The sequence below is a fragment of the Achromobacter sp. KK8 genome, assembly GCF_054188005.1.
The window spans coordinates 5,894,743-5,951,580 of sequence record NZ_CM135178.1 but is presented as its reverse complement, the minus strand read 5'-3'; the positions used below and the strand labels follow the sequence as shown (position 1 = coordinate 5,951,580).

The following is a 56,838-nucleotide window of genomic DNA, read 5'->3' as shown; positions in this document are numbered from 1 at the left end:
CTGGGAGGGGGCGTGCTTGGGGCGGCGGGGGCGGCCTGCGCCTGGGCGCGGGCATTCAGGCCCAGGCTCAACAGGCTGGCGCCGGCCAGGGCCGAGGTGGTGCCGAGCAGGCGGCGGCGTTGGGTGTCGATGGGATCGGGCATGGCGGGGGACTCCGGTCAAGGTGAGTGAAAGGGCGTGGAGCCGTTGTAGCCAGGCGCGCGGGGTCTGAGGTGTCGCAATGTACGGAGCGGGCGGGTTGATACATTGGGACTTGAATCTCCCGGCCGATGCGGCCGGCGCCATGCGCGGGCGGCGATTGCGCGGCGCCTGTTGTGCAATCGGCGCGGACTTGGCATGATCCGCGCCATGGCAACGGACCCGACCTCCCGCATGACGCCCGCGCGCGCCCGCCGCCCGGGCCGGACCGCTTGGCGGCTGGCCCTGGGGCTGGCCGCGCTGACGGCCGCCGCCTATGCGGCGACCGCGGTGATGGAGATCCCGCCGCCGCACACGTTGTGGCGGCTGGAGACGTCGGCGCCGTCGCGCCGCGGCGATCTGTTGCCGGTGCGGGTGGTGCCGGCCTCGGCCACGCCGTCCGCGCTGGCGGCCAGCGCCTCGCCGCCACCGGCGACGGTGCCGTGGAAAGGCGCCGAGATGCCGTTCGACCAGTTCCTGCGAAGCACCGCCACCAATGCCCTGGTGGTGCTGCGCGACGGCCGGCTGGTGTACGAGTGGTACCGGCCCGGCGTGAACGCGACGGACCCGCAGTCGTCATGGTCGATGGCCAAGTCGGTGGTGTCGCTGCTGGTGGGCCAGGCGATCGCGCGCGGCGAACTGCGCGAGGACGACCGCCTGGTCGCGCTGCTGCCCGAGCTGGCCGGCGCCGGCGACTACGACCGCATCACCGTGGGACAGCTGCTGGACATGGCCTCGGGCATCGACGTGTCGGAGAACTACCGCGCCTACTGGCCCTTCACCGGCACCGCGCGCATGTACCTGACGCGCGACCTGGCCGGCTTTGTGCGCGCGCATCGGCGCATGCATTTCACGCCGGGCAGCGCGGGCGACTACCGCAGCATCGACACCCAGCTGCTGGGCATGGCGCTGGCGCGGGTGACCGGCCGCGCGCTTGCCGACCTGCTCGCCGAGCGGCTGTGGCATCCGATGGGCGCTGAGTCCGCCGCCACCTGGAACCTGGACCGGCCAGGCGGCATCGAGAAGGCATTCTGCTGCCTGAACGCCGCCGCGCGCGACTTCGCCCGCATCGGCCAGCAGGTGCTGTTGGCGGCGCAGGGGCAGGGCGTGGTGCCCGCCGCCTGGCTGGCGCGCATCGCGCGGCCGGCGCCGCATGCGGTGGATGGCTGGGGCTATGCCGCGCAATGGTGGCAGCGCGATCCGGCGGGCGGTCCCGACTTCGCGGCGGTCGGGATCCACGGCCAATACCTGTATGTCCATCCGGGCAGGCGGGTGGTGATCGTCAAGCTCAGCGATTACGGCGAGAACCAGGACGAGCGCGAAACCTACGACGCATTGCGCGCGCTGGCGCAGCGCTGAGCGCTGCCCGCGTCCGTCATCGCGGCGCCTGGCGGCGCCCTACAGCAGCCCCGAGGTCAGCGCCTTGAGCGTGGCCGCCGCGCGGGTGGAGCAGTCGAGTTTGCGGAACACGCTTTCGAGGTGGGTGCGCACGGTGCTGGGGCTGATGTCCAGGGCGCGCGCGGCCTCCTTGTTGCTGGCGCCCAGGCTGACCTGCCGCAACACTTCCAGTTCACGCTGCGACAGCGGCGAGGCCGCGCGGCGCGGGGCTGCCGGTTCGCCGCCGGCCGCGGCGATCGCGGCTTCGGCGACATCGGCGTCGTAGCGGCCGGCGGCGGCCTCGTCGCGCAGCGCGCGGGCCGCGTCCCGCAGGGAAAGGGCGCGGCGCCAGGGGCGGTCCTCGAGCAGTGCCTGCAGTGTCACGGCGGTGGCCAGCACGCGTTGCGGGCGGTCGAGCGCGGCGCCCGCCGCGCCCCGGAAATAGCCGCTGCCGTCGAGCCGCTCGTAGGCATACGAGGCCAGTTCGGCCGCCGCGCTCAAGCCCTTGATCTGGCGAGCGGCGCGGGCGGTCCAGTAGGGCATCAGGCGCACCTGTTCCCATTGGTCCGGCGTCAGCTTGCCGGCGGTGTTCCACAAGCGGTTCGGCAGCGCCGCGCGGCCAATGCCGTGGACCAGCGCGGCCGCCTGCAGCCGCGCCTGCGTCGCGGCGTCCAGGTCGAGGCGCGCGGCGGTCGCCACGGCCAGCGCCGCGACCCGGCGTGAATAGCCCGCCAGCCACGGCAGCTTGAGCTCGGCCACGTCGGCCAGCAGGGTCAGCGCGGCGGGCGCGGCGGCCTGGCCGCCAGCGAGATTCCAGGCGGCGCCATCGGGCGGATCGGCGTCCATCCGGTCGAGCCAGGCCGGACCATGGCGAATGGCCAACGCCGCGATCTCGGCCGGATACTTGGCGCCGGCCTGCTGGCGCAGGAAGTCCAGCGCGCTGTCGCGGCCATGGGCGCGGCTGAGGATTTCCAGGTCGCTGGCGGCGTTGACCACATAGGCCAGCGGCGAGACGGCCGCGCCGTCCAGCGCCAGCGGCATGCCCTTGCCGTCGTGGCGCTCGAAGGCGTGGCGCAGCCCGGTCACGACCGCCTGCGGCATGCCCAGGCTGACGGCCACGTCGCCGGAAATCTCGCAATGGATCAGCGCCAGCGGCACGATCAGCGACTGCGTGCGCGCGTCCAGCGGCGGCAGCGTCTGCGCCATCATGGCCTCGCGCGAGGCGACGTCGTCGCCCAGCAGTTCGGCGAAACCGCCGGCGTTGGCGGTGCAGCCGGACCAGCGCAGCAGCGCCACCGCGCGGGCGTGGTCCTGGCCGGCCGCATCCATGCCCTGCGCCGCGGCCAGCAGACCCGCCAGGCAGGCGGTGCGGCGCGAATGGTCGGTGGCGCGGCCCATGCTGAGGTCGCCGATGAAGGCCATGGCCAGCACGGCGTCGGTCAGTTCTATGGCGCTATCGGCGATCATGGGGACGGGCGGAGCGATGAAGGGGGCGGCGGGCAGGGCGGGGAGACGGCGCATCGGTCAATCATCCGATACCGCGCCATCGGCGGGAAAACGACACTGGCATCCAGCAAGCGCCACGTCGGCGTTTGATCCCGAAAAAAAGGAATCGTCATGAAGCGCCATATTATCGCAGCCTCCCTCCTGGCCGCCGGCCTGTTCGCCGCGCCCGTCTCGCAATCGTTCGCGGCCGAGCCGGCCGCCGGGCGGCCGTCCGTGGTGATCGTGCACGGCGCCTTCGCCGACGGCTCGGACTGGGCCAAGGTGGTCGCCCTGCTGCAGGCCAAGGGCGTGCAGGTGCAGGCGGTGCAGAACCCGCTGGAGTCGCTGGCCGGCGACGTGGCCGCCGCCAACCGCGCCATCGACAACCAGCCCGGCAAGGTGGTGCTGGTCGGCCACTCGTGGGGCGGCACGGTGATCACCGAGGCCGGCAATCATCCCAAGGTCGCCAGCCTGGTCTACGTGGCCGCCTTCGCGCCCGATGCCGGCCAGTCGGTGGCGACGCTGACCGAAGGCACGCCCAAGGCGCCGGGTTCGGACAGCATCGGCGCCGACAGCCATGGCTGGCTGAGCCTGTCGGCCGCCGGCCTGGCGCGCGATTTCGCCCAGGACGTGCCGGCCGCGCAGGCCCGGGTGATGGCCGCCACGCAGGGCCCGATCAAGGCCAGCGCCTTTGGCGAGGCGGTGTCGACCGCCGCGTGGAAGACCAGGCCGTCGTGGTTCGTCGTCAGCAACCACGACCGCATGATCCTGCCGGCGCTGCAGCGCCAGATGGCGCAGCGCATCGGCGCCAAGGTCACGGAACTGCAGGCCAGCCACGTGCCGCAGCAATCGCAGCCGGAAGCGGTGGCGCGGGTGATCCTGGATGCGGTGGCGAGTGTGAAGTGAGGGGGCCGTGACCGCCCGGTGACGTGACATCGGGCTGTCACGCATGAACGCCGCGTCCGTCGGGACGCGCGGCGTTTCAGCATCCGGAGGCCAGTTGTTCGAGCGGCGCGAGCCGCAGCACGTAGAGCGTGCCGCGGCGGCTGGCGATGATGCCTTCGCGGCGCCACTTGGAGAAGATGCGGCTGAGGGTCTCGGCCCGCATGCCGAGCTTGACGGCGATCTGCGAGTGGCTGAGCGGCAGCGCCAGCGGCTGGTCGGCCTGCGGCTTGCCGGCGCGCAGCACGTATTCGGCCAGCCGTTCCTCGGCCGAGCTGGAGGTCAGCCAGTCGATCTGGTCGGTGTGGTGGCGCACCAGGTTGGCGGCGTGCGTCATGACGCGGCAGGCGAAGCGGGCGTCGTCCAGGCACAGCTGCCGGAAGGCGTCGGCCTGCAGCAAGCAGCCGTTGCCGTCGGTGCGGGCGCGCACGCTGTGCAGGTGGCGCGGCGAGGTCTCGAACAGCGTCAGCGCCGACAGCCAGCCGCCCGGCCCGACGTGGCCAAAGACCTTGTCGCCGCCGTCGGCGGTGTAGCGCAGGCCCTGTACCGACCCTTCGCAGACCAGCAGGCAGGAGGTCGCGGCCTGGCCTTCCGAGAACAACGTGTCGCCGGCCTCGAACCGCAGCCAGCGGCTGTGCGTTGCCAAGGCATCCAACGCGCTGTCGCCGACGCCGTCGAACCAGGGATGGCGGCGCAGGGCGGCCGTCAGGAGGGACTTTGACGAATTGACAATAGTCATTTGAGGGAGCGGCCCCGCCGCTTAGAATTAAATAAGATTGATTCTTATTTGTAATGGTACCACCGCGCCAGCCGGCGCCGTCCGTCCCCCTCATTTCCCATGGCTATCCGATTCCTGCGCAGTGCCGCGTTCGCGGCGCTGGTCCTGTTGCCGCCCGCCGTCCTGGCGGCCCCTACCGCCTTCACCGACATGCTGGGCAACCCGGTGCCGCTGGCGGCGCCCGCGCGCCGCGTGGTCACGCTGCCGATGCCCGCGGGTTCGCTGCTGATCTCGCTGGAGGGCGGCGCGCAGCACCTGGCCGGCATGCATCCCAACGCCCATGAACTGATGAAGGACGGCCTGCTGGCGCGCATGTTCCCGGCCCTCGCCGCCATCCGGACGGACATCACGCGCTCGGGCTTCGCGCCCAACGTCGAGACGCTGCTGCAGATCCAGCCGGACCTGGTGTGGCAGTGGGGGCACATGGGCGACGACCTGATCGCGCCGCTGCGCAACGCCGGCCTGCCAGTGGCGGCGCTGCTGTATGGCGACGAGGCGCGCAGCCGCGAATGGATCCGGTTGATGGGCCGGTCGCTGGGGCAGGAGGCGCGCGCCGCGGCGCAACTGGCGTGGCGCGACCAGGTGCGGGCGGACATCGCCAGGGTGACCGACGGCCTGCGGCCCGACCAGCGTCCGGGCGTGCTGTACCTGGCGCGCTACGCGCCGCAGTTGCGCGCCTCGGGCGCGGGCACCAGCTTCGACGATGACATCCGCCTGGCCGGCGGCCGCAATGTGGCGGCGGCGATCGGCAGCGGGCAGACGATCAACATCGAACAGCTCATGGCGTGGGCGCCGGACGTGATCCTGCTGAACAACTTCGAGCCCGGGCTGACGCCGGCCATGCTGTATCAGGACCCGCTGTTCGCCGACATTCCGGCGGTGCGCAACCATCGCGTCTACAAGATCCCGGCCGGCGGCTACCTGTGGGATCCGCCCAGCCAGGAATCGCCGCTGTACTGGCAGTGGCTGAGCCAGCTGCTGCACCCGGACCGCTTCGACTGGCCGCTGCGCGAGCACGTCGCGCAGGCGTACACGCAGCTGTATGGCCACACGCCCGATGCAGCGGATATCGACACCGTGCTGCACGCGCGGCAGAACCAGGGAGCCGCCGGCTATGACCGCCTGCGCTGAATCCGTGCCGCTCGAGGCGGGCGTGGCGCGTCGCCGCCTGGCCTGGCCGTGGCTGTTGATGGCGCTGGCGTTGCCGGCGTCGATACTGGCGGCGCTGTGCGTGGGCCGCTACCCGCTGCCGCTGGCGCATGTGTCCAGCGTGCTGGCGGGGCTGGCGCTGCCCGACGGCCTGGCCGACTGGCTGCCGGCCGTCAGCGGCGCCGAACAGCGCGTGGTGCTGCAGGTGCGGCTGCCGCGGGTGCTGCTGTCGGTGCTGGCCGGCTCCAGCCTGGCGCTGTGCGGCGCGGCGCTGCAGGGCGCGTTCCGCAATCCGCTGGTGGGGCCGCAGATCCTCGGCATCTCGTCCGGCGCGGCGTTCGGCGGCTGCGCCGCGATCCTGCTGTTCTCGTCGCTGTGGGCGACGCTGGGACTGGCCTTCGCCGGCGGCCTGCTGGCGGTGGCCATCGTCTATCTGCTGGGACGCACGCAGGGCCGCGCCACCATCCTGATGCTGGTGCTGGCGGGTGTGGTCACCAGCGCCTTCTTTTCCGCGCTGATCTCGCTGGCCACGTACTTCGCGGACCCCAACGACAGCCTGCCGGCGATCGTGTTCTGGCTGATGGGCAGCTTCGCCACGGCCTCGTACGTCAAGCTGGCCGCGGCCGCGCTGCCGATCGCGGCGGGCATGGGCCTGCTGTATGCGCTGCGGTTCCGCATCAACGTGCTGTCGCTGGGCGATGAGCAGGCCAGCGCCATGGGCATCGCGGTCGAGCCGCTGCGCTGGCTGCTGCTGGGCTGCGCCACGCTGGTGGTGTCGGCCAGCGTGGCGGTGTCCGGCACCGTCGGCTGGGTCGGGCTGGTGGTGCCGCACATCGCGCGCATGCTGGTCGGCCCGGATCACCGCGCGCTGCTGCCGGCCAGCGCGCTGATCGGCGGCACCTACATGGTGTGGGTCGATACGGTGGCGCGCAGCGCCACCAGCGCCGAGATTCCGCTGGGCGTGATCACCGCGCTGATCGGCGCGCCGCTGTTCGCCTGGCTGCTGCGCCGCACGCAGGGCGGGGGAGCGCACCATGCTTGAACTCGATCGCCTGGCGGTGCAGGCGGGCGGCCGCCGCCTGCTGTCGGACCTGTCGCTGCGCGTGCGCGGCGGCGAGATCCTGGCGGTGCTGGGGCCCAACGGCCGCGGCAAGACCTCGCTGCTCAAGACCCTGCTGGGCCTGCGGGCGCCGGCCGCCGGCGCGGTGCGCCTGCAAGGCCACGCCGCCTACGTGCCGCAGCGCACCGACGCGCTGTTCGCCTACGACGCGCTGGCGATGGTGACGATGGGCCGCGCCCGCCATCTGCGCTGGTATGCGTCGCCCGGCCCGCGCGACCGCGAGATCGCCCGCGACTGCCTGCGGGCGGTGGGGCTGGAGTCGTTGGCCGGGCGGCCGTTCCAGGTCTTGAGCGGCGGCCAGCAGCAACTGGTGTGCATCGCGCGGGCCATGGCCAGCGCCAGTTCCATCATCGTGCTCGACGAACCGGGCGCGGCGCTGGACCTGCGCAACCAGGACATCATCTTGTCGCTCCTGCGCCGGCTGGCGCGCGAGCAAGGCCTGGCGGTGGTGTTCTCGACCCACCAGCCGCAGCACGCGCAGCACATCGCCGACCAGACCCTGCTGATGCACGACGACGCCTGCGAGGTCGGCCCGACTCCCTTGATGTGCACCGACGAGCGCCTGAGCCGCCTGTACCGCATGCCGGTGCGGGTGGCGTCGCTGGCGGGCGAGGCCGGCGAGGTGCGCGGCGTGATTCCTCTTTTCCGTTGATCCCTGATGACCTCCATCGTCTACCTGAACCACTGGAGCGGCAATGGCCCCGCCGCGCTCACCGGCGGCGAGCGGCCGCGCGCCGTGGCCGAACCGCTGTATGGCTTGGCGCGGCTCGACCTGGCGCGCGTGCGCGCCTTGCTGGTGCCCGCCAACGTCGACCAGCGCTATCTGCTCGGGCAGCGCGACCGGCTTGAAGCCTGGCTGCTGGTCGGCGGCGCCATGGTGTTCAACGGCCACGTCGCCTATCCGTTCCTGCGCTGGCTGCGGCCCTTCGCGCCGGGGGCGGCGCGCGGCCTGGACGGTCTGCGGGTGCATCGCGCCGCTGCGCATCCGGTGTTCGAGGGCGTCGATCCCGAACACCTGACCTTCCGGCGCGGCGTGGCCGGCTTCTACGCGCGGGGCGGCAACCCGCCGCCCGACGGCGCGCGGGTGCTGAACACCCTGGGCCCGGACGCCCTGCCGGTGGACTGGGTGCTGGCGCTGCCCGGCGGCGGCCGCCTGCTGACGCACAGCGGCAACGATCTGTGGATGTACGCGGGCAGCGTCGACAGCGCCGGGCGCATCGTGCCGCAGCTGTTCGACTGGCTGTGGGGAGACGCCGCATGACCGCCGCCATGACCTCGCGCACCCCCGTGATCGCGGCGCTGGACGCCGGCACGTATTACCACCACCGCACCTTCCACACGCCGGAACTGACGCCGTATCTCGACCGTTTCATTTACCTGCCCGAACTGGACGACGCCGCGCTGGCCGACTGCGACGCCCTGATCGTGTCGTGCCGGACCCACCCGGACCTGCTCGTGCCGCACCGCGCGCGCTTCGCCCGCTTCCTGGCCTCGGGCAGGACGCTGGTGGCGATGGGCGAGACCGGCTCGCACCGCTGGCTGGATGGCGTGCATTGGACCGATTGCGAAGTGAACTTCTGGTGGTGGAAGACCCCGGGCGCCGATGCGGGCCTGCGCCTGGCGCAACCCGCGCACCCGCTGTTTTCGCGCCTGACGCTGGCTGACGCCACCTGGCACCAGCACGGCACCTTCACGCCGCCGCCGGGCGCGGTCTCGCTGATCGACAAGGCCGGCGCGGGCTCGGTGCTGTACGAGGACCGCCACAGCACGGCGGGGCGGCTGATCGTGACCTCGCTGGATCCGATGTACCACCACGGTAGCTATTTCATGCCCGCCGCGTCCCGTTTCCTGCGGGGCTTCCTGCCCTGGCTGAAAGCTTCCACTCCCGCCGCCTGAGGCGGCGCCGTCCGACCCCTTGGTCTTTTCTATCGCGTCCACGTATGTCACGTCCTTCCTCTCTCTCGCCCCTCGTCCGCGCCAGCCTGCTGACCGCCGCGGCCATTGGCGCGCCGGCGGCCGCCGCCGACGCGCCGCAACTTCCCGCCATCCAGGTCAGCGCCGAGCGCCCGGCCGATGACGGACGCCTGCGGCCCCTGGGCGCCACGCCCGCGCCCGCCACCATCGACCACGCGGTGACGCAGCCGGTCACGGTGATCGAGCGCCAGGACATCGAGCGCCTCAACACCGACAGCACCCTCGACCTGCTGGGCCGCGTGCCCAACGCCACCGTCAGCCGCAGCGGCGGCATCGCCGGCACCATCTTCCTGCGCGGGCTGAACACCAACGACATGCGGGTGCCGATGTTCATCGACGGCGACCGCTTCCGCGGCCGCAATACGCTGCAGTTCATGCTGATCAGCCCGACCGAGATCGAACAGGTCGAGGTGGTGCGCGGCCCGGATTCGTCGCGCTTCGGCAGCGATGGCCTGGGCGGCCTGATCAACTTCGTCACCAAGCGCGGCCATGGCAACCTGGAGCAGCCGTTCAGCCTGAACGGCGGCGAAGCCTCGGTCACGTACCGCAGCAACGGCCACGGCGTGCAGAGCAACGTGGCGGTGGAAGGCGCGGGCGATGGCTTCGACCTGCGCGTCTACGCCACCGGCCGCCGCGCCAGCAACTACGACAGCGCCACGGGCGAGGTGCCCAACAGCGACTTTCGCGGCGCCGGCGGCGGCATCGTGCTGGGCTACATGCCCGACGCCCGCCAGCGCATCGAGGCCAGCGCGCGCGTGGCCTATGTCAAGGACGGCGCCGCCGGCACCGTGCCGCCGTATCCCGCGGCCAGCAGCCGGCGCGACCCCAACCGCGTCAAGCAGGCCCGGCTGGCCTATAGCGGCGAATTCGACGGCGCCATCAGCGCGCTCAAGGCCAGCGTCTACGTCAACGAGTTCGATACCTGGATGTCGGCGCGCAACCAGACCAACCCGGCGCGCCTGGTCGAGACCCGCAGCCATGTGATCGGCCCGGTGGTCTATGGCGGCAGCGTGGCCGCGACGGTGCCGTGGGCGCAGACCACCACCACCTTCGGCCTGGACTTCATGCACGAGCGCCGCCCCGGCTCGGAAAGCCGCAGCGACATCACCGTCTACCGGCCCAACGGCACCTCGACCACCACCAGCACGCCCTATGCCAAGACCGGCCCCAACCAGTACCAGACCAACGTCGGCGCCTTCCTGACGACGGAGTGGAAGCCCGCGCCCAAGTGGACCGTGACCGCCGGCGGCCGCTTCGACTGGTTCCGTTCCGACGTGGGCCTGGATGCGCTGCCGTCGCCCAACCTGCTGCCGGCCTTCCGCGCCGCGCAGGACAGCAAGCAGACCGCCACCACTGGCAGCCTGGGCCTGTCGTATCGCGCCACCGACGTGGTCGAACTGCTGGGCAGCGTCGGCACCTCGTTCCGCATGCCGTGGACGTCCGAGATGTTCAGCGCCGGCTACACCGGCACCAGTTACACCATTCCCAATCCCGAGCTGAAGCCCGAGCGCGGCACCACCGTCGAGGGCGGCACGCGCCTGCACTTCGATAGCGCCACGGTCGGCCTGACCGCGTTCCGCAGCGACTACCGCGACTTCCTGGAGAACGCCACCACGACCTACCTGGGCCTGCCCGCGACCCAGCGCCGCAACGTCGGCAAGGTACGCATCCAGGGGGTGGAGACCGATTGGCGCTGGCAGCTGACGCGCACCGTCAACCTGTACGGCAACGCCAGCTACCTGCACGCCACCAATCGCAACACCGACCGGCCGCTGGCTTCCATCGCGCCGCTCAGCGGCATCGTGGGCCTGCAGTATGTGGGCGCCAACGAGGCCTACGCGTTGAGCGGCGAAGTGCAGTGGGCCAAGGGCCAGAGTCGCTATGACGCCCGCACCGAATATCCGGCGGCCGGCTACGGCGTGGTCAACCTGTACGCGCAATTGCAGCTGGACCGCCTGGGCCTGCCGCAACTGGGCAATACCCAGGTGGTGCTGGGCGTGAACAACCTGTTCGATCGCGCATATCGCACGGCCGCGACCTCGTCCAACGTGGCCTACGCCATGACCGACCTGAACCCGTTGCTGGAGCCGGGCCGCAGCTTCAGCCTGACGCTGCGCACGCGCTTCTGACAGCCATCGCGCCGGCCGGCCGCACGTCGTGGCCGGCCATCTTTTTGGAGACTTTCATGACGATCCCGACCATTCCCGCCGGCAGCGAACTGCGCGTGCAAGGCGAGCACGGCCCCATTCTGATTCCGTTCGAGGCCGTCATGGCCTACCACGGCCACGGCGCGCTCGCCATGCTGGCGCTGATCTTCCAGGGCCTGCGCGGCGCGCTGGCGCGGCTGGAGACCGATGGCGTGCCGGTGCCGCGCGGCGAACTGAGCGTGGTCAGCGGCCATCCCGGGCCGGGTGTGAGGGACGCCTTCGAGTTCGCCACGCGCGCCGTCACCCGCGGCTGTTACCGGATCGACCTGTCGCTGCCCGAGGCGCGCTACAGCCAGGCCGCGGACAAGTCGTACAGCTTCTGGCTGACGCGCGGGGAGCGGCGGGTACAGGCGGTGCTGCGCGAAGGCGTGCTGCCGCCGGCGTTCTTCGCGCTGCTGGGCAACCCGGCGCCCGAGGCGCAGCGCGAACATGCGCGGCTGCGGGCGCGGATCGCGGAAACGGTGCTGGGGCAGGCGCCGGAGGCGTTGTTCGTGTTCCGCCAGCCCGACCAGGCCGTGGCGGCTCCTTGACGCGGATCCGGCCATTTATTTATTCAGGGAACTGAAAGGATTGGCTCCGGTCCATAGCCAACGGACCAGCCGCCGGCCGGTCCGCCTGATATATCAAGGAAGACCTCATGTTCGGGATCGGAATCGCCCTGGCCATTCTTGGCGCCGTGTGCCTGCACGCGGCGCACGGCACGTATCGCGCCGGTTGTGAGCGCCGCGACAGCTATGCCCTGGCGGGGCTGGGCATCGTCGCGGGAAGCGGCGGCGCGCTGTTGCTGATATAGCCGCGAGGGCGGCGTCCGCCCCGCAGGCCCGCGCCGCCGTTACAACGCCCGGCTGTGCTGTCCCGCGCCCACGGCGCCGCCGCGCTGGCGCGCCGCCTCCCGCTCCGGCGTCGGCAGGTAGATCGCGCACAGCAGGTTGGCGCCGGCGATGATGGCGAACATCAGCGCCATCGGCTGCCAGGTCAGGCCGAAGGTGTGCGCCACCCACAGGCCCACCAGCGGCGTGGTGCCGCCGAAGATCGCGCCGCACAGCTGGAAGCTGAGCGAGATGCCGGTGTAGCGCATCTCCACGGGGAAGGCCAGCGGCAGGTAGGGCGCCAGCACCGCGTAGTAGGCGCCGATCAGGAAGATGGCGGTGAGGATGCCGATGGCGATGTTCTGGATGTCGCCGGTCAGGATCAGCATCATCATCGGCACCGCCCACAGCGTCGACAGCGCGGTGACCCAGACCAGGAAGCGGCGCTCGCCGACGCGGGTGGCGATGTAGGAGGCGATCGGGAAGCTGATCAGCTCGACCACGCCGGCCCAGGTCACCACGTCCAGGATCTGGCTGCGCGTGATCTTCAGGTAGGTGGTGGTGTAGGTGATCATCAGCGTGGTCACGAAGTAGAACCCCGAGATGCCCAGCAGGCACAGGCCGATGCCCAGCAGCAGCGCGCGCTTGCGTTCGCGCAGCACCATGCTGATGGGCGCGGTGCTTTCCTTTTTCTTTTCCTTCAGGCGGGCTTCCAGTTCGGGGCTTTCGTTGACGCCGCGGCGGATGACGAAGGCCACCAGCACCAGCACGCCGCTGATGATGAAGGGCAGGCGCCAGCCCCACGACAGGAAGTCCTCTTTGGGCAGGTCCGACACCAGGCGGAACACGCCGGTGGCCAGGATCAGGCCGATGGGGCTGCCGTACTGCGGCGCCGAGGCCAGGAAGGTGCGCCACTTGGGCGGCGCGTGTTCGGCCGCGATCAGCACCGCGCCGCCCCACTCGCCGCCCACCGCGATGCCCTGCACCAGCCGCAGCGCGACCAGCAGCACCACGGCGGTCAGGCCGATCGAATGGTATGACGGCAGCAGGCCGATCAGCGTGGTGGCCACGCCCATCAGCAGCAGCGTGATGACCAGGCTCTGCTTGCGGCCGACGCGGTCGCCCAGGTGGCCGAACAGCACCGCGCCCACCGGCCGCGCGAAAAAGCCGATGGCGAAGGTGCCGAGCGAGGCCAGCGTGCCCATGAAGGGATCGTTGGTGGCGAAGAACACGTCGCCGAATACCAGGGCGGCGGCCGTGGCGTAGCAGTAGAAGTCGTACCACTCGATCATGGTGCCGAAGAAAGCGGCGGCCGCCGCCCTGACCGGCTGTCTGCGGCCATTCTGGTCTTGCATGGAATTCCCCTTGTTTGTCGCGGCTTTCCACGGTGGCGCCGCATTGGATACGGCGTTGACGATAGCAACTACTGGCTATATCTTGTATAGCCACAATCCAATCAGAGATAGGTCCACTTCATGAAGGAAGTCCTGCTCGCCGACCTGCTTTCCGGCGCGCTCTCGCGCGAATCGCCCGACCCTTTGCAAAAGCAGATCTACGACATCGTGCGGCGCGGCGTGCTGGACCACACGCTGGTGGCGGGGCAGCGCCTGCCGTCCTCGCGCGTGCTGGCGCAGGAGTTGGGCATCTCGCGCATCACGGTCACGCTGGCGTACGAACGCCTGATCGCCGAGAACTACCTGAGCGCGCGCGGCGGCAGCGGCACCTTCGTCGAGAAGACGGTGGACCGGCCGCTGCTGCCGCCGGCCTCGCCCGAGCATGTGCAGCGCCACGTGCCGGGCCTGTCGACGCGCGGCGAGGGCATTGCCGGCGGCGCGGCCGGGCTGGGCCAGCACACCGGCGCATTCGTGCCGGGCGTGGCCGATGCCAGCCTGTTTCCGTTCCACCTGTGGCGCCGGCTGGTGTCGCGCCACCTGGGCAAGTCGAACCTGGCGCTGTCGGGCTACGCCAAGGACGGCGCGGGTTTCCTGCCGCTGCGCGAGGCCATCGCCAGCTATCTGCGGCTGGCGCGGGCCGTGGTGTGCGAGCCGGAGCAGGTCATCGTCACGGCGGGCACGCACCAATCGGTGGACCTGTGCGCGCGCATGCTGGCGGGGGCGGGCGACGCCGCGCTGGTGGAAAGCCCGTGCCACTGGGCCTTTCCGCCGGTGCTGGGGGCGGCGGGCGTGCGCGCCCATGCCGCCGTGGTCGACGAGCAGGGCCTGGATCTGGGGGCCAGCAAGCTGCCACGCCGCGCGCGGCTGCTGATCACCAGCCCGTCGCATCAGTACCCCACCGGCGTGGTGATGCCGCTGGCGCGGCGCCTGGAACTGTTGCAGGCGGCGCGGGCGCGCGGGCTGTGGGTGCTGGAGGACGACTACGACAGCGAGTTCCGCTACGACGGCGCGCCGATTCCGTCGTTGCAGGGGCTGGACGCGGATGGCCGCGTGATCTACCTGGGCACCTTCAGCAAGACCATGTTCGCCGGCCTGCGCATGAGCTACATGGTGGTGCCGCCACAGGTGGCCGAGCCGTTCTCGCGCGCCTGCGCCAGCATCTATCGGCCGGGGCAGTTGCATCTGCAGGCGGCGCTGGCGGATTTCATGGCGGACGGCCATTTCTCGCACAACATCAAGCGCATGCGCACCGAGTATGCCGGCCGCCAGATCGTACTGCGGGAGGCGATGGCGGCTCGTGTCGGCGACCAGGTGCAATTGTCGCAAGCGCGGGCCGGGCTGCATATCTATGCGCGGCTCGACCGCAAGGTGTCGGTGCCGCGTCTGGCCGAGGCGGCCCGCGACGAAGGCATCGTGCTGGGGCAGCCGCACTACCTGCCCGATGCCGCGCGCGCGGCGACGCCGGCGGTGGTGCTGGGGTATGGCGGCGTGCCGTGCGAGCGCATCGACGATGGCGTGGCCCGCTTTGCGCGGGCGCTGGGGCGGGCCGGCGAGAACCGGCCCGCGCGCCGGCTGCGGCGTTGAGCCTTGCCGTTGAATGACGGCGGCGGACCAAGGCGGCCAGGGACGGCGGCCGGCGCCCCGCATCGGCGGGACATCGCGGGGGCGGTCACGGGGCGCCGCTTCGCCCGCTACAGTTCCGCCAGCGTCTGGTCCGCCGCCGCCAGCAGCAGGTCGGCATGCTCGCGGGCGAACGGCAGCTGCGGCCGCAGCTTGAGCACGTTGCCGTGCAGGCCGGTGGCGCTGAGCAGCACGCGGCGCTGGCGCATCAGGTTGACGAAGCGGTGCGTCTCTTCCTTGGCCGGCGTCTTCGCGGCGCGGTCGCGCACCAGCTCGACGCCGATGAAGAGGCCGTCGCCGCGCACGTCGCCGATCAGCGCGTGGCGCTCGGCCAGCGCGCGGAAACCGTCGCGCAGGTACTGGCCGGTGCGCGCGGCGTTGGCCTGCAGGCCTTCTTCCTCGATGACCGAGAGCGTGGCCTGGGCCGCCGCGCAGGCCACCGGATTGCCACCGAAGGTATTGAAGTAGCGCGCCTCGCGGCCAAAGCGCTCCATGATGTCGGGACGCGACACCATGGCGGCGATGGGATGGCCGTTGCCCATCGGCTTGCCCATGGTGACGAGGTCCGGCACCAGGCCGTGGCGCTGGAAACCCCACATGCACGAGCCGGTGCGGGCGAAGCCGGCCTGCACCTCGTCGGCGATGAACAGGCCGCCGGCGTCGCGGATGGCTTGCACGGCAGGCGCCAGGAAGCCGGCCGGATCGCTGTAGACGCCGTCGCTGGAGAGAATCGTGTCCACCAGCAGCGCGGCCGGCTTGATGCCGTGGCGCCGCATGTCGTCGATGGCGGCCCGCACCTGCAGGCCGAACCACGCGCCCAGCGTGGCAGGATCGTGGCGGTAGCTGTCGGGCGCGGCCACGGCGCGCGTGTCCACGCCTAGCGGCACCGCCTGGCCGAGCGAGGGCGACACGGCCGCGACCGCGGCGGTGACGCCATGGTAGGCCAGCTGCGTGACGATGACGCCGGTGCCGCCGGTATGGCTGCGCGCCACGCGCAGCGCCAGGTCGTTGGCCTCGCTGCCGGTGCAGGTGAAGATGACCTGAGACAGCGGCTGCGGAAACGTCGCCAACAGGCGCTCGGCGTAGTCCAGCACGCCGTCGTGCAGGTAACGGGTGTGGGTATTCAGCACCGCCGCCTGTTCGGCGATGGCGCGCACCACGCGCGGATGGCTGTGGCCTACCGAGGCCACGTTGTTGTAGGCGTCCAGGTAGCGCTGGCCGTCGGCGCCATGCAGCCACACGCCTTCGCCGCGCACGATGTGCAGCGGCTGGTCGTAGAACAGGCGGTAGGCCGGTCCCAGCACGCGCTGGCGGCGGGCGATCAGCTCGCGTTCGGCCGGCGGCAGCGCGTCGGCCGCGGCGGGGTCGAAGGCGTTGAGCATGGCTTGGTCTCGGCTCATACAAGAGTCTCCATCGGGGTCTGGCTGGCGGCCAGCAGGATGTCGCTGGCCTGCTGCCGGGGCAGGGCGTCCAGGCGCGCCAGGCCGGTCCAGGCCAGGCCGTTGTTGCGCAGGATGTACTGGCGGTTCTCGGGGTGCTGCTGCGCGCGCCAGCCGGTGATGGCCACCGTGATCAAGAGGCGCGTGGCGATCAGGTCGGGCAGCAGCGCGATCTCAGCCTCGGTCAGCGGCAGCGTCTGGTGGTAGCTGGCCAGGCATTGGCGCAGGCCCGCCGACAGCGGGTCGGGCGCGTCGTCGAGCAGATAGGCGGCGGCCACGGCCAGGTCCTGCGCCAGCGGCGCGCGCACCATGTCGCCGAAGTCGAGCAGCGCCGCGATCTGTTCGGGATCGTCGCGCGCCACCATCACGTTGTAGGGGTTGAGATCGTTGTGGATGACCTGGCGCCGCAACCCGCCCAGGCCCGGCCGCAGGTCATTGACGAAGCGTTCGAGCTGGCGCTCGGCCAGCCGGCGGCGGTCCGCCTCGGGGATCTTCGGCAGCAGGTCGGCGATGCGGTCGGCGTGCTGCAGGTCCCACAGCAGTTCGTGGTCGGCCATGGCGTGGTCGAAGCCGGCCAGGGCCAGGTCGAACTGCGCCAGGGCCCGGCCCAGCGCGCGGTACTGCGCCGGGCTGCGCGCCACCTGGTGCAGGGGCACGCCATGCACGAAGGTCATCAGCCGCAATGCCCGGCGCGCGCCGTCGCCGGCGTCGTGCCAGTGCACGTAGTCGCCGTGCAGGTCCGGGATCAGGCGCGGCACCGGCGGCTCGCCGCCGGCCTGCATGAGGCGCAGCTGCGCCTGGGTGTGGAAGTCGGTGACCGCCGGGTCCTCGGCCGGGTGGGTGGCCTTGAGCACGTAGGCGCCGCCGTCGGCGTCGCGCAGCAGGAAGTTCTGGTCGCGCTCGCTCGACAGCAGCGTGGCCTGGGCCAGCAGGCCGTAGTGGTGTTGCGCCAGGGCCTCTGCCTGTGACAGGGACAGCTTGGGCGGCTCGGCCGCGAACAGCGCCTGGCCGGCGCTGGGGAGGTTGCCGCCGCTCATGCCTGACGCTCTTCCAGTCCGCACCATTGGGCGATGAATAGCGCAATGGTCTGGGTGACCTTGCGCACCGATTCCAGGTTGACCGCTTCGTCGTAGCCGTGCGGCATGCGGCATTCCGGGCCGTAGACGATGGCCGGGGTGTCGGCGTACAGGCCGTAGAAGCGGGCGTCGGTGGCGGCCGACGTGGCGTATTCGCGCAGCGGCTCGCCGAACACCTGTTCGTGCGCCGCGCGCAGCGCGGCCTCGGCCTCGTCGGCGTTCCGCAGTTCATAGCCCTCGGCCATGAAGCCGTGGTAGACCACCTTGGGCGGATGCGTGGCCAGGAACGGATCGCGCGCCGCGGCCTGGGCCACGAAGGCTTCGATCTCGGCGCGCGCGGCCTCCAGGCTCTGCCCCGGATAGACCGCCACGCGCATGTCGAAGGTGCACCAGGCCGGCACGCTGGACGGCCAGTCGCCGCCGGCGATCTTGCCGAGGTTGAAGCGGATGGGGTGGGGGTGGTCGCAGAAGTGGCGGTGGTCGCGCTTGTTGGCGTTCCAGCGCGTTTCCAGTTCGTCCAGCGCCTGGATCAGGAAGATCGCCTTCTGGATGGCGTTGGCGCCGGCGCCGGTGAAGGCGGCCGAGGCGTGCTGGGGGTCGCCTTCGACCTGCACCTGGAACCACATCGGCCCGACCTGGGCGCGCATCAGCATGGGCAGCAGCGGTTCCGGGATGAAGGCGGCGTCGGCGCGGTAGCCGCGCGCCAGGCAGGCCAGGGCGCCGTTGCCGGTGCATTCTTCTTCCACCACCGACTGCAGGAACACGTCGCCGGCCGGCGCCAGGCCGATCGCGGCGAGCGCGTCCATGGCCGACAGGCAGGCGACCAGGCCGGACTTCATGTCGCCGGCGCCGCGGCCGTGCATCCAGCCGTCGACGATGGCGGGGTCGTACGGGTCGCGGCTCCATTGCGCCAGCGGGCCGACCGGCACCACATCGATGTGGCCATTGAGAATCAGCGAGCGGCCTTTCAGGCTGCGGGCGCGGTGGGCGCCGACCACGTTGTAGGCGTTGTCATAGGAAACCGCCACCGGCGAAAAGCCGGGCAGATGGCGGATGGCGTCGACGTCGATGCGCCAGCGGTCCACCGCGTAGCCGCGTTCGGCGTAGCGCGCCGCCATGAAATCCTGAGCGGTGGCTTCCTCGCCGCGCTGGGAGGGCAGGCGCACCAGTTGCGCCGTCAGTTCGGTCTGGGCCGCGAAGCCCGCGTCCACGGCTTGGAGGATGCGCTGGCGCAGCGCCGGGGTCAGTTCTGGCATGGATGTGCTCGGGGTTGACTGTGTACCCGGCCATCCTAGGCAAAATTGGATCGGTGAAAAATAGCCAATCCGGGTTATTTGATATGGCCACTTTACGGGGGCGTCAGGGCGTCCGCGCGGCCAGCCATGGCGATGGCGGCCGATGCGGCTAGCGGACCCGCCCCGCATGATGCCGCAGGAAGTGCTCGACGATGCCTTGCAGCGCGAATTCGGCGCTCGCCTGGCGGATCTGGTTGCGGCTGCCGCTGAACCGGCGTGTCGCGGTGTAGACGATGGGGCTGGCGTCGGCCGGTCCCGTCTTGAAGACCCAGGCGTAGCACTGCGTGCCGGCGGGAATGCGGTCGTCGGTGGCGTCGGTGACGCCGGTGTTGGCCACCGCGACGTTGGCGGGGCTCTTGCGGGCCGCGCCCAGCGCCATGTCGCGCGCCACGGCTTCGCTGGTGAGGTTGTGGCGCGCCAGCGTCGATTGCGGCACGCCCAGGCAGCGCCGCTTGGCCGCCACCGAGTACACCACGAAGGCGCAGTCGAGCAGGCCGCCCGCGCCGGGAATGTCGGCCAGGGTGGCCGCGATCAGCCCGGCGGTGCAGGACTCGGCCGTGACCAGGGTCAATTGGTGTTCGTGCATGAACAGGGCGACGCGCTCGATGGTGTTCATCCGCAGGCTTCCACAGGCGATGCCGGGGGGCGCAGCAATTGGCGTGCCGGCGGGGCCGGCCGGGCCAATGCCGCGCGGGCACGCCAATTGCTGCGAAGCTCGCTTATGCTGGTGCCTGGGGCGTGCGCGGCAGCCACGATCCCTGGCATGCAGGCGGTCAACCGATACAGTGGACGGGGCGGCAATGACGCCCCGCGGGAGAGCGGCATCATGGCGACGCGAACCATCTGGAAAGGGGCGATTTCATTCGGGCTGGTGCATATCCCGGTGGGGCTGCACACGGCGACGACTGAATCGGGCGTGGATTTCGACTGGCTCGACAAGCGTTCGATGGACCCGGTCGGCTACAAGCGCATCAACAAGCGCACCGGCAAGGAAATCGACAAGGACAATATCGTCAAGGGCGTGGAGTACGAGGACGGCCAGTACGTCATCATTTCCCCGGACGAGATCGCCGAGGCCTACCCGCGCACCACGCAGACCATCGAGATCCAGCAGTTCGTGGATGCCGGCGAGGTGTCGTTCGTGTACCTGGAGCGGCCCTATTACGTGGCGCCGATCAACAAGGGCCAGAAGGTGTATGCCTTGCTGCGCGACACGCTGGCCAAGGCCGGCAAGATCGGCATCGCCAAGGTGGTGATCCAGACCAAGCAGCACCTGGCCGCGCTCATTCCGTCGGGCGATGCGCTGGTGCTGAACCTGATGCGCTGGGGCGACGAGGTCAAGTCCACCGAGGACCTGGACCTGCCCAAGGCGGGCGCCAAGGCCTCAGCGCCCAGCGCCAGCGAGCTGAAGATGGCGCGCATGCTGGTGGACGACATGTCGGGCCAGTGGGATCCGGAACAGTACAAGGACGAATTCAAGGCCGCGGTCATGGACCTGGTGGCCCGCAAGGTCAAGGCCGGCAAGACCGAGACGGTGATCGAGCCGCGGGAGGAAACGCCCGCCTATGCCGATAATGTCATCGACCTGACCGAACTGCTGCAACGCAGCCTGAAGGGACGCTCGTCCGGGAAGGCCGCGAACGGGGCGGGGAATGGAACGGGCAATGCGACGGCCAAGGGCAAGGCCGCGGCGAAGAAGACCGCGAAGAAGGCAGCCGCCCGGCCGGCGAAGAAGAAAGCGGCGGGCGCCAAGGCGGCCAAGACCCGCAAGGCGGCGTGACCATGGCCGATACCCTGGCGAAATACCGCGCCAAGCGCAATTTCAATGTGACGTCGGAGCCGGCCGAAGGCGGCCAGGCCAACGAGGCGGCGCGCGCCTTCGTGATCCAGAAGCACTGGGCCAGCCGCCTGCACTACGACTTCCGGCTGGAACTGGATGGCGCCATGAAGAGCTGGGCCGTACCCAAGGGGCCCAGCTACGACCCGTCGGTCAAGCGCATGGCCGTGCAGGTGGAGGACCACCCGATCGCCTACAACCGTTTCGAGGGCGAGATCCCCAAGGGCCAGTACGGCGCCGGCAAGGTGATCATCTGGGACCGGGGCACCTGGGCGCCGGTGGGCGATCCCGCCGACGGCTACCGGCGCGGCCATCTCAAGTTCGACCTGCATGGCGTCAAGATGCGCGGACGCTGGGCGCTGATCCGCATGAAGGGCCGCGAGTCGGAAAAGCAGCCGCCCTGGCTGCTGGTCAAGGACCGCGACGAACACGCCCGCGCCGAAAGCGAATTCAGCGTGGTGGACGAGCAGCCCGACAGCGTGGCCACGCCGCCGCGGACGGGCGCGCGGGCCGTGCCCGCCGCGGCGCCCGGGGCGCGGCCGGATGCGGCCGCATCGCCGTCAGCATCGCCGTCATCGTCCGCGCCGCCGTCGTCGGACGCCGGGGCAGCGGGCCTGCCGGGCGAGGCGGCGCCCTTGCCGGAGCTGCTCAAGCCGCAATTGGCCACGCTGGTGGAAGGCGTGCCGCGCCAGGCCGGCGATGACTGGATCTACGAGATGAAGTTCGACGGCTACCGTCTGCTGGCGCGGCTGCGGGACGGCCAGGTGCGCCTGTACACGCGCAACGGCCACGACTGGGGGCCGAAGCTGCCGCACCTGGCGCGGGCGCTGCAGCGCCTGCCGCTGCCCGACGCCTGGATCGACGGCGAGATCGTGATGCTGGCCGACAACGGCGCGCCCAGCTTCCAGGCGCTGCAGAATGCCTTCGACGGCGAACGCACCGACGGCATCCTGTTCTACGCGTTCGACCTGCCCTACGTCACCGGCCGCGACCTGCGCCAGGAGCCGCTGCGCGTGCGCCGCGCGGTGCTGGCGCGGGTCATGGAGGCCGCAGGCGGCGATCCGCTGCGCTTTAGCGAAGCCTTCGACGCGGCGCCGGCGGACCTGGTGGCCTCGGCCTGCAAGATGGGGCTGGAGGGCATCATCGCCAAGCGCCTGTCCGCGCCCTACGTATCGCGCCGCAGCGACAGCTGGGTCAAGCTCAAGTGCGCCCGCCGGCAGGAATTCGTCATTGCCGGCTATACCGATCCCAAGGGCGCGCGGGTGGGGCTGGGCGCGCTGCTGCTGGCGTACCACGACGAGGAAGGCGGGCTGGTCTACGCCGGCAAGGTCGGCACCGGGTTTGACGACATGGGCCTGGCGGCGCTGCAACGCCGCCTGAGCGCCCTGGAAACGGAGCGGCCCGCCGTCAAGGCGGCCGGCATTGGCCGCGGCGTCCATTGGGTGCGTCCCGAGCTGGTGGCGGAAGTGTCGTTCGGCGAGTGGACCGCTTCGGGGCATGTGCGCCACCCCGTGTTCCGCGGCTTGCGCACCGACAAGCCGGCGCGGGCGATCACCAGGGAGGCGGCGATGGGGGCCGATACGATGCAGTCCGACAATGCGGCCGGCAAGACCGGCAAAGCCAAGACAGGCAAAGCCAAGCCCGGCAACGCCAGGACTGGCAAAGCCAAGGCGGGCAAGGCCAAGCCAGGCGCCGGCAAGCTGACCCACCCGGAACGCATCATCGATCCGTCCACGGGGCTGACCAAGCTGGACCTGGCGCGTTACGACGGGCTGGTGGCGCCGCTGCTGCTGCGGCACCTGAAGGACCGGCCCGTTTCCTTTCTGCGCGCCCCGTCCGGCCTGAAGGGCGAGTTCTTTTTCCAGAAGCACCTGGAGGCGCCGATGCCGGGCGTGCGGCCGCTGCCGCAGGAACTGGACCCGGATCATCCGCCCTTGATGGAGGTCCCGACGCCGCAGGCGATCATGTCGGCGGCGCAGATGAACGTGGTCGAGTTCCACACCTGGAACGCGGTGAAAAGCGCGATCGACAAGCCCGACCGCATGCTGTTCGACCTGGACCCGGGCGAAGGCGTGGCCTGGCCGTCGATGCAGCAGGCGGCGCGGCTGGTCCACGTGATGCTGCGCGAAATCGGTTTGCGCAGCTGGCTCAAGACCAGCGGCGGCAAGGGCCTGCACGTGGTGGTGCCGCTGCGCCGGCAATACGACTGGGACACGGTCAAGGCGTTCTCGCAGGCCATCGTGCAACACCTGGCGCGCACGCTGCCGCAGGTGTTCGTGGCCAAGAGCGGGCCGAAGAACCGCGTCGGCAGGATCTTCGCCGACTACCTGCGCAACGGCTTCGGCGCCACGACGGTGGCAGCCTGGTCGGCGCGCGCGCGGCCGGGCATGGGGGTGTCGGTGCCGCTGGCCTGGGACGAGCTGGACGAGGTCCGGTCCAGCGACCAGTGGACCATCGCCAACATCCACACCCGCCTGGATGTGGGCGACGCGCCCTGGGACGACTACACGCCGCAGGCGCTGGGCCCAGCTATGAAGGCGATGGACTTCAAGCCGGATTCGGGCGGGTAGGGCGCCTCGGCGCCCGGCATTTTGCGACGCAGTGACGGAAACGACCTGTCCGGAAGGCCCCGCGCGAGCGCTCGCAGGGAAAGATTGTGGCAGTCTGGTGGAGTGATGAGGTGACATCCGCCTCGTGCTTGCATCGGATTTGAAAATACGTCATTGACGTATAAAATGGTAATGGAATTCATAGAAACACCGTTGTTCACCAAGCAGATCGCCACGCTGCTTTCCGACGACGAATATCGGGGCCTGCAGAATCTCCTGATTGAAGATCCTCAGCGTGGCGCGCTCCTCAAAGGTGGCGCAGGGATCCGCAAATTGCGCTATGGTCGGAAAGGATCGGGGAAAAGCGGTGGCATCCGTGCGATCTACTACTGGATGTCCCGGGACCACACGATCTACATGCTTCTCGCCTACCCCAAGTCACGCAAGGATGCGCTCTCTCCGGAAGAGACCGCCATCCTGGCCGCGAAAGTGAAGGAACTTTGATATGGGCAAGAAAATCCAGACAAATGCGGTGCAGCCGTCCGTGTTTGAAATGTTGAGCGAAAGCCTGGATCAGGCACGGGCGATCCGCAGGGGACAGCTGGCGCCCGGACGCGTCACCAAGCTGGAGCCCATCGATGTTCGCGCAATCCGCGAACGCGTCCAGATGTCGCAAGCCGATTTTGCTGCAGCCATCCACGTCAGTAAGCGTACGCTTCAGAATTGGGAACAACGACACAGAAGTCCCACCGGCCCCGCTATCGCTTTACTCAGAATCGTCGAGCGCGCGCCCGATTTGGCGGTCAAGGTGTTGCAGTCGGCCTAGGTCCCGCAGATATGGCGCGCCCCGACCCCATTGACCGGCGCCGGCGCCGGTCAATGGGGTCGGGGCTTGGGGCTGGCGGCCTACTCGGCTCCCGCCGGCGCCAGTTCCGCTTCGGCCCGGGCGCGCGTGCCGATGCCGAACACCTGCGCGACGATGCCCATGGCGACGATGACGCCGGCCAGGATCGAGGTGTAGACCACTTCGTTGCGGTAGGTGCCTTCGATCACCATGGTGACGAGCGCTGCGACAATGCAGACGATCACCGCGTACGTCAGCCACGGAAACAGCCACATCCTGAATTCCAGCCGCACGCCGCGCGCCTGCAGGCGCTGGCGCATGCGCAGCTGCGAGAAGGCGATGGCCAGGTAGACGAACAGCGCGATGGTGCCCGTGGCCTGCATCAGGACGTCATAGACGTCCATCTTCGAGGTGGCCATCATCCAGACCGCGGCGAAGGCGAACAGGCTGGAGATGAGCACGCCCACATACGGCGTGCCGGTCTTGCGCCCGGTGATCTGCATGACGCGATGGGCGTCGCCGCGCCGGGCGAGCGAATAGAGCATGCGCGAGGCGGTGTACAGCGCCGAATTGAAGCAGCTGCATACCGAGGTCAGCACGATGAAGTTGACGATAAGTTGCGCGTGCGGGATGCCCAGCGCGTCGAGCGCGACGTTGTAGGTGCCCTGGGTCGGCTCCGTGAGGCCCGGCGCGTTGTACGGCACCAGGCAGACCACGATGAAGATCGATCCCACGTAGAACAGGCAGATGCGCCACACCACCGAGCGCGTGGTCTTGATGATCTCGCGGCCCGGGTCGGCCGATTCGGCGGCGGCCACGGTGACGATCTCGGCGCCGATGAAGGCGAACATCACGCCCAGCAGGGCCACCACCACGGACTTCGGGCCGTTGGGCATGAAGCCCTGGCTGGTCAGGTGGCTCCATCCCTTGGCGTCGCCCCACGGCCACAGGTGCGCCAGCGCCAGGCTGCCCATGACCAGGAACAGCACGATGGCCACCACCTTGACGAGCGCGAACCAGAATTCGAATTCGCCGTAGTTGCGCACGTTCAGGAAGTTGACGACCAGCAGCGATACGGTCACCAGGAGCGCATAGCCCCAGGCCGGCACCAGCGGGAACCAGCCGTGCAGGATCTGCCCGGCGACGTAGGCCTCCCAGCCCATCAGCAGGGCCCAGAAGTACCAGTAGAGCCAGCCGATGGTGAAGCCCGCCCAGCGCCCGATGGCGCGATCGGCATAGGTCGAGAACGAGCCGGTGTCCGGCTGCGCCACCGCCATCTCGCCCAGCATGCGCATGGCCAGGATGACCAGTATGCCGCCGCCGACATAGGCCAGGATGACGGCGGGGCCGGCCAGGGCGATCTGCTTGCCGGAGCCGACGAACAGCGCCGCGCCGATCACGCCGGCGATGGACATCATCGTGAGGTGGCGGGATTTCAGGCCGCCCTTGAGTTCGGTATTGGGGGTGTTTGCCAACTGTCTTCTCCTCTCCGGATGCGCGGGGGCCATGGCGCGTCCGCCATCGGAATGGAAAAGAGGCATGTCCCCTGCCGGTTTATCGCTTTTGGGCGCACTGCTTCGGGCGTATCGCGCCCGGCACTGCGCCTACGAGCATACGCCCGGCGGGGCCGTCGTTGCCATTCATGCCATGTCCTGTTGCAAGTGCGAGCATCTGTTGCTTGGACAGGGGTTACTTTGCAATCACGCATAACGCGACGGGGCTATCGCGCAGCAGGTCGGCCAGGTCCCAGGCGGTATCGGCATGCCGCGACGACAGCAGCTCCAGCAGCGGGCGCGGCATATCGTCCGGCGGCAGCAGGCGGGTGCCGGACCAATGGGCGCTGGCCGTCGCGGCGTCGGCCAGCGCATAGCCGGCGATCGCCGTGGCGCACAGGCGCGGCACGACGACCAGCATGGCCTGGTCCTCATGGCGCCGCAGGAAGGCCAGCACATGTTGCGCGCGCGGTCCCTGCGCGGCAACGGCTTGCAGCGTGCCGTCGCGCAATAGCGCGGGATGGCGCGCGCGCAGGGCCAGCGCGCGCTGGATCAGCGCCTGCTTGACCGCGCCGCTGCGCCATGCGGCGGCGCCGGTGTCGATGGCGGCGTCGCCGCGTGGCGCGGCGGCCAGCAGGGCCGCGCGCGCGGCATAGTCGACCGGCCGGCGATTGTCGGGATCGACCAGGCTGAAATCCCACAGGTCGGCGCCCTGGTACAGGTCGGGCACGCCGGGCAGGGTATTGCGCAGCAGGGTCTGGGCCAGGCTGTTGATCAGCCCGGCGGGCGCCAGCCGCAGCGCATAGGCGGCGATCTCGCGCAACAGCGCCTGGCCGTCGGTGGTCGTCGACAGGGCGTCGAGCGCTTGCGCGGCGGCGTCTTCATAGGGGGCGTCGGGCGCGGTCCAGCGCGTGTGCAACTTGGCCTCGCGCAGGGCCTTCACCTGCCACTGCGCCACGCGCGCCAGGTAGGCGCCGACCGCGTCGGGACGGGCGGCGATATCATCGGGCGCAAGGTCGAGCGGCCAGGCGCCGACCAGCGTCTGCAGCAACAGATAGCGGTCGGCGCGCGTGGGCATGCCGTCGCGGGCGGGCAGGCGTTCGATCCAGTCGCGGGCGGTGGCGATCCAGTCTTGCGGGATTTCGCTCAGCGCCGCCAGGCGGCAGCGGCTGTCTTCGCCGCGTTTGTGGTCGTGGGTGGCGGTGGCCAGCATGGCGTCGGGATGGCTGGCGGTCCGCGCGGCGCAGGCGTCGAGAAAGGCTTCGGGTTGCAGCGCGAAGCCCGCGGGACTGGCGCCAACCTCGTTGCGCGAGAGCAGCGGACCGTAGCGATAGAACAGCGTGTCTTCCAGCGCCTTGGCGGCCAGCGGCGGTGTCAGCTGTTGGAAGTGGCGCAGGGCGCGGGCGCGCGCGTTGCGCACGGCGTTGGCCGCGTTCTCGTCCTGGGGCTGGCCGGGCGCGCCGTCCAGCCATTGGTCCAGCAGGCGCAGCAGGCGGTCGTCGGGGCTGCCGGGGGCGGCCCCCAGCGCGCTGCCGGCGGCGGCCAGCGCCGCGCGCCAATGGCTCGCGTCGGCGCCGCCGCGCCCGCCGTCCTCCGCGTAGCTGCGGTACGCGGGAAACGCCGCCAGCAAGGCCGTCACGGCGCGATCGATCGCCGGCGCGGCCCAGTCGCGGGTGCGCAGGTCCAGGCGCGCCACGCGCGTCAGCGCGCGTACCAGCACCAGCCGTTCGGCGGCGAAGTGGCGCGCCAGCATGAGTTCGCGGGCGCCGCGCAGCTGCGCCGACGGCGTCCGGGTGTCGCCGCTCAGGGCCTGCCAGAATTGCGCCAGCGGTTCACGCGCGGCGGGCGCGTGCAGCAGCGCGCCGACCTGGTCCATGAAGTCATAGCCGGTGGTGCCGTCGGCGGCCCAGCGCGGGTCGATGCGCTCGTCATCGGCCAGGATCTTTTCCACGACCAGATAGGGTTCGGTGGCCAGGCCGGCCCGCGCGCGCGCGGGCGCCGCCTGGGCCAGCGCCGCGCGCAACCGGCGCAGGTAGGCGCCCGGCGCGGCCAGGCCGTCGATGTGGTCGATGCGCAGCCCGTCGAGCAGGCCTTCGCGGTACAGGCGCAGGGGCAGAGCGTGCACGGCATCGAATACGACGTCGTCCTCGACCCGCACGCCAACCAGCTCGTGGATTTCGAAGAAGCGCCGCCAGTTGATCTGGTCGGGCGCGGTGCGCCACCAGGCCAGGCGGTAATGCTGGCGTTCCAGCAACTGGTGCAGGCGGCGCCGGCCGGGCATTGTGTCCGGCGCATGCGCGGCGCACGTGCGCGCGGGGCTTTGCACCGGCAAGGGCGCTTCGGCCAGGGGATAGCGCTGGCCGCCCACCACGATGGTGTAACCCTGGGCGCGGTCGTGCGCCAGGACGATGGCGCCGGCGTCCAGGCATTCGCCGTACGGATCGGGCAGCACCGGCAGCAATACCTTGCCGCGCAGGGCGGGGTCGGGGGCGCGCCAGTCGATGTCGAAGCAGCGCGAATGGGGGCTGCGTTCGCCGTAGCGCAGCACGTCGGCCCACCAGGGGTTGGAGACGTCGGCGGCCATGTGGTTGGGCACGATGTCGGCGATCAATCCCATGCCGTGGGCGCGGGCCTCGTCCGCCAGGCGCCGAAGGGCGGCCTCGCCGCCCAGTTCCGGGCTGACCTGGCCATGGTCGATGACATCGTAGCCGTGGGTGGAGCCGGCGCGCGCGCGCGTGACGGGCGACAGGTACAGGTGGCTGATGCCCAGGTCGGCCAGGTAGGCGACCTGGGCGCGCGCGTCGTCCAGGGTGTAGCCGGCATGCAGCTGCAGGCGGGCGGTGGCGCGCGGGCGCAAGGGCGCCCGCGTGGCGGACGGGTTGGCGCCGTTCATGGCTTGCGCCCTCGCAGGGACCGCAGCGGCGCCAGCCGCTCGCGCGCGGCGGGCGCCTCCAGGCAATTGGCGGCGGCCAGCGGCTGGCGCTGGCGCCAGTTGGGATGGCGGCTGTCGGCGCCCGGCAGATTGGGCTGGTCGACCATGCCGGTGGCGTCTTCCAGCGGCACCAGGGCCAAGGGGCACGGCGCCGCCGCCACATAGGCCAGCAGCGTAGCCGCGGGGACCTGTTCCGGCGCGGGTTCGGGCGGCTGGTGGGCATGCGCGCGCACGGCCTGCCACAAGCTTTCGCGATCGGCGGCGCGCGCGGCGCGCAGGTCGGCCGCGCTTTCCTGCGGGCCCAGAAGATCCAGGCTGGCGCGCCAGTCGATGTCGCGGCCGCGCCACCAGCCTGCCAGCGTGGGCAGGTCGTGGGTCGTGGTCATGGCCGCGGCCTGCGCGGGCCAGGTGCCCGGCGCCGTGAACGCGGCGGGCGAGGGCGCGGCGGACGCTTCGCGCATGAACCACAGCACGTCCATGCCCAGCAGGCCGTGTTCGCGCAGCGCGTCGTCGAAGCCCTCGGGCACGGTGCCCAGGTTCTCGCCGATCATCAGCGCCCGGTGGCGCCAGGCCTCCAGCGCCGTCAGGCGCAGCAGCGTGCGCAGCGGATAACGCAGATAGGCGCCGTCGGCCGCCGCCGCCCCGTCCGGAATCAGCCACAGGCGCGCCATGCCCAGGATATGGTCGATGCGCAGCCCGCCCGCCTGCGCCAGGCCGGCGCGCAGCAGGGCAATGAAGGCGGCGTAGCCCGATTCGCGCAGCGCCTGGGGCGACAGGGCGGTCAGGCCCCAGGCCTGGCCCAAGGGGTTGTGGATATCGGGCGGGGCGCCCACGCCGGCGCGCCGCATCAGGTCGGCCTGGTGGCTCCAGGCGTGGCTGCCAGCGGGGCTGGCGCCGATCGCCAGGTCCGCGATCAAGCCGATGCGCATGCCGGCGCCGCGGGCTGCCTGCTGCGCCTGCGACAGGCTGACGGCGGCCAGCCATTGCGTGAATTGATGAAAGTCCAGTTCACCCGCCTGCGCCTGGGCGAAGCCGCGGGTCTCGTTCGAGCGCGGGTCGCGCAGCCCGTCGGGCCAGGCGGTCCAGCTGCGCGGCGCGCCGGGCAGTTGCGCAAGGTTCTCGTGCAGCGCCTCGAACAGCGCGTGGTCGCGCAGGTCCTGGCCGCCGGCGCGGCAGAATGCCTGCAGCGCCTGGCGCTGGTCCTCGGTGGCCGTCTGCTGGAAACCGCGGTGCAACTCGCGCAACAGCCGCTGGCGCGCCCGCGCGGCCTGGGGCCAATCGATCAGGTCGCGTTGTTCCAGCGCGTGCAGCGCCTGTTGCGCCGCCGGCCCCATGCGCGCAAGCGCCGCGCGCACGGCCTCGGCGCCGAGCACGGCGGCGGGATCGGCGTACAGCGTATTCAGGAACAGCCGGCTGGAGGGCGAGTAGGGGCTGTATTGGCCGGGGTCGGCGGCAAACATGGCGTGCACCGGACTCATGGCCAGCGCGTCGGCGCCTGCCGCGCCGGCGCTGATGGCCAGGTCGCGCAGGGCGCCGAAGTCGCCGAAGCCATGGGTCGCCTGGACGGGATCGGCGGCCTGCCGCCGCAGGCTGTAGACCTGCGCGGCCAGGCCCCATGCGCGCGGCTCGGGTTCGTCCAGCAACAGGGAGGGCGGCGGCGCGCTGGCCGGCGCCACCGCCAGGGTGGTGACGCCGCCCGGCAGCGCCAGCGTGTAGTAGCCGGGCACCGTGGGCAGGATGAGTTCTGGCATGCCGGCCGCGTCCGTGGTGGTGTGGCCGGCCAGGGCGCGGGCATGCGCGGCGCTGATTTCGTAGGCGCCGGCGCAGGCGGGCGGCAGCCGCAGCCTGCCCCCGGCTACCGCGACCATCATCGCGGGCAGCCGGGCCTGGCTGCGGGCCGCGGCCAGCCGCGCGTGGCTGTCGCGGATATCGGCCTCGCTGTCGGCGGGCAGGTCCATCGCGCGCAGCAGGGCGCGCAAGGTGTCAGGCGCGACCGCGCGCGGCTGCTGGCGCGCGTCGGTCCAATGCTCGGCCAGGCCGGCGGCCATGGCCAGCGCCGAGAGCGTGGCGCTCATGCGGCGTCCTCCAGCAGGTACACCGCGCTGTCGCCGCACACGCTGCCCGTGGCCAGCGCGGCACAGGCGCCGGGCAATGATTCGAACAGCAGGTCGGCAAACCCCCCGCTGGGCGCCAACGATTGCGGCAGGGGTTCGGGCGCTGCGCCCAGGTTGGCGTACAGCGTCAGCACCGCGCCATCGCCCAGGCGCCAGCGCGCGTGCACGCCGCGTTCGCCCAGCGCCAGCGCGCCCAGGCTGGCGGCGCCGCGCAGGCGCGGCGCCAGCGCGCGCTGGCGCAAATGCAGCAGCGCGCGATAGTAGGTGAGCCAGGTCTTGGCGTCATCGTCCTGTTCCTCCGTCCAGGGCTGGCTGCGCGCGTAGGTGGCGGGATCATCGGGATCGGGCAGCGTGGCGGCGTCGGTGCCGCTGAATTCGGCGAAGGACGAGAACTCGCGCCGCCGGCCCTCGCGCACCGCTTGCGCCAGGGCCGGATCCGTGTGGCTGGTGAAATACAGGAACGGCGATTCGCTGCCGATTTCCTCGCCCATGAAGATCAGCGGGATCTGGGGCGACAGCAATTGCAGCGCCACCGCCGCGCGCAGCCGGTCGGCCGACGGCACCAGCCGGGTCAGGCGGTCGCCGTGGGCGCGGTTGCCGGTCTGGTCGTGGTTCTGCAGGAACAGGACGAAGGCCGTGGGCGGCAGATGGGCGCTGGGTTCGCCGCGCGGCCGGCCGCCGCGGTGGGCGCTGGGCTGGCCTTGATAGAGCCAGCCCTGTTCCAGGCAGCGCGCCAGCGCCTCGGATGGCTGCGCCGCATAGTCGGCGTAGTAGCCTTGGGACTCGCCGGTCAGCAGGTGATGCAGGACATGGTGCGCGTCGTCGTTCCATTGCGCGTCGTAGCCCGCCTGCAGCAGCGACGCGCGATTGTCGTCGTTCTCCAGCACCAGGTGGACGTGGCGTCCGGGCAACTGGCCGCGCACGTGCTGCGCCAGTTCCTCCAGCCAGCCATGGCCGGCGATGGCGTGCACCGCGTCCAGCCGCAGGCCGTCGAAACGGTACTCGCCGAGCCAATGCAGGGCATTCTCGGCGAAATAGCGGCGCACCGCCGCCTGGCGAAAATCGATGGCCGCGCCCCAGGGGGTTTGGATATCGTCGCGAAAGAACGGCGCGGCGTAGCTGGCCAGGAAATTGCCATCCGGGCCGAAGTGGTTGTAGACCACGTCCAGCATGACGCCCAGGCCCAGGCCATGGGCGCTGTCGATCAGCGCCTTCAGGTCGTCGGGAGAGCCGTAGGCGGTGTCGGGCGCATAGGGCAGGACGCCGTCGTAGCCCCAGTTGCGGGGTCCGGGGAAGTCCGCCAGCGGCATCAGTTCGAGCAGGGTGACGCCCAGTTCGGCCAGCGCCGGCAGGCGCTGGCGCAGGCCGGCGTAGCCGCCCGCCAGCCCGGCGTGGACTTCGTACAGCACGGTCTCCTCCCATGGCCGCCCGCGCCAGCCCGGATGCCGCCAGGGATAGGCGTCGGCGCCGGTGACGATGCTGGCGCCGTGCACGTCGTCCTGCTGCAGGCGCGAGGCGGGATCCGGCACCAGGGTGCCGTCGCCGAGACGATAGCGGTAGCGCGTGCCGGCGCCGCAATCGACGTCCACCTGGGCGTAGCCTTGCGCGTCGGGGTGCAGCGCGATGGGCGCGCGTCCCTCGATCACCAGCGCCAGCCCGGGCGCGGCCGTCGGCGCCCACAGGCGAAAGCGGGTGCGGCCGTCGGGCAAGGGCAGGGCGCCGAAGGAGAAAGGTTCGGGCCAGGCGCTCATGATGCTTGTCCGGGGACGGGCGCGGCGGCCAGCAGCAGCAGGCTTTGGGCCTGCACCGTGACTTCGGCGCCATGGACCGGCGCCGCCGCGGCCGGCGCGGACGAGTCCAGTTCGCGTATCCAGGCCAGCGTCGGCGACGGCAGGGTGAACGGCTGCGCTTCGCTGCCCGGATTGAGCAGCAGCAGCGTGACGTCGGCGCTGCCGTCCTCGCGCAGGGCGGCGCGCCGCAGGGCCATGGCCTTGGCGCCGGCGTCCTCCCAGGATGCCGGTTCGATGGGGTGGCCGTCGGGGTTGAACCAGTCGATGGCGGCCACGCCCGGACAGATCTCGCGCGCGGCATCGCCGTAGCGGGCCGCGCGCAGCGCCGGGTGGCCGCGCCGCAGCGCCAGCGCGCGCGCCACCATCTGGCTCAAGGCGCGGCCTTCATCGCTTTGGGCCTGCGTCCAGTCCAGCCAGGACAGCGGGTTGTCCTGGCAGTAGGCGTTGTTGTTGCCCTCCTGGCTGTTGCCGAATTCGTCGCCGGCCAGCAGCATCGGGGTGCCATCGGACAGGCACAGCGTCGCCAGCAGCGCGCGCTGCACGCGGGCGCGGCGCTCCAGCACCGCTTCATCGGTGCTCGGGCCTTCCTCGCCCCAGTTGCTGCTGTAGTTCTCGGGATGGCCGTCGTCGCCGTTTTCGCCGTTGGCCTCGTTGTGCCGGCCGTCGTAGCTGACCACGTCGCGCACGGTGAAGCCGTCGTGCGAGGCCACGAAATTGACGCTGGCCCAGGGGCGGCGGTGGCGGCGGTCGAATACGTCGCGCGAACCGGTCAGCCGGGCCGCCATGTCGCCGCGCTGGCCGTCGTCCCCGCGCCAGTAGCGCCGCACCGTATCGCGGTAGCGATCGTTCCATTCGGCGAAGCCGGGCGGATGGTTGCCCAGCTGATAGCCGTCCGGGCCGATGTCCCACGGCTCGGAAATGAGCTTGGCATGCGCCAGCTCCGGGTCCTGCAGCAGGGCGTCGAAGAAGCCCGAGCCGGGATCGAAGCCGGTGCCTTCCCGCCCCAGGGTGACGCCCAGGTCGAAGCGGAAGCCGTCCACGCCGTAGGAACGCACCCAGTAGCGCAGCGAGTCGGTCACCATCTGCAGCACCCGGGGGTGCGACAGGTTGACCGTATTGCCGCAGCCGGTGTCGTTGATGTAGTGGCGTTCCTCGCCCGGAACCAGGCGGTAGTAGCTGGCGTTGTCCAGGCCGCGCCAGGACAGCGTGGGGCCCAGCTCGTTGCCTTCGCAGGTATGGTTGTAGACCACGTCCAGGATGACCTCCAGGCCGGCCGCGTGCAGCCGCCGGATGGCCTGGCGCAGGTCGTTGGGCCCGTGCTGCAGATAGGAGGGTTCGGGCGCGAAGAACGAGAGCGTGTTGTAGCCCCAATAGTTGCGCAGTCCGCGTTCGAGCAGGAAGCGGTCCTGCAGGAACGCGTGCACCGGCAGCAGTTCGACGGCGGTGACGCCCAGGCGTTGCAGGTGTTCGATGAAGCGCGGGTCGGCCAGCGCGGCGCTGGTGCCGCGCAGCGGCTGGCGCAGGTCCTCGCGCTGCATCGAGGCGCCGCGCAGGTGGACTTCGTAGATGACGCTGTCGCTCCAGCCGGTGCGCGGGGGCTTGCTGTTGCCCCAGTTGAAGGGCAGGTCCTCGGCGACCACCGCCTTGGGCATGGCGGGCGCGCTGTCGCGGCGGTCCATCGTCAGGTCGGCGCGGGCGTGGTTCAGGCGGTAGCCGAACAGCGCGTCGCTCCAGTTCACGGGGCCGGTCAGCTGGCGCGCGTACGGGTCCAGCAGCAGCTTGTGCGGATTGAAGCGATGGCCGTTGCGCGGGTCGTACGGGCCGTGGGCCCGCAAACCGTAGACCAGCCCGGGCTGGGCGTCGGGCAGGTAGCCGTGCCAGATCTCGTCGGTGCACTCCGGCAGTTCGAAGCGGCGCAGTTCCTTGCGGCCGCGGCTGTCGAACACGCACACCTCGATGCGCGTGGCGTTGGCCGAGAAAACGGCGAAGTTCACGCCCAGGCCATCGCTGGCGGCGCCGAGCGGATAGGGCTGGCCGGCAGTCATGCGGGTCAACAGAGAGGGATCCATGGTCATTCGTCTCGATGCAGGAAGTAGAGGGTGGATAGCGGCGGCAGCGTCAGCAGCAGCGACTGGGCATGGCCATGCGCCGGTTCGGCGCGCGCCTGCGCCCGGCCAAGATTGCCGGCGCCGGTGCCGCCGTAGCTGCCGGCGTCGGTGTTCAGGATCTCGTCCCAGCGGCCGCCCAGCGGCACGCCGACGCGGTAGGCGGCGCGCGCCACCGGCGTGAAGTTGCTGACCGCCAGCACCTGCGCGGCGCCGTCCGTGCGCAGAAAGGCGACCACGCTGTTATCGGCGTCGTCCAGGACGACCCAGGCAAAGCCGGCTGGATCGGCGTCACGGGCATGCAGCGCGGGCAGGGCGCGGTACAGGCGATTGAGGTCGCCGACCAGTCGTTGCATGCCCTTGCGGGCCGGATCGTCCAGCAGGTTCCAGTCGAGCGGAGCGTCATGGTTCCATTCGGCGGCCTGCGCGATCTCGCCGCCCATGAACAGCAGTTTCTTGCCGGGGTGGGCCCACATGTAGCCCAGGTAGGCGCGCAAATTGGCGAAGCGGGCGGTGACGTCGCCGGGCATCTTGTTCAGCAGCGATCCCTTGCCGTGCACCACTTCATCGTGCGAGAGCGGCAGGACGTAGCGCTCGGCATAGGCATAGACCATGCTGAAGGTCAGCTCGCCGTGGTGGTACTTGCGGTGCACCGGGTCTTCGGCGAGGTAGCGCAGCGTGTCGTGCATCCAGCCCATGTTCCACTTGTAGTGGAAGCCCAGGCCGCCGTCCGCCACCGGCGCGGTGACCCCGGGCCAGGCGGTGGATTCCTCGGCGATCATCATGGCGTCGGGCACCTCGTCGCGCACGGCCAGGTTGAGGCCGCGCAGGAAGTCGACGGCCTCCAGGTTCTCGCGGCCGCCGTGGCGGTTCGGAATCCATTCGCCGGGACGGCGGCTGTAGTCGCGGTACAGCATCGACGCCACCGCGTCCACCCGCAGGCCGTCGACGTGGAACCGCCGCAGCCAGTGCAGCGCGCTGGCGATCATGAAGGCACGGACTTCGGTCCGGCCCAGGTTGTAGACCAATGTGTGCCAGTCGGGGTGGTAGCCTTCGCGCGGGTCGTCGTACTCGTAGAGCGCGGTGCCGTCAAAACGGGCCAGCCCATGCGCGTCATCGGGGAAGTGGGCCGGCACCCAGTCCAGGATCACGCCGATGCCGGCCGCGTGGCAGCGGTCGACGAAGTGCGCGAACGCCGCCGGCGGGCCGAAGCGCGCGCTGGGCGCGAACAGCCCCAGCGGCTGATAGCCCCATGATCCGCCGAACGGGTGTTCCATGATGGGCATCAGCTCAATGTGCGAAAAACCCATCGAGGCGGCATAGGCGGGCAGCTTGTCGGCCAGTTGCCGCCACGGGCAGCCGCCGTCCGGCGCCAGCCAGGAGCCCGCGTGGACTTCATAGATGGCGATGGGGGCGCCGGGCGCATGGCGTTCGCCGCGCGCCCGCATCCAGTCGTCGTCGGTCCAGGGATAGGGGGCGGCCGCATCCACGATCGAGGCGGTGGCCGGCGGCGGTTCGGCGCGGCGGGCGTGCGGATCGGCCTTGAAGCGGACCGCGCCGGTGGCGTCGGTGATTGCGAATTTGTAGCGCGCGCCGGCCGCGACGTCCGGCACGAACAGTTCCCATACGCCGGCCTCGTGGCGCAGGCGCATGCCGTGGCGCCGCGGATCCCAGCTGTTGAAGTCGCCCACCAGCGCCACGCGCCGCGCGTTCGGCGCCCAGACGGCGCAGCGCACCCCGTCCACGCCGTCGACGCTGGCGGGCCGCACGCCAAGCCACGCCAGCGCGGCCCGCCAGTCGCCGTCGCGCAGGCCTTGCAGCGCCTCGGTAGGCAGCAGCGGCCCGAACGCGTACGCGTCGGCGACGCGCTGGCGCGCGTCCGGCCATTCGATGTCCAGTTGGTAGGAATGCCCGGCGCTGGCCCGGGCCAGCCCGGCCGGACCGCTGAACAGGCCATCGCCCTCGTCCGCCAGCGGGAAGCGGGCGCCATCGGGGGCGACCACGGTCACCGAGCGCGCGCCGGGCAGCAGCGCGCGCACACCGCCGCCATGCGGCCCGAGCACGGCGAACGGGTCGTCATGGGCGCCGGCCAGCAGCGCGGCGCGCTGCGCCGCGTCCAGGGCGGCCGGCGCGGGATGCGGGGAGGCGGCGCTGGCGCGCGGGTCGTGGTTGCGGCGGCTCATGGCGTCGGGTCCTCGGCGTCGATCGCCGCGTTCTGCACCAGCGCATGCGCCAGGCCGGACAGCGCGCACAGCGGAATGGAGATCCAGTCGGGGCGGTGGCCGGCCTCGTAGCCGATCTCGTAGGCGGCCTTTTCCAGTTGGGCCAGTTGCAGCAGGGTGCGCCAGGCCGGCGACGGCGCGGTTCCGGCTTCCTCGTAGCCCTGCAGGAAGGCCTCGGTGGCGCGGGCGCGAAAGCGCGCCAGCAACGCATCGCGCAGCTGCGCCGGCGAATTCGCGGTGGCGGCGTTTTCCATCGGCGCCGCGTTGGCGTCGGTGGGGGCGCCGCCCAGCGGATCGTGGCGCGCCACGGCGGCGGCCGCGTAGTCGAACGACCGCAGCATGCCGGCCACGTCCTTGGCGGGCGAGGCCAGTTGCCGGCGCAGGGACAGCGGCTGGTCGGGTTCGCCCTCGAAGTCGATCAGGTAGGCATCGGTCTGCGCCACCAGCACCTGGCCCAGATGCAGATCGCCATGGACGCGGATCAGCGGGCTGCCGGCGAGGGCTTGCGCCATGCGCTCGATCCGCGCCACCAGGCGGCCGTGGTGGTCGAACAGCCATTGGGCGCAGGCCCGCGAAGGTTCCTCCAGGCTGTCGACACAGGCGCGCAGCGCCTGGGCGGCTTGATCGAGCTGGCCCACGACGCGCGCGGCGAGGGCATCGGCCTCTTCCTGCGACGCGATGGCCGGGGCGAACGCCGGATCGTCGCTGGGCCGCGCCAGCACCTGGTGCAATTGCGCCAGGCGCCGGCCGATGGTGGCGGCCTGGGTGGCATAGCCTTCCAGGCTGGCTTCGAATTCCTCGGGGCTGTCGCCGCCCAGCAGCGCCGTGGCGAGCGTGCGCTTCAGGTAGTCCAGCGTCCAGTTCCAGGCGTCGCCTTCGTTGGCGATGTAGGCGTACAGCACCGCCAGCGTGCAGGGCACGCCCTCGCCGTCCACGCGTTGTATTTCGCCCAGCAGCGCGGGGATGTTGGCATAGCCCGCGCGGGTCAGGTGACGGCTCATCTCGACTTCCGCCGACAGCCCCGGCGGGGCATTGCGCAGCAGTTTCAGGATGGCCTTGCCGCCGATCACCACCGAACTGTTGGACTGCTCGCCGCTGATCCATTGCAGCGCCGGTTCGGCGTCCAGCGCCAGTTCCGTCATGCCGGGTTCGGGCAGGCTGCGGATCACGCCGGGCCGCTCGCCCGGCTTGCCGCCTTGCCGGCCATCCCATTCGCGGCCGTGGCGCAGGGCGTCGACCACCCCCAGCACGAAGCCGGGCTGCAGGAAGGCATCGGCCAGGATGCCGACTTCAGGGCCGCGCCGCACGCGCGCGATCGGGTACTGCACTTGCGCGGCCTCGTCCCAGACCAGCGCGAACGGGATCTGCACCCGCCGCGCGACCGCGGCGTCGGCGGGCTCGGCTTCGGCCCAGTAGTATTCGGTAGTGCCGGCGCCGGAGGATTCGGCCCGGCCGGCGCCGAAGGGCGTGGCGTAGGCCAGCGACGCCCGGGCGGGCGGCGTGGCGCCGGGGAACCAGCGCTGGCGCGCCAGGTATTCTGGCAGCACTTCGGTTTCCAGGGTCTGGCGCGAGCCATCCGTGAGGACGGCGTTGGCATGGCCGCGCAACACCAGCGTGACCAGCTCCGGCATGCGTTCCGGCGCGCTCGCGTGCCAGCCGGGCGGCGCCGCCTCGGCGCTCAGGTCCATCCAGTAAAAGCCGTAGGGCGGCAGCGTCAGCAGGTAGGGCAGCTCGCCGATCGCGGGAAACGGCGTGCCGCCCAGCATCTCCACCGGCACGCGGCCGTCGAAGGCCTGCAGCGGCAGTTCGACCGGCTGGGCGGCGTTGGACAGGTTGGCCACGCACAGGATGGTGGTGTCGCGCCATTGCCGCAGGTAGGCCAGGATCTTGCGGTTGCCGGCCTGGATGAAGCGCAGCGTGCCGCGGCCGAAGGCGTGGGTCTGGCGGCGCTGCGCCAGCATGCGGCGGGTCCAGTTCAGCAGCGAGTGCGGGTCGCGCTGCTGGGCCTCGACGTTGACGGCCTCATAGCCATACAGCGGCCCCATCAGCACCGGCAGCGGCAGCCGTTCGGGGTCGGCGCGCGAGAAGCCGCCGTTGCGGTCGGGCGACCATTGCATCGGCGTGCGCACGCCGTCGCGGTCCCCCAGGTGCACGTTGTCGCCCATGCCCAGTTCGTCGCCGTAATACAGCACCGGCGTGCCGGGCATCGACAAGAGCAGGCTGTTCATCAGTTCGACCCGGCGCCGGTCGCGTTCCAGCAGCGGCGCCAGGCGGCGGCGGATGCCCAGGTTGATGCGGGCGCGCGGATCGGCCGCGTAGACGCTCCAGAGGTAGTCGCGTTCGCGGCTGGTGACCATCTCCAGCGTCAGTTCGTCGTGGTTGCGCAGGAAGATGGCCCACTGGCAGGTGGCGGGGATGTCGGGCGTCTGGCGGATGATGTCGGTGATGGGAAAGCGGTCTTCCTGCGCAATCGCCATGTACATGCGCGGCATCAGCGGGAAGTGGAACGACATGTGGCATTCGTCGCCATTGCCGAAGTATTCCTGCGCGTCCTCGGGCCACTGGTTGGCCTCGGCCAGCAACAGGCGCCCGGGATATTCGCTATCGATCACGGCGCGAATGCGCTTGAGCACCTGGTGGGTCTCGGGTAGGTTCTCGTTGTTGGTGCCCTCGCGCTCGACCAGGTAGGGCACGGCGTCCAGCCGCAGCCCGTCCACGCCCATGTCCAGCCAGTGGCGCATCACCGCCAGCACTTCCTTGAGCACCTGCGGATTGTCGTAGTTCAGGTCGGGCTGGTGCGAGTAGAAGCGGTGCCAGAAGTAGGCGTTGGCCACCGGGTCCCAGGTCCAGTTGGACTTCTCGGTGTCGCAGAAGATCACGCGGGTGCCGGCATAGGCTTTGTCGTTGTCCGACCAAACGTAGAAATTGCGCGCCGCCGAGCCGGGCCGCGAGGTGCGCGCCCGCTGGAACCACGGATGCTGGTCGGAGGTATGGTTGACCACCAGCTCGGTGATGACGCGCAGGCCGCGCGCGTGGGCCGCGCGGATCAGCTTGCGCACGTCGGCGACGGTGCCGTAGTCCGGGTGCACGCCGCGGTAGTCGGCGATGTCGTAGCCGTCGTCGCGCCGCGGCGAAGGGTAGAAGGGCAGCAGCCAGATCGTATCGACGCCCAGGTTGGCGATGTAGTCGAGCTTGGAAATCAGCCCGGGCAGGTCGCCCACGCCGTCGTCGTTGGAATCGAAGAACGACTTCACATGCAGTTGGTAGACCACCGCGTCCTTGTACCAAAGGCCGTCGTCCTGGGGGTGGGGTTGGCTGATCATGGGCATGGGCTCCCTGGCGGCGTCAGCCATGACGCGACAGCCGCCAGATGCGATAGGGTTGGTCGGGGGACAACGCCACCTCGCGCTCGCCGCGCCAGGTTTCGCGCTGGCCGGCCAGCAGGTCTTCGGCCACCAGGCCGTCCGGCCAGGGCGGCGCGAACAGCGCGTAGGGCGGCTCGACCCGGGCCGTCTGGGGATGGAACGGATCCAGGCTGATGGCCGCCAGCACCACGTTGCCGTTGCCCGGCGTGGCCTTGGCGAAGGCGATGACGCGGTCGTTGCCGCTTGCCGCCAGCGTCAGGCCGCGGTGGCTCTGCAGGGCGGGGTTGGCCTGGCGCAACTGGTTCAGGCGGGCGATGTCGGCGCGGATGTTGCCGGGCTGGCGCCAGTCGCGCTGGCGCAGCTCGTATTTTTCCGAATCCAGGTATTCCTCCTTGCCGGGCACCGGCGCGGCCTCGCACAGTTCGAAGCCGCTGTAGACGCCCCACAGGCCCGAGCCCAGCGCCGCCAAGGCCGCGCGGATCAGGAAGCCGGGACGGCCGCTGGTCTGCAGAAAGACCGGATTGATGTCCGGCGTGTTGACGAAGAAGTGCGGCCGGAAAAAATCCGCGGCTGGCGCATGCGAGATCTCTTGCAGGTAGGCTTCGAGCTCGGCCTTGTCGTTGCGCCAGGTGAAGTAGGTGTACGACTGCGTGAATCCCACCTTGGCCAGCCGGTACATCATCTTGGGCCGGGTGAAGGCTTCGGACAGGAACAGCACGTCCGGATGGCGCGCATGGACTTCGGCGATCAGCCACTGCCAGAAGGGCAAGGGCTTGGTATGCGGGTTGTCGACGCGGAAGATGCGCACGCCGTGTCCCACCCAGAACAGCACGATGTCGCGCAGCGCGCGCCACAGCCCGAGCTTGCGGGCGCGCTTGGGCGCGGGGCCGTAGAACGCCACGTTGACGATGTCCTGGTACTTCTTCGGCGGATTCTCGGCATAGCGCAGCGATCCGTCGGGCCGCCACGAGAACCAGTCGGGATGCTGGCTCAGCCAGGGATGGTCGGGCGAGCACTGGATGGCGAAGTCCAGGGCCATTTCAAGGCCATGCCGCTCCGCCTCCCTGACCAGCCGCAGGAAGTCCGCCAGGGTGCCCAGGCGCGGTTCGATGGCGTCGTGGCCGCCGGCCGGCGAGCCGATGGCGTAAGGGCTGCCGACGTCGTCCGGTCCGGCGCTCAGGCTATTGTTGCGCCCTTTGCGGTTGGCCTGGCCGATGGGATGGATCGGCGGCAGGTAGAGCACGTCGAAGCCCATTTCGCGGATGTCGGGCAGGCGCGCGATGACGTCATCGAACGTGCCATGCCGGCCGGGCTCGGCCGCCTGCGAACGGGGAAACAGCTCATACCAGGCGGCGTGCACGGCCTGCGGCCGGTCGACCCAGACCGGGTAGATGGCGGACAGCGACTCGAACGGGCGGCTGTCCAGCGTCCGCATGGCCTGGGCCAGGGCGGGGCTGAGCAGCATCTCGATCTGGTCCGCATCGGGTTCGGCCTGGGCATCGCGCGCCGCGCAAAGCTTGAGCGCGCGCTTGATGAGGCCGGCGCCTGCGCCGGGCGGGGCGTCCTGCCCGCCGCGCTGGTCGGCCTCGCGCAGCAATTGCAGGCCTTCCTCGCGCTCCAGCCGCAGGCTGGCGCCGGCGGCATGCTTGACCTCCAGCTCGTGCCGGTAGCTTTCCCAGGCGTCGTACCAGGCCGCGACCTGGAAGGCGTGGGGCCCGATCCGCCCTGGCCGGAAGGCGGCTTCCCAGCGGTCGTTGGTGGCCAGGGACATCGGCACGCTGTGCCAGGCGGGTTCGTCGTCGGCGCGCCAGCGCAGCTCGGCCGCCAGCCGGTCATGACCGTCCATGAAGATGTCGGCCTGCACCCGGACCAGTTCGTGCACGCGGCATTTGACGGCATGCGCGCCGGCGTCGACCGCGGGCGCGACCTGTTCGATGGCCACGCGCGCTTGCGCGCCGGCGTCATTGCGCAGCATGGCCGCGTTGCGCGGCGCGGCGCATACGGGCAGCGCCGCCGACACGTCGTAGCGGGCGCAGGCCGCGGGCGCCAGCGTGTCATCGGCCGGGGCGTCGTCGCGGGGCTTGATCGCGCCCGCCGGCAGCAGGCCGCCGGCCAGGTCCCAGTCGACGCGCGCGGCGCCCGTGTCGTCGGGATTGAGCGCCAGCAGCGCGGCGCCCTGGTCGCCGGTCGCGCGCAGCAGCAAGGTGGCGCCGCCGTCGCGGCCGACGACGATGCGCGGCGGGCCGGCGACATGCGCCTCGCGCAGCCAGGAGTTGACGCGGGCGGCGCCGGCCGCGCGGTCGAGGTCTCCGGCGAGCCAGCCGGCGGCGCAGAACGCCGCCGCCCAGCCCCGGCGGGTGTCGACGGCGGGGCGCTCGGACGTGTCCTCGTCCGGCTCCGGTTCGTCTCCCTCCAGGGCGCGGGTGGGGGCGATCACGGGCGCCACCGCATGCAGGCGCTCCAGTTCCTCGGCCAGCCACGGCGCGCGGTAGTCCCACCACGGCAGCGAGCAGAAGACCGCGTCGAAACCCGCGCCGCGCAGGCGTTCCAGCGCCGCGGGCGGCAGGCCCGGGGTCCATGCCAGGCAGCGCAGGTCGCCATTGAGCTGGCGCGACGGTTCGAACAATGCCCGCCAGGCGGGCGCATCGAGCATGGGCGGCGGCTGTACCACGTAGCCGGCCACGCCGCTGCGCGTCCAGCGCAGCAGCCGCGCCGCCCAGGCCTCGATGAAACCCGCGGGCGGGCCGTCGCGCAGCTGCCGCACGTCGTGCTCGCGCCAGGGCAGGCGCGGATCGCGCGCCGGGTCATCGACCGGGTCCTGGTACCAGGCGGCGGGGGCGGTGGCGCCATGGGCCTGGCGGGCCACCCGTTGCAACTCGAGCCGCAGCAGCAGCGCCAAGCCATGGTCCGCGGCGCTGCGGGCATCGCGCGCCAGCCGCGCCGGCAGCGGTTCGGTGCGCCCGTCCGGCGCCGCCGCCAGGTCGGCATCGACCGGGGCCAGCGAGCGCGCGCCGGGCGGGCAGAGCCAGGGAACCGGCACCAGCACCGCCGTGAAACCCTCGTGGCGCAAGCCGGCCAGCAGGGGCTCACGCGCCGCGGCCTCGGCCGGCAGGCCGGCGCGCGCGTAGTAGATGCGCGGCATGTGCGGGTTGCCGGACGAGGAGGAGGGGGCTGCCATGCGCGGCTCCTACAGCGGCGCGGGGGCGCCGAGCGTCGACGCCTGGCGCACGCGCCGCAGTCGCGGCGCGGCGATCGCCGGCAGCGGTTGCGCGCCGCCGGCCAGCGGGGCGGGCGCGTCGCCCGTGAGCGAGCGGAACAGCGCCAGGTACCCCGCCACGGCGGGGCGCCAGCTGAAATCCGCGGTCATGGCGTTGCGCTGCATGGCGCGCCACAAGGTGGCGTGTTGATGCAGATGGAGCGCGCGCGAAATCGCCGCCGCCATGTCCTCGGGCGCGCTGCCGTCGAACAGCACGCCGGTGGCGCCGGCCATGGCGGTCAGCGGTTGCTGCGGTCCCGGGTCCTTGATCGTGTCGGCCATGCCGCCGACCCGCGAGCCGATCGGCAAGGTGCCATACCGCATGGCGTAAAGGGGGGTCAGGCCGAAGGGTTCGAAGCGGCTGCCGTGCAGCAGGATGTCGCCGGCCGCCTGCAGCCGGTGGGCGCCGGCTTCCTCGTAACCAATGCGCACCGCGCAGCGCCCGGGATAGCGCTGGCTCAGGTCCCGCAGCGCGGCTTCGAGGTGGCGTTCCCCCTGGCCCAGCACCGCGACCTGCAGCGCCGGATGGGCTTCCAGCGCCCGCGGCAGCGCCAGCGCCGCCACGTCGGCCATTTTCTGTCCCGTCAACCGGCTGCACATGATCAGCAGCGTGGCCTGCGGGTCTTCGCGCAGGCCGTATTCGCGCTGGGCGGCGGCTTTGCACAGGCGCTTGTTGGCCAGGTCGTCGGGGTGGTAGCGCAGCGGTCCCAGGTGCGGATCGCGCGCCGGGTTCCACAGCTGCGTGTCGATGCCGTTGGCGATCGCGCACAGGTCGGCCGCGCGCTCGCGCAGCACGCCGTCCAGTCCGCAGCCGAATTCGGGGGTCAGGATCTCGCGGGCGTAGCGATGGCTGACGGTGGTGACGCGGTCGGCATAGCGGATTCCCGCCTTCATGAAATTCAGGCGGCCCCAGGCCTGGGCGCCGTCTTCGCCCAGGAATGGCGCGGGAACTCCCAGCAGGGGCGCATCCTCGAGCGCCGCCGGCCCCTGGAAGGCGAGGTTGTGGATGGTCAGGACGCTTTTCACGTCCGTGACCCCCGTGGCGCGCAGCAATAGCGGCGTCAACGCCGCATGCCAGTCATGCGCGTGCACCAGTTCGGGGCGCGGCAGGCCGGGCAGGCCCTGGGCGATGCGCACCGCGGCATGGGCCAGGGCCGCGTAGCGCAGCGCGTTGTCGGCATATTCCTGGCCGTTGTCGTCAAGGTACAGGCCGGCGCGGTCGTACAGCGCGTCGTTTTCCAGCAGCAGGAACGACAGGCCCGACTGCGGGCAGACCCCCCCCAGCAGGCGCGCGTCGCCGCCGGGCAGGCCCGCCAGGTCGGCCACCGGGCGCGCCGGCCGCAGGCGTTGCGCAACGCCGCGATAGGCGGGCAGCAATAGTGTCGGTTGCATGTGCGCCTGGGCCAGCGCGCGCGCCATGCCGGTGATGGCGTCGCCCAGGCCCCCGGTCTTTGCCAGGGGGAACGCTTCTGCCGCCACGATGAGAATTCTTGTTGTCGCCATGCTTGCTCCGGAGTCGGCGGAGGGCCTCGGGAACCGGGGCCATGTCCGCAAGACTCGTCCCTACGCAAGTGGCATGCCCGGCACCGCGCCGGCGAGAGCGCGCCATGGCCGTGGCCCTTGGCGCCGCCGCAGCCGGTCGTTGCCGGTCGGCGCCAACCCCTTGCGTTACGCCTTTTGTGCCCCTTTTTGTAATCATTGGCCCGACACCGGCTGGGGGTGGCGCCTGCGCCAGCCCAGGCGGATCTCGACGGCGGCAAAGGCCAGCAGGGCCAGGCACAGGGGCGCCAGCGCGTACAGCGCGCGATAGCCGAGCGCCGCGCCCAGCACCTCGGCCGCCGGCAGCCGCGGGGACAGGGCCGCCACGAAGATCGCTTCGGTGGTGCCCAGGCCGCCCGGCACCCGGGTCACCACCGCCGCGAAGCTGGTGCACAGCAGGATGCCCAGCACCATCGGATAGGCGACTTTGCCCTGCAGCAGCACATACATGATGGCGCCCATCAGCATCCACGACAGCCCCGCCGTCACGCTTTGCAGCGCAGCCATGCGTCCCCGCGGCAGCGTCACCCGCATTCCCATCCACGTGGCCGCGCGCCGCGTGGCGCGCGCGCAGACCCACGCATAGGCAATGGCCATCGCCAGCAGCCCCACCCCCAGCAGCCGCAGCATGCCGCCGCCGATTTCCCAGCCCGCCGGCACCACGATCGCGCCGCTGGCGAACAACACGCCGGCCACCCATCCATAGCCGACCCAGTTCGACACCGCCGAGAACAACGCCACCCGCGTGGCGACGGACTTGCGGCAGCCGAGCCGGGCATACAGGCGCAGCCGCGCGCCCAGGCCGCCTACCAGCACGCCCAGGTTCAGGTTCAGCGCATAGCTCAGCATCGCCACGCCCAGCACTTTGGGCCAGGCCAGGGAATGGCCGGTGTAGCGCCGGCCCAGCAGGTCCATGGCCGCGTACGCCAGGTAGGCCGGCGCCACCAGGGCGGCGGCCAGCAGGACCGTATCGCGCGGGATCCGTCGCACGGCCTGCCAGACCTGCGGCCAGTCGACCGAGCTGCCGAAATACACCAGCAGGGCCGCCGCCACTGCCAGCACCACCCAGGGCAGCACCTTCTTGATGCGCGGCCAGCGATGCCGGGCCGCGCGCATCAGGCGGGAACGGTACAGGCTCATAACGCCTCGCCTTCGCGCTGGCCGGACTCGTCGAGCGTGCGCAAGCGCGGTTTGTGCGCCGGCAGCGCGCCGGCCCAGGCGGGAAAGCGGCGCAGGAAATGGAACACCACCACGCCCACCCAGAAGCGGCGCAGGCGCCGGCGCGAGCCCGGCCGCATCCGCACCGGCCGGCAGTCTTCGGCGATGAGCCGTTCCAGGCTGGCGCGCAGGCTGGCATTGAGCGCGGCGTCGCGGGCCACCACGTTGGCCTCCAGGTTCAACGCCAGGCTGAGCGGGTCCAGGTTGCTGGATCCCACGGTGGACCAGTCCTCGTCGACGCAGGCGACCTTGGCGTGCAGGGGCCGCTTGCAGTATTCGAAGATCTCGACGCCGGCATCGATCAGATAGTCGTACAGCATGCTGGCCGCCAGCTGCGCCACCAGCATGTCGGGTTCGCCTTGCAGCAGCAGGCGCACCCGCACGCCGCGGCGGGCGGTGCTGGCCAGATCGTGCAGCAGGCGGTAGCCGGGGAAGAAATAGGCGTTGGCGATCAGCACGTCCTGGCGCGCCGCGCGCAGGCCGGCGCGGTAGTAGCGTTCGATATCGGTGGGGTGGCCCTGGTTGTCGCGCACCACCAGGCGGCCGCCGCCATCGCCCGCCGGCATGGGCTCGAGCGGGCCGCGACGCCGGCGACGCGGTCGATTGGCGCCCAGCGCGGCGCGCGCATAGTCCGCGATGTCGGCGGCCAGCGGGCCTTCCACCCGCACCGCGTAATCCTGTTTGGCTTCGGGACCGTAGTCCGGCAGGTGGTCGGCCGAAAAATTGATGCCGCCGACGAATGCGCAGGTTCCGTCCACCGCCACGATCTTGCGATGCATGCGCCGGAACAGGTTGGTCCGCACCCCCAATAGCCGCGGGCGCGGGTCGAACAGATGCACGCGGACGCCCGCGCCGGTCAGAGCCGCCAGGAATTCCTCGGACAATTCATCCGAGCCGTAGCCGTCGGCCAGGATGTCGACGCTGACCCCGCGTCCGGCGGCGGCGATCAGGGTGCGCTGCAGGTCGCGGCCGACCGCGTCGTCGAACAGGATGAAGGTTTCGATCAGCACTTCGCGGGCAGCCGCGTCGACCGCGGCGCGCACCGCGGGAAAATAGGCTTCGCCGTTCTCCAGCAGCGTGTAGCGGTTGCCGCTGCGCCAGCCCAGGGGCGGGGGCGTCATAGCGAGATCTCCGCCGCGATCGGCACATGGTCGGACAGGCGCGACCAGACGCGCGAGGCCAGCGGCACGGGGCGCCAGCCGCGCACGTTGCGCACGTAGATGCGGTCCAGGCGCAGCAGCGGCCAGCGGGCCGGAAAGGTGCGGGCCGGCCGTCCCAGGCGCGACGTGAACACCTCCTGCACCCGGCAGTCGCGCAGCAGGTGGTCCGCCTTCAGGTGCCAGTCGTTGAAATCGCCCGCGATCAGCAAGGATGCGCCGGCCGGCACGTCGCGCGCCACCAGGCGGCACAGGCTGGCGATCTGCTGTTCGCGATGGCGCGCCAGCAGCCCCAGGTGCACGCAGATCGCATGGACGGCGCCGGCCTGCCCGGGGACCTCGAGTTCGCAATGCAGCAGGCCGCGGCTCTCGTGGCCGCCGACACTGACGTCGTGGTTCTCGAAGCGCGCGATCGGATAGCGCGACAGTACGGCATTGCCATGGTGGCCCGCGGGATACACGGCGTTGCGGCCGTAGGCGAAGTCGCGCCACAGCGTGTCGGCCAGGAATTCGTACTGCGATGCCGCCGCTCCGTGGTCGCCTGGATGGCGCGCGGCCATATCCTGGTGTTCGCCCACCACCTCCTGCAGGAAGACCAGGTCGGGCGCCGCCGAGCGCAGCGCTTCGCGCAGGTCGTACAGCATGTAGCGGCGGTTGAAGCTGGTGTAGCCCTTGTGGGTGTTGACGGTCAGCACCGTCAAGGTCATGGCGGACATGGCGTCTCCAGGCGCGGGAATCTTTGCGCCGGAGCAATTGCCGTGCCTGGCGCGGCGGCTCCTACAGTCCCAGGCCCAGCAGCATCAGGAAAGTGCCAAAAAGGACGAAGTGCGTCATACCTTCGATCGCATTGGTCTGGCCGTCGTTCAGATTGATGGCGGCCACCAGCAGGGTCGCCAGCATCATCACGGTCTGCAGCGGCGTCATGGCCATGTCGATGCGCTGGCCGGAGAGCAGCGCCATGGCTTCCATGGCCGGCACGGTCAGGATCACGGTGGACAGCGAGGCGCCCAGCGCGATGTTGACCACCGATTGCATGCGGTTGGCCAGCGCCGCGCGCAGGGCGGTCAGCATTTCCGGCGCGGCCGAGATGCCGGCCACGATCAGTGCCACCAGCCCGACAGGCACGTCGATGCCCGCCAGGCTGCGGTTCAGGGAGTGCGACATCAGCTCGGCCAGCGCGCCCACCGCGATGATGCCGGCGGCCATCACGGCAACCGACTGGCGCCGGCTCGGATAGCCGGACGCCGGCAGCGGGCGGCGGGTTTTCTTGTCGGGATAGCTGTAGCTGAAGAAATAACTGTGCGGGCCGGTCTGCATGCGCAGGAATACGCCGTAGAGCAACAGCATCGCCACGATGGTGAAGCCGCTGTAGGCGCGCCAGCCGGCTTGCGGGACGAACTCGGGGATGACCATCGATACCGTCACCGCGGTCAGGATCATCACGCTGTAGGTGCGGGCGGAATCGTCGTTGTAGGCCTGCTCGCCATGCTTGAAGCCGCCGAGCAGCGCGGCCACGCCCAGGATGCCGTTGATGTCCAGCATCACGGCCGAATAGATGCTGTCGCGCACCAGCGTCGGCGACGCGGCCCGGGACGAGACGATGGCCAGCACGATCACTTCCACCAGCACCGCCGACAACGTCAGGATCATGCTGCCGTAGGGATCGCCCAGCTTTTGGGCGATGCGTTCGGCGTGGCGCGCCACGCTCAGCGAAGCCGCCAGGATGGCCGTGACCAGCACTGCCGTCTCGAGCGCGCTGGCGAGCCGGCCGTGATCGCCCAGGCGGGGATCGACCGCATATCCCGCCACGGCCACCAGGCAGGCCAGCAGCAGGTATTTCTCGGACTGCAGAATGGATTTCATCGGAATCCGGCGGACCGCAATAGCGCCAGCCTAGCATGCCCGCACCCGTGGCGGCGGGCACGCAATTTGCTGAGCATGGTTTCCGTCCCGACCGAAAGGAGCACCATGGCAGCTACCCGCGTACCGAGGCGGCGGACCCCGCCGCCCCGACCCGCCGCGGCTCGCAACGCGGCCAAGGGCAATCCGGTGTCGCGCTTCTTCGACCATTTTGCCGCCCATGTGACCCGCTGGGCGGGATCGCCGGTGGCATTCGGGCTGGCGTTGATCGCGGTGATCCTGTGGGGAATCTCGGGCCCCGCGTTCGGTTATTCCGAGACCTGGCAACTGGTGATCAACACGGGCACGACCATCGTGACCTTCCTGATGGTGTTCCTGATCCAGCAGAGCCAGAACAAAGACAGCGAGGCGCTGCACCTGAAGCTGGACGAACTGCTGATCGCGCTCGAAGGGGCCGACGAAAGGCTGGTGGATGCCGAACGCCTGGACGAGGACAAACTGCTGGCGTTGGCGGCTGCCTGCACCGCGCGCGCCAGGACCCAGCGGCGCAAGCGCGCCCGCAGCCGGAGGCAGAGATGACAGACGAAAAACCGACGGTCCGCAAGGGGCAGTACACCGGGCAGCTCGAGCGTGAAACGTTCCGCGCCCGTTTCATGCGCCGCTTCTACGATCCGGCGTTCCAGGCCGAGCAGGCGGCGCTGGCGCGGCTCGAGGCGATCGCCTGGGACGCCTACGCGCAGGGCCGCAAGGCCCCGATCACCGTCAAGGCCGGCCCCGGCCACGCCGATCCCGACTATGACCTGTCGGTGGAGTGGAAGGAAACGCGAGACCGGCTGGCGCTCGCCGAGCGCGCGCAACAGGATCCGGCCACGCCTTCCCGCGTGCTGGTGGTCATCGGCGCGTCCCGCAACGACGGCACCTGTCCGGGCGAGGTGTCCAAGAGCTGGCGGCTGGCCCGCATCCTGCTGGAGGAACTGCGGGCCGCCGGCATGCGGACAGACACCCTGGACCTCAGCCGCCTGGTGTCGGAATACGAATACCGGATCCATCCCTGCAAGGGCTGCGTCTCCACGGCGATGCCGCTGTGCCACTGGCCCTGCAGCTGCTACCCCAATCATTCGCTGGGGCAGGACAACGACGCCATGGCCGCGATCTACGAACAATGGGTGGCGGCCCATGGGGTGATCCTGGTGGCGCCCTCCTATTGGTATCAATCGCCCAGTCCCCTGAAGCTGATGATCGACCGGCTGGTCTGCGCCGATGGCGGCAACCCCGACCCCACTCTCACGGGCGGCAAGGATCCGCTCAAGGCCAAGCAGGTCGAACTGGACGGCTGGCCCTACCCCAAGCATCTGGCCGGACGCGCCTATGGCCTGGTGGTGCACGGCGACGTGGCCGGCATCGAGGCGCAGCGGCGCGCGCTCAGCGACTGGCTGGACTGGATGGGGCTGATCGACGCCGGCGCGTCGTCGCGGCTGGACCGCTATATCGGCTACTACCGGCCCTATGCCACCAGCCACGAGGAACTGGATCGCGACCGCGCGGTGCAGCAGGAAGTGCGCAACGTGGCGCGGGCCGTGGCGAATTTCATACCGCGCCTGCGGCGCGGCGCGATGGCGGGGCTGGAACGGGGCATTCGCGATCCGCGCCCGAAATGAACGGATTGCGGCGGCGCGCCGAGGGGGCGTCGCGGTTTCACGCCTGGGAGAAAGATCATGAGTCCTGACTGGTCGGAGATGTTCACCTTCTCGATATCGCCGCTCGAAATCATCATCCGCGGCTCCATCGTCTACTGGTTCATCTTCGTGCTGTTGCGCGTGGCCGGCCGCCGCGATATCGGCTCGTTCGGCGTGGCCGACATGCTGGTGCTGGTGCTGATCGCCGACGCCGCGCAGAACGCGATGGCCGGGGAATACAAGTCCATCGTCGACGGCCTGGTGCTGGTGTCGACGATCGTCGGTTGGACCGTCATCGTCGACCGGGCGGGCTATTTCTTCAAGCCGGTCGGCCGCCTGCTGGCGGCCGACAAGGTCTGCCTGATCCATGACGGCGTCATTGCGCGCCGCAACCTGCGGCGCGAGTACATCACCGAAGCGGAGCTGCTGAGCGAACTGCGCCTGAAAGGCGTGACGGATGTCAGCGAAGTGCGGCGCGCCTACATGGAGGCCGACGGCAACATCAGCGTGCTCAAGAAGAAAGCGGATTGAAGCCGCCGCAACCGCGGGCCGGGCTGGCTCGCGGCGCCGGGCCGCGCCCGGCGGAATGCGCGGGGGAGGCACGGCGGTTGCTGAGTAGCGCGGAGCGGGCGCCACCTGGCCCGCGCATCCACCGCACGCACTTCACCCCCCACAGGAGTCAGCAATGACGCAGAAGACCTTGCAGGATCTGTTCATCCACGAATTGTCCGATATCTACAGCGCTGAGAAGCAACTGACCCGCGCCCTGCCGAAGATGGCGCGCGCCGCCAGCGACGCCAAGCTGGCCGAGGCGTTCACGTCGCACCTGGAGGAGACGCGCGGCCAGGTCGAGCGCATCGACCGCATCGTCGATGCCTCCGGCCTGCGGCTCAAGCGCATCAAATGCGCGGCCATGGAGGGCCTGGTCGAGGAAGGCCGCGACGTGATCGAGGAGGTCGAAAAAGGCCCGGTGCTGGACGCCGCGCTGATCGCCGCGGCGCAGAAGGTCGAGCATTACGAAATCGCCAGCTACGGCACGTTGTGCACCTTCGCCAAGCAGCTGGGCCAGACCGAGGCGCTGACGCTGCTCAAGGAAACGTTGGCCGAGGAAAAGGCCGCCGACGAAAAGCTCAGCACGCTGGCGCTGGAGCAGGCCAACGCCAAGGCGGCGCGGGCCGGCAAGGCCGCCTAGGGCCTGTTCGCAACATACCGGGAGACCCGTCATGGCCACCACACCCGATCCCCGAGACGCCAACATACCTGGCCGCAACCGGCCGGGGCCGCCGGACCAGTCGCCGGCGGAGCTGCCCGATCCGCCGGCGCGCAAGCGCGAACCGGATCGGCACGGGCGCTGGCCGCCGGACGGCCTTCCCAATCCCATGCCGGGCGTCGACCCGCAGCAGACCCCGGGCATCGACCGTCTTGGCGATACGGGTCCCGAACAACAGATATGGGTGCGCAGCTGGCGCTCGCTCTAGGAACCCCCATGGACATGTATGTGCCATCCTCTTTTTCCCCGGCGATCCGCGGACGCCGTTTGCGCCTGCCCGCGGACGCCGCCCGTCCGCCCGCCGCTGGCCGACGGCCGCGCACGGCCCTGAATGGCTTTGCCACGGCGCTGCCGCCGGCCCTGGCCGAGCGCCTGGACCAGCGCCTGGCGCTGGCGCACCGCGAAGCCTGGGTGCAGCGGCTGTGGGCCCGCGATGCGACGCTGTGGACCGGCGCCGATGAAGACCGGTGGCTGGGCTGGCTGCGGCCGGGCGCGGGTCCGGCCCGGCCGGCGCGCCTGGCCGCCATCTGCCGCCGGCTGTGCGTGGCGGGCCACGCCGACGCGGTGTTGCTGGGCATGGGGGGCGCAACCCTCGGGGCCGAAGCGCTGGCCCACATCCTGGGCGTGGCCGCGGGCGGCTTGCGCCTGCACGTCCTGGATTCGACCGACGTGGCGCAGATCCTGGCCCTCGAAGCCCGCCTGGACCTGACCCGCACGCTCTTCGTCGTGGCCAGCAAGTCGGGCGCCACGCTGGAATCCGGCATGCTGGCCGCGTATTTCCAGCAGCGCGTGGCCGCGCTGCTGGGACGGCGCGAGGCCGGCCGCCGTTTCGTTGCCATCACCGACCCCGGCACGCCGCTGCAGGCGCGCGCGCTGCGCGACGGCTACGCCGCCGTGTTCGAGGGCGAGCCGACGGTGGGCGGCCGCTATTCGGTGCTGTCGCCGTTCGGGCTGGTGGCCGCGGCATTGCTCGGTCACGATCCCGCCGCGCTGCTGCGGGCCATGCAGCCCATGCTGCGGGCCTGCTCGGCGCAGGTGGCACTGCATCGCAATCCGGGGCTGGTGCTGGGCGCGCTGCTGGGCGAGGCCGCGCTGGCCGGCCATGACAAGGTCACGCTGTTGGCGGACCCGGGGCTGCGGCCGCTGGGATGCTGGCTCGAACAGTTGCTGGCCGAGTCCACCGGCAAGGACGGCAAGGGCCTGATCCCGGTCGCGGACGAGCCCCGTTGCCAGCCCGCGGCATACCGCCGCGACCGCCTTTTCGTGCACCTGGCCAGCGCGCAGGCGCCGGACGCCGAGCTGGCCGCGCACGCGAGTGAACTTGCGGCCGCCGGCCACCCGGTGCTGACCTGCACCAGCGGCGCGGGGTTGGCGATCGGACAGGAGTTCTTCCGCTGGCAGGTGGCCACCGCCGTCGCCGCGGCGGTCCTCGGGGTCAACCCTTTCGACCAGCCCGACGTCGAGGCGAGCAAGGCGCGCACCCGGGCGCTGGCAGGCGGCGGGGCCGTCGCCGCGCAGGCGGATGAACCGTTGCTCGTGGAGGGCGCGCTGGCCTTCCATGGCAAGACCGTCCCCGCCATCGCCACCGCCGCATCCGCGGCGGCATTGCTGGCGACGCACGCCGCGCCGGCCCGGGCGGGCGGGTACATGGCGCTGCTGGCCTACCTGCCGCGCGGACCGGCCTGCGAAAGGTGGCTGGCGTCCGCGCGCGACTGCATCGGACGCGGGACCGGTGCCGCCACGCTGGGTGGCTTCGGCCCCCGCTATCTGCATTCCTGCGGCCAGTTGCACAAGGGCGGCACGGCCTGCGGACGATTCCTGTTCATCACCGCGGACGCGCCGCGCGAACTGGCCGTGCCCGGCTATGCGGCCGGCTTCGGCGCAACCCAGGCCGCGCAGGCGCAGGGGGACATGGAGGAGCTGATGGCGCGCGGCCGCCCGTGCCTGCGCGTGCATATCCAGGGCGACCTCGACGCCGGGCTGGCGCAGCTGGACAAGCTGTTGCGCAGGGCATTGGCGCCGGCCACGCTGCCGCCGCCGCTTGCGCCCGACGCCGTCCAGGCAGAAGCGCGCGCCTGCCACGCGCAATCCCACACCGCGCCCATGCCGGGCGCGGCGACCGCTATCGGGGAAATTCCATGAAGACCGCACTGATCATCGCTGCCGCGATTGCCGTCAACACGCTGGCTGTCGGCCCGGCCCTGGCGCAGGCCGGGCAATCCAACGGCGGCGCGGCGCCGCCCGCCGCCACGCCCGACGCCAGCAAGCATAAGGGCGAACCACGGCCGCCGGCGCAAGCGCCATCGCGGCAAACCCAGCCCGGGGCCGGCGCCCGGCACGAGCCGCCGCAGGGCGAGCCCCGGCCGGCCAAGGAAGACCGGCCGGCCGAGCGGCTCGGCGGCGAAGGCGGTTCGGACAGCCGTGGCGCGCCGCGCAGCCAGGGCGGCACCGGGTCGACCGGCCAGGGCGGCATGCCCGGCTCGGGCGCGTCGGCCGGCTCGGGCGGCACGACCGATACCCGTTGATCAAGTCGGCCCCGCGTCGGCGTGACGCTCGTCGCCGCCGGGCGGGGGGCGCCGCGCCAGGTGCAGGATGCTCTCCGGCAGCGCCAGCGCGATGCCGGCGGCCTGCAGGTCGCGCATGACGCCCAGGTAGATGGCCTGTTGCAGGTCCATGTAGCGGTTGTAGTCGGCGCTCATCACGTAGTAGACCGCCTCGAATTCCAGCGCGCTCTCGGCCATCCGGGCCAGGTGCGCGCGATCGAAGCGGGTGTCGGGTTGCCGTTCGATCTGGGCGCGGATGATGCCGGGCACGGCCGCCACCTGGTCGACCGGGGTGTGATACGTCACCCGGATCGAAAAGACGATGCGCCGCTGCTGCATGCGTTTGTAGTTCTGGATCGTCTGCTTGAGCAGTTCGGTGTTCGAGCAGACGATCTGTTCGCCGCCCAGGCTGCGGATCCGCGTGGTCTTCAGGCCGACGTGTTCGATGCTGCCGGCCACCGTGCCGAAGACGATGAAGTCGCCCGCCTCGAATGGCTTGTCCAGGCCGATGGAAATCGACGCGAACAGATCGCTGAGGATGGTTTGGACCGCGAGGGCCACCGCCACGCCGCCGATGCCCAGGCTGGCGACCAGCGCGGTGATGTTGACGCCGACATTGTCGAGCATGGCCAGCAGCACGATCACCCAGACCAGCGCCCGCAACAGGAACGAGAGCAGGGTGGCGGTGATCGACCCGGCCCGTCCGCGCGCGGCCACCGCATGGGTCAGGCCGACCTCGATGCCGCGGTCGAGCCACAGCGCCAGTTGCAGCGCCACCAGGACGAACCACAGGTGGCCCGCGCCCGAACGCCCGGGGAAGGGCGCGCCGGTCAGGTCGGCGGCGACCAGCAGCGAGGCCAGCGCCAGGATCAGCCAGCTGGTCCGCCGCAGCACGCGCGCCGCCGCGCCGGCGGCGCCATGACCGGCCGGCTGGGCCCGCCGCTCCAGGCGCGACCGTGCCAGCCGCAACACCAGCGTCAGCGCCAGGAACAGCGCGACCCCCAGCGCCACGGCGGCGAGCCACAGGGCGATGGGATGGTCGGCGGGCGCGCCGGAAAACCAGGACGTCAGCATATCGTCTCCTTCATGCGTGAATGCCGGCGGGCAGCAAATGCCGTGCCGCCGCCGGCACCGGGGCGAGGCACGGGAGTTGCTGTGGCGCTCAGTCAGATCGACAGGAATGGCTTGAACATGCCGGCTTCACATTTCCCCGCCGCCGCCGCGCGCGAGATCCTGCCATCGATGCCCCGCATCGTGGTCGTTTCGCCCCACCTGGACGACGCCGTGCTCAGCTGCGGCGCGCTGCTGGGCGCGCGGCCGGGCAGCACGGTGGTGACTGTCTACACCGGCATGCCGGACGCCGCGCATGTGCTGACGGATTGGGACCGCCGTTGCGGCTTCGGCAGCGCGGACGAGGCGATGCGGGAACGGCGGCGGGAAGATGCCAGGGCCATGGCCCTGGTGCGCGGCCGCGGCCTGGCCCTGGGATTTCTCGACAGCCAGTACGCCGCGTGCGCCGACGCCTGCCTGCCGGCGCTGACCGAGGCGTTGATGCGCACGTTGGCCGAACTGCGGCCGGACGCGGTGGCGATTCCGCTTGGCCTGCTGCATGCCGACCACGTCCGCGTCAGCGATGCGGGGTTGATGGTGCGCGATGCCTGGCGCGGGCCGGCCTGGCTGGCCTACGAGGACGTGCCGTACCGTTGCCTGCCCGGCATCGTCCAGGCGCGTTTCGCGCGGCTGCATGGCCGGGGCGTGATCGCCGCGCCGGCCGACCTCGCGCTGGATACGCGCGCCAAGCCCCGGGCGGTGGCGGCGTACGCCTCACAGCTCAAGGGCCTGCAACGCGCGCCGGCCGACCTGGGCCGCGAGGAACGCTACTGGCACCTGGTGGACGGATGACCGCCGTGGCGCTCCCGGACCCGCGCATCGCCATCGTGGTGCTGACCCGCAACCGGCGCGAGGAGCTTCGCCGCACGCTGGAGCGGCTGGTCTCGTTGCCACGCCGTTACGCCATCATCGTGGTGGACAACGGCAGCGAGGATGGCAGCGCCGATGCCATCGAGCGCGAGTTTCCCCAGGCGCAGGTGCTGCGGGCCGGCGCCAACCTGGGGGCGGCCGGCCGCAACCTGGGCGTAGCGCGCGTGACCACGCCCTATGTCGCGTTCTGCGACGACGACACCTGGTGGGCGCCGGAGGCGCTGGCGCGCGCGGCCGATATCCTCG

46 protein-coding genes (2 of these 46 cut by a window edge) are annotated in these 56,838 nt (G+C 70.9%); 24 read left to right on the top strand and 22 right to left on the bottom strand.

Translation table 11 applies throughout. The features are described from left to right. On the bottom strand, positions 1-143 hold the 5' portion of the coding sequence (locus tag ACVN9Z_RS27280; protein ID WP_458212870.1) for an alpha/beta hydrolase. The gene continues 904 nt to the left of window position 1, outside the view; only the first 143 of its 1,047 coding nucleotides appear in the window; it begins with the start codon at positions 141-143; its stop codon lies off the left edge, out of view. A 205-nt stretch (positions 144-348) separates the two neighbouring features. On the opposite strand from ACVN9Z_RS27280, the gene ACVN9Z_RS27275 reads away from it, so the two are divergent. Further along, positions 349-1,536 (top strand): serine hydrolase domain-containing protein, encoded by a 1,188-nt coding sequence (locus ACVN9Z_RS27275; RefSeq protein ID WP_458212869.1) that lies wholly within the window; start codon positions 349-351, stop codon positions 1,534-1,536. Between the two features lie 39 nt (positions 1,537-1,575). On the opposite strand, the gene ACVN9Z_RS27270 is transcribed toward ACVN9Z_RS27275, so the two are convergent. Continuing rightward, positions 1,576-3,021: an HD domain-containing phosphohydrolase gene (locus tag ACVN9Z_RS27270; RefSeq protein WP_241072624.1), complete on the bottom strand. Its 1,446-nt coding sequence runs from the start codon at positions 3,019-3,021 to the stop codon at positions 1,576-1,578. Between the two features lie 150 nt (positions 3,022-3,171). Here ACVN9Z_RS27270 and ACVN9Z_RS27265 point away from each other — a divergent pair, with 150 nt between their 5' ends. Further along, positions 3,172-3,945 (top strand): alpha/beta fold hydrolase, encoded by a 774-nt coding sequence (locus tag ACVN9Z_RS27265; protein ID WP_054507136.1) that lies wholly within the window; start codon positions 3,172-3,174, stop codon positions 3,943-3,945. Between the two features lie 76 nt (positions 3,946-4,021). Here the strand turns inward: ACVN9Z_RS27265 and ACVN9Z_RS27260 are convergent, their stop codons facing one another. Further along, positions 4,022-4,720, bottom strand: coding sequence for a Crp/Fnr family transcriptional regulator (locus ACVN9Z_RS27260; protein ID WP_070540411.1), 699 nt, complete (start codon positions 4,718-4,720; stop codon positions 4,022-4,024). A 99-nt stretch (positions 4,721-4,819) separates the two neighbouring features. Between ACVN9Z_RS27260 and ACVN9Z_RS27255 the strand changes: the two genes are divergently transcribed. The 8 genes from ACVN9Z_RS27255 to ACVN9Z_RS27220 all read left to right on the top strand — a co-directional run bounded on the left by ACVN9Z_RS27255 (position 4,820) and on the right by ACVN9Z_RS27220 (position 12,002). Further along, on the top strand, positions 4,820-5,890 hold the full coding sequence (locus ACVN9Z_RS27255) for an ABC transporter substrate-binding protein (RefSeq protein WP_241061088.1): 1,071 nt from the start codon (positions 4,820-4,822) through the stop codon (positions 5,888-5,890). After that, on the top strand, positions 5,874-6,950 hold the full coding sequence (locus tag ACVN9Z_RS27250; protein ID WP_240294192.1) for a FecCD family ABC transporter permease: 1,077 nt from the start codon (positions 5,874-5,876) through the stop codon (positions 6,948-6,950). Before ACVN9Z_RS27255 ends, ACVN9Z_RS27250 begins: the two co-directional genes overlap by 17 nt. Beyond that, the gene (locus ACVN9Z_RS27245; RefSeq protein WP_238881091.1) at positions 6,943-7,680 is read left to right on the top strand and encodes an ABC transporter ATP-binding protein; all 738 of its coding nucleotides are present in this window, start codon (positions 6,943-6,945) and stop codon (positions 7,678-7,680) included. Before ACVN9Z_RS27250 ends, ACVN9Z_RS27245 begins: the two co-directional genes overlap by 8 nt. A 6-nt stretch (positions 7,681-7,686) precedes the next feature. Beyond that, on the top strand, positions 7,687-8,289 hold the full coding sequence (locus ACVN9Z_RS27240; protein ID WP_458212868.1) for a hypothetical protein: 603 nt from the start codon (positions 7,687-7,689) through the stop codon (positions 8,287-8,289). Beyond that, positions 8,286-8,924 carry a hypothetical protein gene (locus ACVN9Z_RS27235; RefSeq protein WP_238877948.1) on the top strand — a complete coding sequence of 213 codons (639 nt, stop codon included), beginning with the start codon at positions 8,286-8,288 and terminating at the stop codon, positions 8,922-8,924. The genes ACVN9Z_RS27240 and ACVN9Z_RS27235 overlap by 4 nt, the downstream gene beginning before the upstream one ends. A gap of 44 nt (positions 8,925-8,968) precedes the next feature. Further along, positions 8,969-11,131: a TonB-dependent receptor gene (locus ACVN9Z_RS27230; RefSeq protein WP_104413202.1), complete on the top strand. Its 2,163-nt coding sequence runs from the start codon at positions 8,969-8,971 to the stop codon at positions 11,129-11,131. A 56-nt stretch (positions 11,132-11,187) separates the two neighbouring features. Continuing rightward, positions 11,188-11,739 carry a hypothetical protein gene (locus ACVN9Z_RS27225; protein ID WP_241130952.1) on the top strand — a complete coding sequence of 184 codons (552 nt, stop codon included), beginning with the start codon at positions 11,188-11,190 and terminating at the stop codon, positions 11,737-11,739. A 107-nt stretch (positions 11,740-11,846) separates the two neighbouring features. Continuing rightward, entirely contained in the window at positions 11,847-12,002 is a 156-nt protein-coding gene (locus ACVN9Z_RS27220) for a hypothetical protein (protein ID WP_159069280.1), read from the top strand. 39 nt (positions 12,003-12,041) lie between these two features. On the opposite strand, the gene ACVN9Z_RS27215 is transcribed toward ACVN9Z_RS27220, so the two are convergent. Continuing rightward, positions 12,042-13,373 carry an MFS transporter gene (locus ACVN9Z_RS27215; protein WP_458212867.1) on the bottom strand — a complete coding sequence of 444 codons (1,332 nt, stop codon included), beginning with the start codon at positions 13,371-13,373 and terminating at the stop codon, positions 12,042-12,044. Between the two features lie 120 nt (positions 13,374-13,493). On the opposite strand from ACVN9Z_RS27215, the gene pdxR reads away from it, so the two are divergent. Beyond that, positions 13,494-14,996, top strand: coding sequence for a MocR-like pyridoxine biosynthesis transcription factor PdxR (pdxR, locus tag ACVN9Z_RS27210; protein ID WP_458212866.1), 1,503 nt, complete (start codon positions 13,494-13,496; stop codon positions 14,994-14,996). 107 nt (positions 14,997-15,103) lie between these two features. On the opposite strand, the gene ACVN9Z_RS27205 is transcribed toward pdxR, so the two are convergent. The 4 genes from ACVN9Z_RS27205 to ACVN9Z_RS27190 all read right to left on the bottom strand — a co-directional run bounded on the left by ACVN9Z_RS27205 (position 15,104) and on the right by ACVN9Z_RS27190 (position 19,458). Beyond that, positions 15,104-16,432, bottom strand: a complete 1,329-nt coding sequence (locus ACVN9Z_RS27205) for an aspartate aminotransferase family protein (RefSeq protein WP_054513853.1) — start codon at positions 16,430-16,432, stop codon at positions 15,104-15,106. Next, a complete protein-coding gene (locus tag ACVN9Z_RS27200; RefSeq protein WP_054448456.1) occupies positions 16,429-17,508 on the bottom strand; it encodes a phosphotransferase in 1,080 nt (359 codons plus the stop codon). The genes ACVN9Z_RS27205 and ACVN9Z_RS27200 overlap by 4 nt, the downstream gene beginning before the upstream one ends. Beyond that, positions 17,505-18,803 (bottom strand): ArgE/DapE family deacylase, encoded by a 1,299-nt coding sequence (locus ACVN9Z_RS27195; RefSeq protein ID WP_458212865.1) that lies wholly within the window; start codon positions 18,801-18,803, stop codon positions 17,505-17,507. The genes ACVN9Z_RS27200 and ACVN9Z_RS27195 overlap by 4 nt, the downstream gene beginning before the upstream one ends. A 148-nt stretch (positions 18,804-18,951) precedes the next feature. Then, entirely contained in the window at positions 18,952-19,458 is a 507-nt protein-coding gene (locus ACVN9Z_RS27190) for a CinA family protein (protein ID WP_054498627.1), read from the bottom strand. Between the two features lie 210 nt (positions 19,459-19,668). On the opposite strand from ACVN9Z_RS27190, the gene ku reads away from it, so the two are divergent. From ku to nadS, 4 genes are all read left to right on the top strand, one after another. Continuing rightward, positions 19,669-20,622, top strand: coding sequence for a non-homologous end joining protein Ku (ku, locus tag ACVN9Z_RS27185; RefSeq protein WP_026383298.1), 954 nt, complete (start codon positions 19,669-19,671; stop codon positions 20,620-20,622). Between the two features lie 2 nt (positions 20,623-20,624). After that, positions 20,625-23,249: a DNA ligase D gene (gene ligD / locus ACVN9Z_RS27180; RefSeq protein WP_458212864.1), complete on the top strand. Its 2,625-nt coding sequence runs from the start codon at positions 20,625-20,627 to the stop codon at positions 23,247-23,249. A gap of 171 nt (positions 23,250-23,420) precedes the next feature. Beyond that, entirely contained in the window at positions 23,421-23,732 is a 312-nt protein-coding gene (locus tag ACVN9Z_RS27175; protein ID WP_026383296.1) for a type II toxin-antitoxin system RelE/ParE family toxin, read from the top strand. Between the two features lies 1 nt (position 23,733). Then, on the top strand, positions 23,734-24,054 hold the full coding sequence (gene nadS, locus ACVN9Z_RS27170) for a NadS family protein (RefSeq protein WP_047991369.1): 321 nt from the start codon (positions 23,734-23,736) through the stop codon (positions 24,052-24,054). 80 nt (positions 24,055-24,134) lie between these two features. Here nadS and ACVN9Z_RS27165 read toward each other — a convergent pair whose 3' ends face one another. From ACVN9Z_RS27165 to ACVN9Z_RS27105, 13 genes are all read right to left on the bottom strand, one after another. Further along, positions 24,135-25,580, bottom strand: a complete 1,446-nt coding sequence (locus tag ACVN9Z_RS27165) for an amino acid permease (RefSeq protein WP_049055625.1) — start codon at positions 25,578-25,580, stop codon at positions 24,135-24,137. Between the two features lie 181 nt (positions 25,581-25,761). Next, positions 25,762-28,458 carry a malto-oligosyltrehalose synthase gene (treY, locus tag ACVN9Z_RS27160; protein WP_458212863.1) on the bottom strand — a complete coding sequence of 899 codons (2,697 nt, stop codon included), beginning with the start codon at positions 28,456-28,458 and terminating at the stop codon, positions 25,762-25,764. After that, the gene (gene malQ / locus ACVN9Z_RS27155) at positions 28,455-30,572 is read right to left on the bottom strand and encodes a 4-alpha-glucanotransferase (RefSeq protein WP_458212862.1); all 2,118 of its coding nucleotides are present in this window, start codon (positions 30,570-30,572) and stop codon (positions 28,455-28,457) included. The genes treY and malQ overlap by 4 nt, the downstream gene beginning before the upstream one ends. Then, positions 30,569-32,362, bottom strand: a complete 1,794-nt coding sequence (gene treZ, locus ACVN9Z_RS27150; protein WP_458212861.1) for a malto-oligosyltrehalose trehalohydrolase — start codon at positions 32,360-32,362, stop codon at positions 30,569-30,571. The genes malQ and treZ overlap by 4 nt, the downstream gene beginning before the upstream one ends. Further along, positions 32,359-34,470: a glycogen debranching protein GlgX gene (gene glgX / locus ACVN9Z_RS27145; protein WP_458212860.1), complete on the bottom strand. Its 2,112-nt coding sequence runs from the start codon at positions 34,468-34,470 to the stop codon at positions 32,359-32,361. The genes treZ and glgX overlap by 4 nt, the downstream gene beginning before the upstream one ends. Positions 34,471-34,472: 2 nt before the next feature. Further along, positions 34,473-36,689: a 1,4-alpha-glucan branching protein GlgB gene (gene glgB / locus ACVN9Z_RS27140; RefSeq protein ID WP_458212859.1), complete on the bottom strand. Its 2,217-nt coding sequence runs from the start codon at positions 36,687-36,689 to the stop codon at positions 34,473-34,475. Then, a complete protein-coding gene (gene treS / locus ACVN9Z_RS27135) occupies positions 36,686-40,051 on the bottom strand; it encodes a maltose alpha-D-glucosyltransferase (protein ID WP_458212858.1) in 3,366 nt (1,121 codons plus the stop codon). Before treS ends, glgB begins: the two co-directional genes overlap by 4 nt. A gap of 22 nt (positions 40,052-40,073) precedes the next feature. Then, positions 40,074-43,271, bottom strand: coding sequence for a maltotransferase domain-containing protein (locus tag ACVN9Z_RS27130; RefSeq protein ID WP_458212857.1), 3,198 nt, complete (start codon positions 43,269-43,271; stop codon positions 40,074-40,076). Positions 43,272-43,280: 9 nt separating this feature from the next. Further along, a complete protein-coding gene (gene glgA, locus ACVN9Z_RS27125; RefSeq protein WP_458212856.1) occupies positions 43,281-44,852 on the bottom strand; it encodes a glycogen synthase GlgA in 1,572 nt (523 codons plus the stop codon). A gap of 192 nt (positions 44,853-45,044) precedes the next feature. After that, positions 45,045-46,028, bottom strand: coding sequence for a lysylphosphatidylglycerol synthase domain-containing protein (locus tag ACVN9Z_RS27120; RefSeq protein ID WP_006384476.1), 984 nt, complete (start codon positions 46,026-46,028; stop codon positions 45,045-45,047). Then, entirely contained in the window at positions 46,025-47,227 is a 1,203-nt protein-coding gene (gene clsB / locus ACVN9Z_RS27115) for a cardiolipin synthase ClsB (protein WP_024069736.1), read from the bottom strand. The genes ACVN9Z_RS27120 and clsB overlap by 4 nt, the downstream gene beginning before the upstream one ends. Then, on the bottom strand, positions 47,224-47,979 hold the full coding sequence (locus tag ACVN9Z_RS27110; protein ID WP_458212855.1) for an endonuclease/exonuclease/phosphatase family protein: 756 nt from the start codon (positions 47,977-47,979) through the stop codon (positions 47,224-47,226). Before ACVN9Z_RS27110 ends, clsB begins: the two co-directional genes overlap by 4 nt. A gap of 61 nt (positions 47,980-48,040) precedes the next feature. Continuing rightward, positions 48,041-49,126: a calcium:cation antiporter gene (locus tag ACVN9Z_RS27105; protein WP_006384479.1), complete on the bottom strand. Its 1,086-nt coding sequence runs from the start codon at positions 49,124-49,126 to the stop codon at positions 48,041-48,043. Positions 49,127-49,231: 105 nt separating this feature from the next. Between ACVN9Z_RS27105 and ACVN9Z_RS27100 the strand changes: the two genes are divergently transcribed. The 7 genes from ACVN9Z_RS27100 to ACVN9Z_RS27070 all read left to right on the top strand — a co-directional run bounded on the left by ACVN9Z_RS27100 (position 49,232) and on the right by ACVN9Z_RS27070 (position 54,594). Continuing rightward, positions 49,232-49,702, top strand: coding sequence for a low affinity iron permease family protein (locus tag ACVN9Z_RS27100; protein ID WP_024069735.1), 471 nt, complete (start codon positions 49,232-49,234; stop codon positions 49,700-49,702). Next, positions 49,699-50,781 (top strand): flavodoxin family protein, encoded by a 1,083-nt coding sequence (locus tag ACVN9Z_RS27095; protein WP_458212854.1) that lies wholly within the window; start codon positions 49,699-49,701, stop codon positions 50,779-50,781. The genes ACVN9Z_RS27100 and ACVN9Z_RS27095 overlap by 4 nt, the downstream gene beginning before the upstream one ends. A gap of 57 nt (positions 50,782-50,838) precedes the next feature. After that, positions 50,839-51,330, top strand: a complete 492-nt coding sequence (locus ACVN9Z_RS27090) for a DUF421 domain-containing protein (RefSeq protein ID WP_006384482.1) — start codon at positions 50,839-50,841, stop codon at positions 51,328-51,330. A gap of 154 nt (positions 51,331-51,484) precedes the next feature. Beyond that, positions 51,485-51,991 carry a YciE/YciF ferroxidase family protein gene (locus ACVN9Z_RS27085; RefSeq protein WP_006384483.1) on the top strand — a complete coding sequence of 169 codons (507 nt, stop codon included), beginning with the start codon at positions 51,485-51,487 and terminating at the stop codon, positions 51,989-51,991. Between the two features lie 31 nt (positions 51,992-52,022). Then, positions 52,023-52,277 (top strand): hypothetical protein, encoded by a 255-nt coding sequence (locus tag ACVN9Z_RS27080; protein WP_006384484.1) that lies wholly within the window; start codon positions 52,023-52,025, stop codon positions 52,275-52,277. 59 nt (positions 52,278-52,336) lie between these two features. Next, positions 52,337-54,211, top strand: coding sequence for a hypothetical protein (locus tag ACVN9Z_RS27075; RefSeq protein ID WP_458212853.1), 1,875 nt, complete (start codon positions 52,337-52,339; stop codon positions 54,209-54,211). Next, positions 54,208-54,594, top strand: a complete 387-nt coding sequence (locus ACVN9Z_RS27070) for a hypothetical protein (RefSeq protein ID WP_020928721.1) — start codon at positions 54,208-54,210, stop codon at positions 54,592-54,594. Before ACVN9Z_RS27075 ends, ACVN9Z_RS27070 begins: the two co-directional genes overlap by 4 nt. Here ACVN9Z_RS27070 and ACVN9Z_RS27065 read toward each other — a convergent pair whose 3' ends face one another. Further along, on the bottom strand, positions 54,595-55,686 hold the full coding sequence (locus ACVN9Z_RS27065; protein ID WP_458212852.1) for a mechanosensitive ion channel family protein: 1,092 nt from the start codon (positions 55,684-55,686) through the stop codon (positions 54,595-54,597). A 117-nt stretch (positions 55,687-55,803) separates the two neighbouring features. Between ACVN9Z_RS27065 and ACVN9Z_RS27060 the strand changes: the two genes are divergently transcribed. Beyond that, the gene (locus ACVN9Z_RS27060) at positions 55,804-56,514 is read left to right on the top strand and encodes a PIG-L family deacetylase (protein WP_458212851.1); all 711 of its coding nucleotides are present in this window, start codon (positions 55,804-55,806) and stop codon (positions 56,512-56,514) included. Next, positions 56,511-56,838 carry the beginning of a glycosyltransferase family 2 protein gene (locus ACVN9Z_RS27055; protein ID WP_269877397.1) on the top strand. 560 nt of this gene lie beyond the right edge of the window, so only the first 328 of its 888 coding nucleotides appear in the window; it begins with the start codon at positions 56,511-56,513; its stop codon lies off the right edge, out of view. The genes ACVN9Z_RS27060 and ACVN9Z_RS27055 overlap by 4 nt, the downstream gene beginning before the upstream one ends.

Excerpts from the sequence above, each read along its gene's own strand:
- ACVN9Z_RS27275 (WP_458212869.1), top strand. The coding sequence starts at position 349 with ATGGCAACGGACCCGACCTCCCGCATGACGCCCGCGCGCGCCCGCCGC.
- ACVN9Z_RS27270 (WP_241072624.1), bottom strand. The coding sequence starts at position 3,021 with ATGATCGCCGATAGCGCCATAGAACTGACCGACGCCGTGCTGGCCATG.
- ACVN9Z_RS27265 (WP_054507136.1), top strand. The coding sequence starts at position 3,172 with ATGAAGCGCCATATTATCGCAGCCTCCCTCCTGGCCGCCGGCCTGTTC.
- ACVN9Z_RS27260 (WP_070540411.1), bottom strand. The coding sequence starts at position 4,720 with ATGACTATTGTCAATTCGTCAAAGTCCCTCCTGACGGCCGCCCTGCGC.
- ACVN9Z_RS27255 (WP_241061088.1), top strand. The coding sequence starts at position 4,820 with ATGGCTATCCGATTCCTGCGCAGTGCCGCGTTCGCGGCGCTGGTCCTG.
- ACVN9Z_RS27250 (WP_240294192.1), top strand. The coding sequence starts at position 5,874 with ATGACCGCCTGCGCTGAATCCGTGCCGCTCGAGGCGGGCGTGGCGCGT.
- ACVN9Z_RS27245 (WP_238881091.1), top strand. The coding sequence starts at position 6,943 with ATGCTTGAACTCGATCGCCTGGCGGTGCAGGCGGGCGGCCGCCGCCTG.
- ACVN9Z_RS27240 (WP_458212868.1), top strand. The coding sequence starts at position 7,687 with ATGACCTCCATCGTCTACCTGAACCACTGGAGCGGCAATGGCCCCGCC.
- ACVN9Z_RS27235 (WP_238877948.1), top strand. The coding sequence starts at position 8,286 with ATGACCGCCGCCATGACCTCGCGCACCCCCGTGATCGCGGCGCTGGAC.
- ACVN9Z_RS27230 (WP_104413202.1), top strand. The coding sequence starts at position 8,969 with ATGTCACGTCCTTCCTCTCTCTCGCCCCTCGTCCGCGCCAGCCTGCTG.
- ACVN9Z_RS27225 (WP_241130952.1), top strand. The coding sequence starts at position 11,188 with ATGACGATCCCGACCATTCCCGCCGGCAGCGAACTGCGCGTGCAAGGC.
- ACVN9Z_RS27220 (WP_159069280.1), top strand. The coding sequence starts at position 11,847 with ATGTTCGGGATCGGAATCGCCCTGGCCATTCTTGGCGCCGTGTGCCTG.
- ACVN9Z_RS27215 (WP_458212867.1), bottom strand. The coding sequence starts at position 13,373 with ATGCAAGACCAGAATGGCCGCAGACAGCCGGTCAGGGCGGCGGCCGCC.
- pdxR (WP_458212866.1), top strand. The coding sequence starts at position 13,494 with ATGAAGGAAGTCCTGCTCGCCGACCTGCTTTCCGGCGCGCTCTCGCGC.
- ACVN9Z_RS27205 (WP_054513853.1), bottom strand. The coding sequence starts at position 16,432 with ATGAGCCGAGACCAAGCCATGCTCAACGCCTTCGACCCCGCCGCGGCC.
- ACVN9Z_RS27200 (WP_054448456.1), bottom strand. The coding sequence starts at position 17,508 with ATGAGCGGCGGCAACCTCCCCAGCGCCGGCCAGGCGCTGTTCGCGGCC.
- ACVN9Z_RS27195 (WP_458212865.1), bottom strand. The coding sequence starts at position 18,803 with ATGCCAGAACTGACCCCGGCGCTGCGCCAGCGCATCCTCCAAGCCGTG.
- ACVN9Z_RS27190 (WP_054498627.1), bottom strand. The coding sequence starts at position 19,458 with ATGAACACCATCGAGCGCGTCGCCCTGTTCATGCACGAACACCAATTG.
- ku (WP_026383298.1), top strand. The coding sequence starts at position 19,669 with ATGGCGACGCGAACCATCTGGAAAGGGGCGATTTCATTCGGGCTGGTG.
- ligD (WP_458212864.1), top strand. The coding sequence starts at position 20,625 with ATGGCCGATACCCTGGCGAAATACCGCGCCAAGCGCAATTTCAATGTG.
- ACVN9Z_RS27175 (WP_026383296.1), top strand. The coding sequence starts at position 23,421 with ATGGAATTCATAGAAACACCGTTGTTCACCAAGCAGATCGCCACGCTG.
- nadS (WP_047991369.1), top strand. The coding sequence starts at position 23,734 with ATGGGCAAGAAAATCCAGACAAATGCGGTGCAGCCGTCCGTGTTTGAA.
- ACVN9Z_RS27165 (WP_049055625.1), bottom strand. The coding sequence starts at position 25,580 with ATGGCCCCCGCGCATCCGGAGAGGAGAAGACAGTTGGCAAACACCCCC.
- treY (WP_458212863.1), bottom strand. The coding sequence starts at position 28,458 with ATGAACGGCGCCAACCCGTCCGCCACGCGGGCGCCCTTGCGCCCGCGC.
- malQ (WP_458212862.1), bottom strand. The coding sequence starts at position 30,572 with ATGAGCGCCACGCTCTCGGCGCTGGCCATGGCCGCCGGCCTGGCCGAG.
- treZ (WP_458212861.1), bottom strand. The coding sequence starts at position 32,362 with ATGAGCGCCTGGCCCGAACCTTTCTCCTTCGGCGCCCTGCCCTTGCCC.
- glgX (WP_458212860.1), bottom strand. The coding sequence starts at position 34,470 with ATGGATCCCTCTCTGTTGACCCGCATGACTGCCGGCCAGCCCTATCCG.
- glgB (WP_458212859.1), bottom strand. The coding sequence starts at position 36,689 with ATGAGCCGCCGCAACCACGACCCGCGCGCCAGCGCCGCCTCCCCGCAT.
- treS (WP_458212858.1), bottom strand. The coding sequence starts at position 40,051 with ATGATCAGCCAACCCCACCCCCAGGACGACGGCCTTTGGTACAAGGAC.
- ACVN9Z_RS27130 (WP_458212857.1), bottom strand. The coding sequence starts at position 43,271 with ATGGCAGCCCCCTCCTCCTCGTCCGGCAACCCGCACATGCCGCGCATC.
- glgA (WP_458212856.1), bottom strand. The coding sequence starts at position 44,852 with ATGGCGACAACAAGAATTCTCATCGTGGCGGCAGAAGCGTTCCCCCTG.
- ACVN9Z_RS27120 (WP_006384476.1), bottom strand. The coding sequence starts at position 46,028 with ATGAGCCTGTACCGTTCCCGCCTGATGCGCGCGGCCCGGCATCGCTGG.
- clsB (WP_024069736.1), bottom strand. The coding sequence starts at position 47,227 with ATGACGCCCCCGCCCCTGGGCTGGCGCAGCGGCAACCGCTACACGCTG.
- ACVN9Z_RS27110 (WP_458212855.1), bottom strand. The coding sequence starts at position 47,979 with ATGTCCGCCATGACCTTGACGGTGCTGACCGTCAACACCCACAAGGGC.
- ACVN9Z_RS27105 (WP_006384479.1), bottom strand. The coding sequence starts at position 49,126 with ATGAAATCCATTCTGCAGTCCGAGAAATACCTGCTGCTGGCCTGCCTG.
- ACVN9Z_RS27100 (WP_024069735.1), top strand. The coding sequence starts at position 49,232 with ATGGCAGCTACCCGCGTACCGAGGCGGCGGACCCCGCCGCCCCGACCC.
- ACVN9Z_RS27095 (WP_458212854.1), top strand. The coding sequence starts at position 49,699 with ATGACAGACGAAAAACCGACGGTCCGCAAGGGGCAGTACACCGGGCAG.
- ACVN9Z_RS27090 (WP_006384482.1), top strand. The coding sequence starts at position 50,839 with ATGAGTCCTGACTGGTCGGAGATGTTCACCTTCTCGATATCGCCGCTC.
- ACVN9Z_RS27085 (WP_006384483.1), top strand. The coding sequence starts at position 51,485 with ATGACGCAGAAGACCTTGCAGGATCTGTTCATCCACGAATTGTCCGAT.
- ACVN9Z_RS27080 (WP_006384484.1), top strand. The coding sequence starts at position 52,023 with ATGGCCACCACACCCGATCCCCGAGACGCCAACATACCTGGCCGCAAC.
- ACVN9Z_RS27070 (WP_020928721.1), top strand. The coding sequence starts at position 54,208 with ATGAAGACCGCACTGATCATCGCTGCCGCGATTGCCGTCAACACGCTG.
- ACVN9Z_RS27065 (WP_458212852.1), bottom strand. The coding sequence starts at position 55,686 with ATGCTGACGTCCTGGTTTTCCGGCGCGCCCGCCGACCATCCCATCGCC.
- ACVN9Z_RS27060 (WP_458212851.1), top strand. The coding sequence starts at position 55,804 with ATGCCGGCTTCACATTTCCCCGCCGCCGCCGCGCGCGAGATCCTGCCA.